At 64.3% G+C, this 43,891-nt stretch carries 33 protein-coding genes, 2 tRNA genes and 1 pseudogene; 7 read left to right on the top strand and 29 right to left on the bottom strand.

Going from position 1 to position 43,891, the window contains the following annotated elements; translation table 11 throughout:
- Positions 1-538: 538 nt before the first annotated feature.
- The 5 genes from QQK43_RS16060 to QQK43_RS16040 all read right to left on the bottom strand — a co-directional run bounded on the left by QQK43_RS16060 (position 539) and on the right by QQK43_RS16040 (position 4,063).
- Positions 539-1,255 carry a hypothetical protein gene (locus QQK43_RS16060; protein WP_284308546.1) on the bottom strand — a complete coding sequence of 239 codons (717 nt, stop codon included), beginning with the start codon at positions 1,253-1,255 and terminating at the stop codon, positions 539-541.
- Positions 1,256-1,357: 102 nt separating this feature from the next.
- On the bottom strand, positions 1,358-1,675 hold the full coding sequence (locus QQK43_RS16055; protein WP_284308545.1) for a hypothetical protein: 318 nt from the start codon (positions 1,673-1,675) through the stop codon (positions 1,358-1,360).
- Positions 1,676-1,837: 162 nt separating this feature from the next.
- On the bottom strand, positions 1,838-2,422 hold the full coding sequence (locus QQK43_RS16050; RefSeq protein ID WP_284308544.1) for a hypothetical protein: 585 nt from the start codon (positions 2,420-2,422) through the stop codon (positions 1,838-1,840).
- 324 nt (positions 2,423-2,746) lie between these two features.
- Entirely contained in the window at positions 2,747-3,136 is a 390-nt protein-coding gene (locus QQK43_RS16045) for a VOC family protein (RefSeq protein WP_284308542.1), read from the bottom strand.
- 657 nt (positions 3,137-3,793) lie between these two features.
- Positions 3,794-4,063: a hypothetical protein gene (locus QQK43_RS16040; protein ID WP_284308541.1), complete on the bottom strand. Its 270-nt coding sequence runs from the start codon at positions 4,061-4,063 to the stop codon at positions 3,794-3,796.
- 142 nt (positions 4,064-4,205) lie between these two features.
- On the opposite strand from QQK43_RS16040, the gene QQK43_RS16035 reads away from it, so the two are divergent.
- From QQK43_RS16035 to priA, 3 genes are all read left to right on the top strand, one after another.
- Positions 4,206-5,234: an integron integrase gene (locus tag QQK43_RS16035; RefSeq protein WP_284308540.1), complete on the top strand. Its 1,029-nt coding sequence runs from the start codon at positions 4,206-4,208 to the stop codon at positions 5,232-5,234.
- Between the two features lie 61 nt (positions 5,235-5,295).
- On the top strand, positions 5,296-6,390 hold the full coding sequence (gene hemE / locus QQK43_RS16030) for a uroporphyrinogen decarboxylase (protein WP_284308538.1): 1,095 nt from the start codon (positions 5,296-5,298) through the stop codon (positions 6,388-6,390).
- Positions 6,391-6,803: 413 nt separating this feature from the next.
- Complete coding sequence (gene priA / locus QQK43_RS16025) at positions 6,804-8,957, top strand: replication restart helicase PriA (RefSeq protein ID WP_284308536.1); 2,154 nt, start codon at positions 6,804-6,806, stop codon at positions 8,955-8,957.
- Positions 8,958-9,699: 742 nt separating this feature from the next.
- Here priA and katG read toward each other — a convergent pair.
- Positions 9,700-11,904, bottom strand: a complete 2,205-nt coding sequence (gene katG / locus QQK43_RS16020) for a catalase/peroxidase HPI (RefSeq protein ID WP_284308534.1) — start codon at positions 11,902-11,904, stop codon at positions 9,700-9,702.
- A gap of 357 nt (positions 11,905-12,261) precedes the next feature.
- Between katG and QQK43_RS16015 the strand changes: the two genes are divergently transcribed.
- Positions 12,262-14,376, top strand: coding sequence for a TonB-dependent receptor family protein (locus QQK43_RS16015; RefSeq protein ID WP_284308533.1), 2,115 nt, complete (start codon positions 12,262-12,264; stop codon positions 14,374-14,376).
- A gap of 7 nt (positions 14,377-14,383) precedes the next feature.
- Here the strand turns inward: QQK43_RS16015 and QQK43_RS16010 are convergent, their stop codons facing one another.
- Positions 14,384-15,346 carry an AEC family transporter gene (locus QQK43_RS16010; RefSeq protein ID WP_284308532.1) on the bottom strand — a complete coding sequence of 321 codons (963 nt, stop codon included), beginning with the start codon at positions 15,344-15,346 and terminating at the stop codon, positions 14,384-14,386.
- A gap of 111 nt (positions 15,347-15,457) precedes the next feature.
- Here QQK43_RS16010 and QQK43_RS16005 point away from each other — a divergent pair, with 111 nt between their 5' ends.
- The 3 genes from QQK43_RS16005 (at position 15,458) to QQK43_RS15995 (ending at position 19,305) form a co-directional block, all read left to right on the top strand.
- Complete coding sequence (locus QQK43_RS16005) at positions 15,458-17,515, top strand: ATP-dependent helicase (RefSeq protein WP_234267561.1); 2,058 nt, start codon at positions 15,458-15,460, stop codon at positions 17,513-17,515.
- The gene (locus QQK43_RS16000; protein ID WP_284308530.1) at positions 17,512-18,015 is read left to right on the top strand and encodes a hypothetical protein; all 504 of its coding nucleotides are present in this window, start codon (positions 17,512-17,514) and stop codon (positions 18,013-18,015) included. The genes QQK43_RS16005 and QQK43_RS16000 overlap by 4 nt, the downstream gene beginning before the upstream one ends.
- 279 nt (positions 18,016-18,294) lie before the next feature.
- Positions 18,295-19,305: a cytochrome-c peroxidase gene (locus tag QQK43_RS15995; RefSeq protein WP_284308529.1), complete on the top strand. Its 1,011-nt coding sequence runs from the start codon at positions 18,295-18,297 to the stop codon at positions 19,303-19,305.
- 330 nt (positions 19,306-19,635) lie between these two features.
- Here the strand turns inward: QQK43_RS15995 and QQK43_RS15990 are convergent, their stop codons facing one another.
- From QQK43_RS15990 to QQK43_RS15885, 22 genes and pseudogenes are all read right to left on the bottom strand, one after another.
- Positions 19,636-20,121, bottom strand: a complete 486-nt coding sequence (locus QQK43_RS15990) for a hypothetical protein (RefSeq protein ID WP_284308528.1) — start codon at positions 20,119-20,121, stop codon at positions 19,636-19,638.
- A 9-nt stretch (positions 20,122-20,130) separates the two neighbouring features.
- Positions 20,131-21,243 (bottom strand): HigA family addiction module antitoxin, encoded by a 1,113-nt coding sequence (locus tag QQK43_RS15985; RefSeq protein ID WP_284308526.1) that lies wholly within the window; start codon positions 21,241-21,243, stop codon positions 20,131-20,133.
- 16 nt (positions 21,244-21,259) lie between these two features.
- Positions 21,260-21,556, bottom strand: a complete 297-nt coding sequence (locus QQK43_RS15980; protein WP_284308525.1) for a type II toxin-antitoxin system RelE/ParE family toxin — start codon at positions 21,554-21,556, stop codon at positions 21,260-21,262.
- A 317-nt stretch (positions 21,557-21,873) separates the two neighbouring features.
- Positions 21,874-22,688 (bottom strand): annotated as a pseudogene (istB, locus tag QQK43_RS15975) (IS21-like element helper ATPase IstB).
- On the bottom strand, positions 22,681-24,204 hold the full coding sequence (gene istA, locus QQK43_RS15970) for an IS21 family transposase (protein WP_284308524.1): 1,524 nt from the start codon (positions 24,202-24,204) through the stop codon (positions 22,681-22,683). The pseudogene istB and the gene istA overlap by 8 nt, the downstream one beginning before the upstream one ends.
- Positions 24,205-24,408: 204 nt before the next feature.
- Positions 24,409-24,484: transfer RNA gene (locus QQK43_RS15965), tRNA-Phe, on the bottom strand.
- A 36-nt stretch (positions 24,485-24,520) separates the two neighbouring features.
- The gene (locus QQK43_RS15960) at positions 24,521-25,198 is read right to left on the bottom strand and encodes a response regulator (protein ID WP_234267468.1); all 678 of its coding nucleotides are present in this window, start codon (positions 25,196-25,198) and stop codon (positions 24,521-24,523) included.
- Between the two features lie 29 nt (positions 25,199-25,227).
- A complete protein-coding gene (locus QQK43_RS15955; RefSeq protein ID WP_234267469.1) occupies positions 25,228-27,474 on the bottom strand; it encodes a sensor histidine kinase in 2,247 nt (748 codons plus the stop codon).
- Between the two features lie 5 nt (positions 27,475-27,479).
- Complete coding sequence (locus QQK43_RS15950) at positions 27,480-28,205, bottom strand: DUF4390 domain-containing protein (protein ID WP_284308523.1); 726 nt, start codon at positions 28,203-28,205, stop codon at positions 27,480-27,482.
- On the bottom strand, positions 28,177-29,535 hold the full coding sequence (gene rsmB / locus QQK43_RS15945) for a 16S rRNA (cytosine(967)-C(5))-methyltransferase RsmB (protein WP_370465295.1): 1,359 nt from the start codon (positions 29,533-29,535) through the stop codon (positions 28,177-28,179). Before rsmB ends, QQK43_RS15950 begins: the two co-directional genes overlap by 29 nt.
- Before the next feature lie 12 nt (positions 29,536-29,547).
- On the bottom strand, positions 29,548-30,621 hold the full coding sequence (locus QQK43_RS15940) for a M48 family metalloprotease (protein WP_284308521.1): 1,074 nt from the start codon (positions 30,619-30,621) through the stop codon (positions 29,548-29,550).
- A gap of 22 nt (positions 30,622-30,643) precedes the next feature.
- Positions 30,644-31,237 (bottom strand): LemA family protein, encoded by a 594-nt coding sequence (locus QQK43_RS15935; RefSeq protein ID WP_284308520.1) that lies wholly within the window; start codon positions 31,235-31,237, stop codon positions 30,644-30,646.
- A 161-nt stretch (positions 31,238-31,398) separates the two neighbouring features.
- Positions 31,399-35,619 carry a DNA-directed RNA polymerase subunit beta' gene (gene rpoC / locus QQK43_RS15930; RefSeq protein ID WP_284308518.1) on the bottom strand — a complete coding sequence of 1,407 codons (4,221 nt, stop codon included), beginning with the start codon at positions 35,617-35,619 and terminating at the stop codon, positions 31,399-31,401.
- A 102-nt stretch (positions 35,620-35,721) separates the two neighbouring features.
- The gene (gene rpoB, locus QQK43_RS15925) at positions 35,722-39,846 is read right to left on the bottom strand and encodes a DNA-directed RNA polymerase subunit beta (RefSeq protein ID WP_234267475.1); all 4,125 of its coding nucleotides are present in this window, start codon (positions 39,844-39,846) and stop codon (positions 35,722-35,724) included.
- Between the two features lie 262 nt (positions 39,847-40,108).
- Positions 40,109-40,489 carry a 50S ribosomal protein L7/L12 gene (gene rplL / locus QQK43_RS15920; RefSeq protein ID WP_234267476.1) on the bottom strand — a complete coding sequence of 127 codons (381 nt, stop codon included), beginning with the start codon at positions 40,487-40,489 and terminating at the stop codon, positions 40,109-40,111.
- Positions 40,490-40,532: 43 nt separating this feature from the next.
- Entirely contained in the window at positions 40,533-41,060 is a 528-nt protein-coding gene (rplJ, locus tag QQK43_RS15915; RefSeq protein WP_234267477.1) for a 50S ribosomal protein L10, read from the bottom strand.
- A 247-nt stretch (positions 41,061-41,307) separates the two neighbouring features.
- On the bottom strand, positions 41,308-42,003 hold the full coding sequence (rplA, locus tag QQK43_RS15910; RefSeq protein ID WP_234267478.1) for a 50S ribosomal protein L1: 696 nt from the start codon (positions 42,001-42,003) through the stop codon (positions 41,308-41,310).
- A 1-nt stretch (position 42,004) separates the two neighbouring features.
- Entirely contained in the window at positions 42,005-42,436 is a 432-nt protein-coding gene (gene rplK / locus QQK43_RS15905) for a 50S ribosomal protein L11 (protein ID WP_066160539.1), read from the bottom strand.
- 113 nt (positions 42,437-42,549) lie between these two features.
- Positions 42,550-43,119 (bottom strand): transcription termination/antitermination protein NusG, encoded by a 570-nt coding sequence (nusG, locus tag QQK43_RS15900; RefSeq protein WP_234267479.1) that lies wholly within the window; start codon positions 43,117-43,119, stop codon positions 42,550-42,552.
- Entirely contained in the window at positions 43,119-43,502 is a 384-nt protein-coding gene (secE, locus tag QQK43_RS15895; protein ID WP_234267480.1) for a preprotein translocase subunit SecE, read from the bottom strand. Before secE ends, nusG begins: the two co-directional genes overlap by 1 nt.
- 157 nt (positions 43,503-43,659) lie before the next feature.
- Positions 43,660-43,735, bottom strand: a tRNA-Trp gene (locus QQK43_RS15890).
- Between the two features lie 31 nt (positions 43,736-43,766).
- The coding region (locus QQK43_RS15885; RefSeq protein WP_479723912.1) for an EF-Tu C-terminal domain-related protein at positions 43,767-43,891 on the bottom strand (125 nt) is incomplete at its 5' end.

Below are 43,891 nucleotides of genomic sequence, written 5' to 3'. Positions count from 1 at the left end.
GGCGCTGAAGTTGGAAATCGAACACTGTCAGAACACATTCCGTGATCCATCGCTTGGCGATGCATCACGGCTGGATCGGTGTTTGACTTTCGGGGGGGAGCCCTTGTAGTTGGAGCTCAGCGGACTGACGCCCCGGGCGGCAGGTCCGCTGGAGCGACCGGTTATGCGGAGCATGAACGACGAAGCCGCAGCGGGTTGCCAGGCACCCACCGTTTGACTGGACATGCCGTGGCGAACCAACGACTGCGGCAGGGCGGGATGTGGTGGCAGCCAACGGTTGCAATGCTGCTCGCAGCCACGCGTGAACAACCATCTAGTCCGTTGTGTCCTGCCAAGCCTCGCGCCGAGATGGAAAGCCCGAGCCGGCGCGCGAGCCACCAACGGTGCCAGTTGCGCCCAAGCATCGGCGCGCGGCGGCACTTGGATGACGAGGGCACCTGCTCATGACCTCAGCTGACCGAAAGCCCTGCTGCATAACGCTTGAATTCACCGGCTGGCCGCGCTTTTCGGCCAGTCCGGTGGAATGATGGGTTGGGCGTCATGGCGGTGAAACGGCAGTTGCCGCTGATGGATGACCATTCGGAAACAGTGCAATGAGTCTCTGCTTGAGATTGCCGATGTACTCCAACACCTTTGCATCTGCAGGTTTCCCACCGTGACAGAGATCCCAAAGTATCCATGTGGCACCGTTCACGATTAGTTCAGCATTTGACGCACAGAAGTATGCGAACCGCCATTCAACCCCTACATCCAGTTCAGGGTGATAGATCGGCGCCTCGATCTTGCCGGATGGATGGACCGCAAGATCGCGAACCCGATAGATTTCCTTTAGGTTTGCACGAAGAGCCGCAGTACCTTTTGGCTTGAGCCGAAATGCTCGGCGAACAATTTCGGTAACTTGAGAGAAGCGTGCAGTGCGCCCAGTGCGCCAGCGCTCGACGAGCGTTGGCGGAAGCACTACGTGCGGTTGAATCATTGCGTAGAACGCATCGAGCGCAATGGCAGCGGCCATGACTGCTTGCATAGAAGACTCAAACTCGCGCTCAAGTGCTGCGGACTTTGCCTCCTCGTCAGTTCCTGCCCACGCAGCTTGCCTCCTGGCACCAGCTTCGGTTGCAGTAGCGAGATGTTGCAGCGAAAGCTCAATCCAAGTCGGGCAAACATCAAACCGAACGTGAAGCGTAAGGCTGCTGTTGATTTTTCCATCGTCGCCAATAGACAGCGAGAAACCACCTGCAGGAATTCCGACGGTCATGCCACGAGTGATGTATATGCCTGCCATAGCGTGACTGAGTTCTAAGACGCCCAACACCTGAATTAAGCCGACCCGCGAAGCGGGTTCGGCTTGAATGAATTGTTAGGTTGCGTATCCATAGCCACCAAGACGCGTAATCGTGAACGCGATGTACTCACCAGTCAGCCCGGAATCATTGGATTGTACTGGACCCTCTACTTGCACCAGACCGCAATCGACCATGACCGGGTTGATTTGGGTGATTTGGCCGAAGGCCCGATAGCGCCAACCGCCAAGAGGCACCAAGTCTATTCTTTGCTCAGAGTTGCCGGAGAACATCTCCTCCCAAGTCTCGTCATCATCCAGAAGCGTAGTTAGCTCAAGGTCGAACTCACTGCCAATGTCCGGAGCGCTTGCAGCTGAAACAGTGAACTCATCCATGAGGCAAAGATCATGTCCATTGATGCGAACGATGGCCTCCAAATATGGGCCTTGAGTAGTGAGCAACTGTGCGCGGATCATAAGCAACCTAACGTGGAAGTGAGCGGCCTGCGCGGCTTTTCGCGCAGGTCCGCTCGACTGCCGGGTTGGGCGACTTGTAGCTCATGGCGCTTCGAGGGCCGGCAATACGTAACCCCGGTCGCCATGTTTCACAGTCCACGGTTCAGACATCTCAGCAAGCCGCTGATTAATCCAGTCGATAGGAACGGGATCGATCCCGGCCTGTATGAATGGTGCATCGCTAGGGAACCGTGACAAGTATTCGTTTCGGATGTGGATCAGTAAGTTGATCCGGCGGTCGTACTCCGGGTGATTGGGTGCCGATCCACCACGACCAAAGCCCCACATTTCTGTCGAAAAGCCGACGCGCTCGGTAGGTCCGCGTGCTCCACGACCGCCGCGCCCATCAGCTGTAGCTGCGCTACCGCCATCGCCGCCGATGATTAGCCCGTCATCGCCGTGGATGAAGCCGCTACCACCTTTGCCACCAATACCGCTCACACCTCCGTCGCCACCCCGACCACCGATGACCGTCCCACGGTTACCTATGATTGTTCCTCCACCTCCGTCGCCCCCGACACCAGTTCCTCGCTTGTTTAGGTTCTGTGCAACCCAGTTTTCGTGCTCTGTCTTCCACTGTCGGAGCATCGCTTCCGGGAAGTCGGCCCCGTTGTTCTTGTCGATCATGTCTGCGCACCCGCTGCAGAGGAATATTGCATTCCCAATCCCGGCGCGCTCCGATGCTGCCATTTCCGTCTTATATCGAGGCCCACCTCCAGCTGCGGCGCAGATATGGGCGGCTTTTCCAATGTACAGATATTTCTCCGGCTCACTATCGGATGGCGCCAGGGTTTGCGCCCGACAATCTGGATTAGAACAAATGAAAGCGGCGCGCTTTCCAAGCGCATCGACGACTGCTTTAGGAAAGTTGTCTCGGATCGAAGGCATGACTAAGGCGCCCAACGTTTGACGTAAGGGGCTGGCCGCAGGCCAGTCCCCTTGACGGAGTGGTTAGGCCGCCGGTTGAACAAGGTTTATTAGGTTTCCGCAAGTGTCTTCAAAGAGAACGACGGTTACGGGGCCCATGGCGGTAGGCTCTCCGCGGAACTTGACGCCTAGAGACTTGAGCTTCTGAAATTCTTCGGAGATGTCTTTCGTCATGAAGGCAGTTGCCGGGATGCCTGCTTCAAAGAGAGACTTTTGATAGGTGCGAGCAGGCGGGAACGCCATAGGCTCTAGCACCAATTCGACTCCGGCCGCTCCTTCTGGAGATGTGACTGTGAGCCAGCGGAACTGACCCATCGGAATGTCATGCTTTTTCTCGAAGCCGAGAACAGACGTGTAGAAGGCAAGAGCGCGATCTTGATCTTCCACTGGGATGCTTGCGAGGGTGATTTGCATCTTCTGGCTCCTTGGACGCTGCGCGAGAGGCCTAACGTTTGAGCTGAGGCGCGAGCGCCGGTGTGGCGCTTGGCCCGCTGGACGGATGATGGACCACATCGGGAAGCGGGCCAAGTGCCATGCCGGTGCGAGTCGGCTCCAGCGAAGGGTTAGGCGTCAATGCGCTACTACAAGACATGAACTTCCAGAAGACGCAACGCTGTTTGGCTGCCCTGCGCAGAGAGCGCGAACGTTGCCGTTAGATCGGACCATTTGCCATCGAGCGGCAAGCTGTGCTCGATGTACGCGACGGCCCCGGGCGGGACTATCTGGCGTTCGACTCTAGCGATTGGTGGACTACCTGCCACCTGAGCTACCGAAGTGACTTGGAATCGCGTGCCACTTGGGTGTGGGTCTGGAAGGCCATATCCGGCGATGACCTTCTGCAGAAGCTGGGGCGACCACGCGTCGGGTTGTTCGCCCGGGATTCGCTGAAGCGCAAGCGTGAAGTCTTCTTTCGCAAGTAGCTCAATCCAGGCTCGAACCTCAGACAGCAGTTCATCATCCGACGAGTTGCGCGCGATTGGCATTCTTGAGGCCTAACGTATAGCTAAGGGGCGCGCCGAAGGCGCGTCCCAGTGACCAAAGGGAGCAAACTTGAGCGTTGGGTTAGGCATGCTATTTAAGCCAATAGATACCATCATGATGCCCCATTAAGGTTTGTCCCGTTTGAGGGAGGTCGACGTCCATATCGAAGCCCCACCCACTGTCAATGCTTTCGACAATCAATTCCAAGAGCGCCCGAGCAGTGATGGTTTCAGGGCGCCTGATCTCCTGCTTGTTTTTGTAGCGAATACGCGTCATGGTCAGTTCAAAGGCGGCGTCGTACCGGGAAAGCAACGTGTGAATTTGTTCTTCAGTCAAGTAATCCGGTTGAGGAAACGCCATGATGCAACATGCCTAACTAGATTTAGACGATAGTCATCCTACGCCAACCAGTCAACCAAAGCAAGCTTCCTCCCTGCCTCCTCATTTGTCACCAAGGAAAAATGACTGGACATCATTTTTAGGCAAACCTAAAATTTTCCGGATGAACACTGCTGCCAAGGCACCCCTCCTGCCGGTCGCTCAACCTCAGGCGCAGCCTCCCCGGCTGCTGGAGCGGCTGCGCGCCGATTTGCGCACGCGGCATTACAGCATTCGCACCGAAGAAGCTTATGTGGACTGGGTGCGCCGGTTCATTCTGTTTCACCACAAACGCCACCCGGCCGATATGGGTGCGCTGGAAGTCAGCGCGTTTCTGACCCATCTGGCGGTGGATCGGCAGGTTTCGGCCTCCACGCAGAATCAGGCGAAATCGGCCCTTCTGTATTTGTACAAATCGGTGTTGCAGGTGGAATTGCCCTGGCTGGACGAAGTGGTCCAGGCCAAGGCGCCGCGCCGTTTGCCAGTGGTGCTCACACCAACGGAAGTTCGTTCCCTGTTGCTGCACACCCAGGGCACCACGGGTTTGATTGCGCAGTTGCTTTACGGCACGGGCATGCGGCTGATGGAAGCGTTGCGCCTTCGCGTGAAGGATGTGGAATTTGCCCGCCGCGAAATCGTGGTGCGCGAGGGCAAGGGCAATAAGGACCGCGTGACGGTGCTGCCCGAAAACCTCATTGCCGGCCTGCAAGACCAATTGGCAAAAGCCCGTGCGCTGCACGAAAAAGATGTGCAGGCCGGCCTGGGCCGGGTGTATCTGCCCAATGCCTTGGCCGTGAAGTACCCCGAGGCAGACCGCACCTGGGCATGGCAGTGGGTGTTTCCTTCGCCGGTGCGCTCGGTCGATCCGCGCCCGGACGCCCGCACGGGCCAGCCCATGGAACGCCGGCACCATGTGTACCCTGAATCGGTGCAGCGTGCCGTGCGCGAGGCGGCCCGCGTGGCGGGCATTGCCAAGCCAGTGACGCCGCACGTGCTGCGCCACTCATTCGCCACGCACCTGCTGCAGGCGGGCTACGACATTCGCACCGTGCAGGAACTGCTGGGCCATGCCGATGTGAACACCACCATGATTTACACCCACGTGCTCAACAAGGGCGGGCGGGGGGTTCTCAGCCCACTGGACGCGCTCTGAGCCGCCAGCCCCACGCGGGATAATCGTCGCTTCCTTTTGAAGCCCCGACCCGGACACCCTCATGAGCTTTGCCCCCCTGCAGAACGACACCTTTTTGCGCGCCTGCCTGCGCCAGGCCACCGAGCACACGCCGGTGTGGCTGATGCGCCAGGCCGGGCGCTACCTGCCCGAGTACTGCGCCACGCGCGCCAAGGCGGGGTCGTTCATGGGCTTGGCGACGAACGTGGATTACGCGACCGAGGTGACACTGCAGCCGCTGGAGCGCTACGCGCTGGACGCGGCCATTCTGTTCAGCGACATCCTGACCGTGCCCGACGCGATGGGCCTGGGCCTGTCGTTCCAGCAGGGCGAGGGGCCGAAGTTCGCGCGCAATGTGCGCACCGAAGCCGACGTGGCCACGCTGGCCGTGCCGGACCTGGAGAAGCTGCGCTACGTGTTCGACGCGGTGACCAGCATCCGCAAGGCGCTCAACGGCCGGGTGCCGCTGATCGGCTTTTCGGGCAGCCCCTGGACGCTGGCCTGCTACATGGTCGAGGGCGGCGGCTCGGACGACTACCGCGCGGTCAAGAGCCTGATGTACAGCCGCCCGGACCTGATGCACCGCATCCTGGCGATCAACGCCGACGCGGTGGCCGCCTACCTGAACGCGCAGATCGACGCCGGCGCGCAGGCGGTGATGGTGTTCGACAGCTGGGGCGGCGTGCTGGCCGACGGCAAGCTCCAGGAATTCAGCCTGGCCTACACCAAGCGGGTACTGGCGCAACTGAAGCGCACCGACGCCGCAGGCGCCACCATTCCGCGCATCGTCTTCACCAAGGGCGGCGGCCTGTGGCTGGCCGACATGAAGGGGCTGGACTGCGAGGCTCTGGGCCTGGACTGGACGGTGAACCTGGCCCAGGCGCGCGCGCTGGTGGGCGACAGCAAAGCCCTGCAGGGCAACATCGACCCGAACGTGCTGTTTGCGCCGCCCGAAGCCATCGACCGCGAAGTGGCCGCCGTGCTGAAAAGCTTTGGTGCGCCGCACCAGGGCGCGGGCACCGGGCCGACACACATTTTCAACCTGGGGCACGGCATCAGCCAGTTCACGCCGCCCGACCACGTGAAGGTGCTGGTGGACGCGGTGCATGCGCATTCGCGCCGCTTGCGCGCTGCCTGAAACGGGTGCCTGCCACCCCGGAAAGGGGGCGGCAGACCTACCACAACGGTGCTGGCCGCACCGGTTTGGGTGCCCGGGCGATGCCGCCAATAGCACAAAAATGGCGCAAAAACGGGCTTGACAAGCTTTACTTATGCACAAAATTTTTGTTGCGGCGCGCCATGGTCTTCATGCGGAAAAGTTTCTGCACCGCGCCGACACAATATCCGTAAGTCCTTGATTCATATAGACAACATCCGCTGCTTTTTTTCTGGGCAATTTAAGAAAGCCCTTGATTTTCAAGGCCTCGGAGCGCACTTTCAGGATCTATCAACAAAGTTATCCACAGAAGTTCTGGACAGTTGTGGAAGATGTGTCAAATCAATGACTTGCGCCGTGTTTCGCCAGATTGCCTGAAAAAGACCGACTAACTCATGACCCACTGGCCCAGCATCGTCGTTGCCACCCCCGCGCACAGCGGGGTGGGTGCGCTGCTGAGTTACCGAAGTGAGTCTGCGCTCGCGCCGGGCACCTTGGTGCGTGTGCCGCTGGGCGCGCGCGAGGTGCTGGGCATCGTCTGGGCCGACGAAACAGCGCCGCCCGAAGGGCTGGCGCCAGAACAGGCGCGCGACGTTGCTGCGGTGCTCGATGGGCTGGCGCCCCTGAATGGGCGCTGGCGCCAGCTGGTGCAGTTTGCGGCGCGCTACTACCAGCGCAGCCTGGGTGAGGTGGCGCTGGCCGCCTTGCCGCCCACCCTGCGTGATCTGGACAACACCCAGCTGGCGCGGCGGCTCAAGCGCCAGGCCAAGGCCGCTGCGATCGGTGCAGCCCCCGCATCCGCCGCCGACACCGCCCCGCCGCCCAGCGACGAGCAGGCGGCCGCGCTCGCGGCGCTGGCCGGCGCCGACCGCCCGGCGCTGCTGTTCGGCGCCACCGGCAGCGGCAAGACCGAGGTCTACCTGCGCGCCACCGAACGCGCCCTGGCCGCCGACCCGGCGGCCCAGGTGCTGGTGATGGTGCCCGAAATCAACCTCACGCCCCAGTTGGAGGCGCGTTTTCGCGCCCGCTTCGAGCCGCGCCACGGCGAAGGCGTGGTGGTGGCCATGCACAGTGGCATGACACCGCCGCAGCGTCTGGCGGCCTGGCTGGCCGCGCACAGCGGCAGCGCGCGCATCGTGCTCGGCACCCGGCTGGCCGTGTTCGCCAGCCTGCCGGGGCTGCGGCTGATCGTGGTCGACGAAGAACACGACCCCAGCTACAAAAGCCAGGATGGCGCCCGCTATTCGGCGCGCGATCTGGCCGTCTACCGCGCCAAGCTCGAAAGCGAAGCCCTGGCCGCTGCGGGCCCGGATGCGGAAACGAGCCCGGCTTCTGCCCCCGCCGGCGCGGCGGGCTGCCAGGTGGTTCTGGGTTCGGCCACGCCGTCGCTGGAGAGCTGGCACGCCGCCGAACAGGGCCGCTACCTGCGGCTGGCCATGCCCGCGCGCATCGGCGGCGGCGCGCTGCCGCGCCTGCGCCTGGTCGACATGAACCACCAGCCCAAGGGCGCCACGCTGGCGCCGCCACTGCTGGCCGCCATGCAGGAGCGCATCGCACGCGGCGAGCAGTGCCTGGTGCTGCTCAACCGCCGCGGCTACGCGCCCGTGCTGGCCTGCGACGCCTGCGCCTGGAAAAGCCAGTGCCCGCACTGCAGCGCTTTCCGGGTGTTCCACAAGCTCGACCGCACGCTGCGCTGCCACCACTGCGGCTTCACCAGCCGCGTGCCCCGCGCCTGCCCCGATTGCGGCAACCTCGACATCGCGCCCATCGGGCGCGGCACCGAGCAGATCGAAGAACAGCTTGCGGGCCTGCTGGTCGACGCGCGCCGCCCCGACGGCGGCCCGGCCCGCGTGGCGCGCATGGACGCCGACACCACGCGCCTCAAAGGCAGCCTGGAAGCGCAACTGGCCGCGCTGCACAGCGGCGAGGTGGACGTGCTGGTGGGCACGCAGATGATCGCCAAGGGGCACGACTTCCGGCGCATCACCCTGGTGGCCAGCCTGAACGCCGACGCCGCGCTCTTCGCCAGCGACTACCGCGCGCCCGAGCGCCTGTTTGCGCTGCTCATGCAGGCGGGCGGGCGCGCCGGGCGCGACGCGCGGCACAGCGGCGTGAGCGAAATGTGGGTGCAGACCTGGCACCCCGAACACCCGCTGTTCGCGGCGCTCAAGACCCACGACTACCCGGCCTTCGCGGCCGAGCAACTGGCCGAACGCGAAATGGCCGGCATGCCCCCGCACGGCTACCAGGCGCTGCTGCGCGCCGACGCACGCACCCAGGCCGCGGCGCAGGCTTTCCTGAACGGCGCCGCCCAGCAGGCCGCCGGCCTGCCGCACCGCGACGACGTGACGCTCTACCCCGCCGTGCCCCTGACCATCCAGCGCGTGGCCAATGTGGAGCGTGCCCAGTTGCTGGTGGAAGCCGCGTCGCGCGCGGCCTTGCAACGTTTTCTGAGCGCGTGGCAGCCGGTGCTGCTGGCCTGCCGCACCCTGCCCGAGGCACGCGGGCTGGTCCGCTTCGCGGTGGACGTGGACCCGCTGGCGATCTAGGCCCCGGAGCCTCCCCGTTGCGGAGCGGGACGCGGGTGGGCTGTTGCCAACGCGCAAACACAACGCCCTACGCGTACGCGCAACGAACGAAGCGAACGAAGCGAACGAAGCGAACGAAGCGAACGAAGCGAACGAAGCGAACGAAGCGAACGCGGCGAACGCGGCGAACGCGAGCATCCACCCCGTACGCGTGCTTGTTCCCGACGCGGGTGCACGCTTGTTCCCGTCATGCCCGCGCAGGCGGGCATCCAGGCGTTGGCACAAGAGCAGGCCGTCCAGGCACTGGATCCCCGCCTGCGCGGGCATGACGGGGTAACCTGTATGGGCATGATGGGGGAACCATGCATGGGCGTGACTGCATAGCCCGCGCAGGCATGACTGGATACCCTGCGCGGGCATGACGAGGCAACCTACACGGGCACGGCGGGGTCGCCAGGCACGGGTGCGACAGAGAATGTGGCCGCAAGCCCTGCCGCAAGGCGGCAGACCGGGAGCCCATGGCGCGGCGGCCGACACGGCGCCGAGCGTGTCACGCCAGAGTCACAATCGCCCGCCACAATCCCCACCGTGCGCGACGCCTGATTCAGAACAGGCCGCACGCTGGCCACCTTCGGGTGGCCTTTTCATTTCCAGGGAACGCGCCCGATCTGGCGCCGCCCGCAAAAAGCCCCCGGAACCTGGCGGTGCCGGGGGCGAAGGCAGGAAACCTGCCTGATCAATCGCGGTGCGCCGGGGCGCTGGTTTACTTCAGGTCGAAGCGGTCCAGGTTCATGACCTTGGCCCAGGCCGCCACAAAGTCCTTCACGAACTTGCCCCCGTTGTCGCTCTGGGCGTACACCTCGGCAATGGCGCGCAGCTGCGAGTTGGAGCCGAAGGCCAGGTCGACGCGGGAGGCGGTCCACTTCACGGCGCCGGTCTTCCTGTCGCGGCCTTCGTAGGCGTTGTCGCCGGTCGGCTTCCAGGCGGTGGTCATGTCGACCAGGTTGACGAAGAAGTCGTTGGTCAACTGGCCCGGGCGCTGGGTGAACACGCCCGCCTTCGAGCCCCCGTGGTTGGCGCCGAGCACGCGCAGGCCACCGACCAGCACCGTCATTTCGGGCGCGCTCAGGGTGAGCAGTTGCGCCTTGTCCAACAGCATTTCTTCGGGCGAAACGCTGAAGGCCTTTTTACGGTAGTTGCGGAAGCCGTCGGCCTGCGGTTCGAGCACGGCGAAGGATTCGGCGTCGGTCTGCTCGGCCGTGGCGTCGGTGCGGCCCGGGGCGAAGGGCACGTCCACCGCGTGGCCGGCGGCCTTGGCAGCCGCTTCCACCCCGGCGTTGCCGGCGAGCACGATCAGGTCGGCCAGCGACACCTTCTTGGCGCCGGCGTTGAAGGTGCTCTGGATGCCTTCCAACACGGCCAGCACTTTGGCCAGTTGCGCAGGCTGGTTGGCTTCCCAGTCCTTCTGGGGCGCCAGGCGGATGCGGGCCCCGTTGGCGCCGCCACGCTTGTCGCTGCCGCGGAAGGTGGACGCGGACGCCCAGGCGGTGGACACGAGTTCAGCCACCGACAGGCCGCTGGCGAGGATGCGCGCCTTCAGCGCCTGCGCGTCGGCGGCGTCGATCAGCGGGTGGCTGGCGGCCGGCACCGGGTCTTGCCAGATCAGGTCTTCGGCCGGCACTTCGGGGCCGAGGTACAGGCTCTTGGGGCCCATGTCGCGGTGGGTCAGCTTGAACCAGGCGCGGGCGTAGGCGTCGGCGAACTCGTCCGGGTTTGCCGCGAAGTGGCGCGAGATCTTTTCGTAGGCCGGGTCGAACTTGAGCGACAGGTCGGCCGTGGTCATCATCGGGCGGTGCTTCTTGCTGGGGTCGTGGGCGTCGGGGATCAGGTCCTCGTCGGCCACGTCCTTGGCCAGCCACTGGTGGGCGCCGGCCGGGCTCTTGACGAGTTCCCAGTCGTACTTGAACAGCACCTTGAAGTAGCCCATGTCCCAGGTGGTGGGGTTGGGTTTCCAGGCGCCTTCGATGCCGCTGGTGGTGGTGTCGCCCGCCTTGCCGCTGCCAAGCTGGTTGATCCAGCCCAGGCCCATGGCCTCGATCGGTGCGGCTTCGGGTTCGGGGCCCACCAGCTTGGGATCGCCAGCGCCGTGGGCCTTGCCGAAGGTGTGGCCGCCGGCCACCAGGGCCACGGTTTCGTAGTCGTTCATGGCCATGCGGGCGAAGGTTTCGCGCACGTCGCGGCCGCTGGCCACGGGGTCGGGCTTGCCGTCCGGGCCTTCGGGGTTCACGTAGATCAGGCCCATCTGCACCGCAGCCAGGGGGTTTTCCAGGTCGCGGTCACCGCTGTAGCGGCTGTTGGCCTTGTCGCTGGTGGCCAGCCATTCGGCTTCGGCGCCCCAGTAGATGTCTTCTTCCGGCGCCCAGATGTCTTCACGGCCGCCGCCGAAACCGAAGGTCTTGAAGCCCATGGTTTCCATGGCCACGTTGCCGGCCAGGATGAACAGGTCGGCCCAGGAGATGGCGTTGCCGTACTTTTGTTTGACGGGCCAGAGCAGGCGGCGGGCCTTGTCGAGGTTGCCGTTGTCGGGCCAGGAGTTCAGCGGTGCGAAGCGCTGGTTGCCGGTGCTGGCGCCGCCGCGGCCGTCGGCCGTGCGGTAGGTGCCGGCGCTGTGCCAGGCCATGCGGATGAACAGGCCGCCGTAGTGGCCCCAGTCGGCCGGCCACCAGTCCTGGCTGTCGGTCATGAGCGCGGCCAGGTCTTTCTTGAGCGCGGCGAAGTCCAGCTTCTGGAAGGCTTCGGCGTAGCTGAAGTCCGGGTCCATCGGGTTCGACACCGGCTGGTGCTGGTGCAGGATGGACAGGTTGAGCTGGTTGGGCCACCAGTCGGCGTTGGACTGGGTACCGTGGGTGGCACGCGCGCCGCCGGCGGCGTGGAACGGGCATTGGGCTTCGGCTTGGGGGTTGCTCATCGTGATCTCCTGGATAAAAAAAGGGGCGACCGACTCAGAAGGCTGCGGCCAGGGCGGCCAGGGTTTCCAGCCAGTCGGGCAAGACATTGCCGGGGGAATCTGTCGGCTTCATGGCGGCTCTCCTGTGGGTGAGGTCCTGACTTTAGAAGTTCCCTATGGTTTCGTCGATTCAATTGAATCAATCAATCCAATAGGCACCCACAATGCGGCGGCGCAGCACGTTCGCCAGCCCCCGGACACCCGGCGACGGGCTTAAGGAACTTGTAGCAAGATCGGCCGGTTTCTGCCGACGGCAGCGCCGCCCAGCGTCGCCCCGCGCACAAAAAAACCCCGGCCCAACTGTTTCCGGATCCGCCCATGACCCTGCCGACCCGCCACGCCTGCCCCTGGCTGACCACGCTGTGGGCGCTGACGCCGGGTCTCGTGGCGGCCCAGGCGGCGGCGCCCCAGGTTTTGCCCCAGACGCTGCCGGAAGTCGTGGTCAGCGCCAGCCGGCAGGCGCAACAGGCGTTCGACGCGCCGGCGTCGATCCAGGCCGTCGGGCAGGCCGAGATCGAGGCCGCCGGGCCGCGCGTGAACCTGTCGGAATCGCTGGTGCGCATCCCGGGCGTGGCCGCGCTGAACCGGCAGAACTACGCGCAGGACCTGCAACTGTCGATCCGCGGCGCGGGCGCACGCTCGCCCTTCGGCATTCGCGGCGTGCGGCTGATCGTCGACGGCATTCCCGCCAGCATGCCCGACGGGCAGGGGCAGGTCGCCACCGTGAGCCTGCCGTCGGCCGAGCGCATCGAGGTGCTGCGCGGCCCGCTGGCCCTGCTGTACGGCAACGCGGCGGGCGGCGTGGTGCAGGTGTTCACCGCCGATGGCCCGGCGCGGCCCGAACTGCGCGCCACCGTCGACACCGGCAGCGCGGGCCTGCGACGCCTCGGGCTGCAGGCGGCCGGGCAGACCGGTGCGCTCAACTACCGCCTGGACCTGAGCGACTTCCACACCGACGGCCTGCGCCCGCACAGCGCCGCCGAGCGCCAGCAGCTCAACGCCCGGTTGCGCTGGCAAGCCGGTGAACAGACCCGCCTGACGCTGGTGGCCAACACGTTCCGCCAGCCCTCGTCGGACGACCCGCTGGGCCTGACGCGCGCGCAGATGGCGGCCCAGCCGCGCCAGACCGACCCGCGCGCCGCCGAGTTCCAGACCGGCAAATCGGTGCGGCAGAACCAGCTGGGGCTGGTGATGGACCACCGCCTCGATGCCGCGAGCACGGTTTCGGCCTGGGTCTACGGCGGTCAGCGCACGCTCGACAACCGGCTGGCCATTCCGCTGGCCGCGCAACAACTGCCCAGCGCGGCCGGTGGCGTGGTGCGGCTGGACCGCGACTACCAGGGCCTGGGTCTGCGCGCCAGCCGGCGCCTGCCGGTGGGCGATGGTCAGGTGCTGGCCACGGTCGGCATCGACCACGACACCATGGACGAACACCGGCAAGGCTTCCTGAATCTGCAGGGCACCACCGGCGCGCTCAAGCGCGACGAAAACGGGCGCGCACGCAGCACCGGCGTGCACGCCCAGGCCGACTGGTCGATCAGCGAGGCCTGGAGCGCCGTCGCCGGCCTGCGTGCGCACCGCGTGCGCTTCGGCGTCGACGACCACTACATCCGCCCCGGCAACCCCGACGACAGTGGCCGCGTCGGCTACAGCGCCACCCACCCGGTCGTGGGCCTGACCCGCCACCTGAACGCCGACACCAACCTGTACGTGAACGCCGGCCGCGGCTTCGAAACCCCCACGCTGACCGAGATTGCCTACACACCGGCCGCCAGCGGCCCCAACCTGGCGCTGCGTCCGGCCCGCAGCACCCACCTCGAAGCCGGCCTGAAGATGCGGCTGGGCGCCGATCAGCGCCTGGACCTGGCGCTGTTCCGCCTTCACACCCGCGACGAAATCGTGGTCGCTGCCAGCAGCGGTGGCCGCACGCTCTACACCAACGCCGGGCGCACGCGCCGCCAGGGGCTGGAACTGGTGCACAGCGCGCAGTGGGGCCCCGCGTGGCGCACGCACGTGGCCCTGTCGACGTTGAGCGCCCGCTTCACCGACAGCTTTGCCGGCAGCGGTGGCAACCTGGTCGCGGCGGGCCGCCGCGTCCCCGGCGCGCTGGACCGCCTGCTGTTCACCGAACTGGCCTGGCAGCCGCGGCAGTGGCCAGGCTTCAGCGCCGCGCTGGAACTGGTGCACCAGGGCCGCATGGCGGTGGACGACCTCAACACCGACCGCACCGACCCGGCCACCCTGCTGCACCTGCGCCTGGGCTGGACACAGCGCCTGGGCGCCTGGCAGTTGCGCCAGACGCTGCGCATCGACAACCTGAGCGACCGTCGCTATGTGGGCTCGGTCATCGTCAACGACAGCAACCGCCGCTTCTTCGAGCCCGGCCCCGGGCGCCAGTGGAGCCTGGGTCTGAGCGCCGGCCACACCTTCTGAACGGGCCTCAGGTCAGCCAGGCCACCGCGGCGGAAAAGCTCAGGAAGGCCGCCGCCGTCGACACCAGGATGATGCGCGCAATGCGCCCGTTGTCGGCGCCCATGCGCTCGGCCAGCAGCGACACGTTGCTGGCACTGGGCAGGGCCGCCGTCAGCACCATCACCGTGAGCGCAAACCGGTCCAGCGGCACGCCCAGCGCGATGGCCGCGGAACCGGCCCCCAGCACCAGCAGCGGGTGCAGCACCAGTTTCATGAGCGCCACGGGCAGGTAGTCCGACACCGGCATCGGGTGGTTGGCCTGGATCTGCGAGCGCGCCAGCACCGCCCCGATGGTGAACAGCGCCACCGGCGACGCCGCGTCGGCCAGCAGCCAGACCGTTTTTTCCACCGGGCCGGGCAGTTGCCATTGCAGCGCCGACGCCAGCGCGCCCAGGCCGATGGCCCAGGGCATGGGGTTGGTGGCCACACCACGCAGCGCCTTGCGCGCGGCCACCACCATGGCCTGGCCGCCATGGCCTTCGCCCTCGTCCAGCCGCGACAGCGCCAGGCACAGCGAGCTGGTGACCACCATGTCCACCAGGATCAGCACGATCACCGGGCCCGCGGCGGCCTGCCCGAGCAGGGCCACCAGCAGCGGCACGCCCATGAAACCCGAATTGGGAAACGCCGCCACCAGCGCACCGAAGGCCGCGTCGTTCCAGCGGATGCGGGCGTTTTTTGTCAGCACGATGGCCAGTGCCACCATCACCAGCGCGCACAGCAGGTAGACCCCGACCACCGACAGATCGAGCAGTTGCGCGATCGGCGTGGTCGAGCCAAAGCGGTACAGCATGCATGGCAGGGCAAAGAACAGCACGAAGGCGTTCAGGCCCGGGATCGCCTCCAGCGGCAGCAGACGCCGCCGCGCCGCCAGAAACCCGGCAAGCACCAGCGCGAAAAAGGGGAAGGTGACGAGGAGGATTTGCAGCACGGTGCGCGATTGTCTCAGTTGGCCGACCGGCAGGCGGGGCCGGGCCCGAAACCGGCCACCGGCAGGGCCTGCGGGTGGCCGTTATCATTTGCCGCTTCGTCCATTCCTGCCATGTCTGCCGGTCTCAACCTCGCCCAGCTCGATGCCGTGAACCACCTGGCTGGCCCCAGCCTGGTGCTGGCCGGCGCCGGATCGGGCAAGACCCGCGTGATCACGCACAAGATCGCGCGCCTGATCCAGGCCGGTCTGGCTGCCGACCGCATCGCGGCCATCACCTTCACCAACAAGGCCGCCGCCGAAATGCGCGAACGCGCGGGCCAACTGGTGGGGCGCGATGCGCGCAAGGTGCTGATCTGCACCTTCCACGCGCTGGGCGTGCGCCTGCTGCGCGAAGACGGGCAGGTGCTGGGGCTGAAGCCGCAGTTCTCCATCCTCGATACCGACGACATCACCAGCCTGCTCAAGGACTGTGGCGGCACCACCGACGCCAACACCGCGCGCGCCTGGCAATGGACCATCAGCGCCTGGAAGGGCGCCGGCATGAGCGCCGCCGACGCGATCCGGCAGGCCAAGGACGAAAGCGAACGCCAGACCGCCGCCATCATGGCGCGCTATGAAGAGCGCCTGACGGCCTACCAGAGCGTTGATTTCGACGACCTGATCCGCCTGCCGCTCAAGCTGCTGGGCGAACACGCCGAAGTGCGCGAGAAGTGGCAGAAAAAGCTCGGCCACGTGCTGGTCGACGAATACCAGGACACCAACGCCACCCAGTACGAGCTGCTCAAGCTGCTGGTGGGCGAACGCGCGCGCTTCACCGCCGTGGGCGACGACGACCAGTCCATCTACGGCTGGCGCGGCGCCACGCTGGACAACCTCAAGAAGCTGCCGATCGACTTTCCGCAGCTGCGCGTGATCAAGCTGGAGCAGAACTACCGCTCCACCAGCGCCATCCTGCGCGCGGCCAACAACGTCATCGGCCCCAACCCCAAGCTGTTCCCCAAGACGCTGTGGAGCGACCTGGGCGAAGGCGAGCCGGTGCGTGTGGTCGCGGCCGACAACGAAGAGCACGAGGCCGAGCGCGCCGTAGCGCGCCTGCAGAGCCTGCGCGCCAGCAGCCCGCACAAGGAATGGCGCGATTTCGCCATCCTCTATCGCGCCAACCACATGGCGCGCAGTTTCGAACAGGCGCTGCGCCGCGCGCAGATCCCCTACAAGGTGTCGGGCGGCCAGAGCTTCTTCGACAAGGCCGAAATCCGCGACCTGTGCGCCTGGCTGCGCCTGCTGGTCAACAACAACGACGATCCGGCCTTCCTGCGCTCGGCCACCACGCCCAAACGCGGCATCGGCCACACCACGCTGGGGCAGTTGGGCACCTTTGCCACGCAGTACAAGCTCAGCCTTTTCGAGGCGCTGTTCTCGCATTCGCTGCCGAGCGCGGTGAACGCGCGCGCGATCACCACGCTGCACGAGTTCGGCCGCGCGGTGAACGACCTGGAGTACCGCGCCCGCCACACGGTCGGCCACGAAGCCGCGCGCGCCTTCCTCACGGAATGGCTCAAGGACATCGGCTACGAACAGCACCTCTACGACAGCGAAGACAACGAAAAGATCGCCGCCGCGCGCTGGACCAACGTGCTGGACTTCTGCGACTGGGTCGCCGGGCGCTGCGGCGGCCAGATCGCCGACGAGGCCGGCGCCCAGGTAGAAACCGAGCGCAAGAGCCTGCTCGAAGTGGTGCAGACCATCGCACTGATCTCCACGCTGAGCGAGCGCGAGCAGGACCAGAACGTGGTCACCCTCTCGACCCTGCACGCCTCCAAGGGCCTGGAATGGCCACACGTGGTGCTGGTGGGCGTGAACGAAGGCCTGCTGCCCTTCAAGACCGACGACGCCGACAGCGACCTCAGCGCCGAGCTGCTGGCGCAGCGCGTGCAGGAGGAACGGCGCCTGATGTATGTGGGCATCACGCGCGCCCAGCGCACGCTGGCGGTGAGCTGGCTCAAGCGCCGCAAGAAGGGCCGCGAAAGCGTGCCCGGAACGCCCAGCCGCTTCATCCAGGAAATGGCGCTGGACCAGGCCACCGTGAAGGAAGACCCGCGCGAAAAGCTGCGCGCGCTGCGCGCCGAATTCGCCCAGCGCGCCACCGCAGCCCCCCCCAACCCCGCATGAACCGCCCGCCCGCCCGCACCGCCTTGAGCGCCCCGCGCCTCGCCAGCCTGCTGCTGGCCACGCTGTTCACGGTCGCCACTCCACCGCTGCAGGCCCAGCCTGCGGCAACGGACACGCCCGCCTGCACGCAGGATCTGCCGCCCGCCCGCCTCTACGGTTTCTGGGAACTGCACCTGTGGCCGGCCGACGGCAGCCCCGACCAGCCCGTGTCGACCGGCGCCGTGCTGTTCGAGCCGCACCCCGAATACCCCGGCAGCTTGCGGGGCAGCCTGAGCCGCAGCGCACCGGGCAACGACCGCAAGGCCTTCGTGTCCGGCGACGTCGAGGACGGCGAGTTCAACCTCGATGAATCGGCCGATGGCGTGGCCATGGATGCGGTCTGGGTGGGCGCACCGCGCGACTGTGGGCGCGAGCTCGCCGGCGACCGCCTGCCCGCCGAAGGTCGCGCAGCCAGCGAGCCGGTGCTGCGCTTTTTGTTGCGCCGACGCCCCGGCTGGTAAGCGCGGCCAGCGCGCGGCACCTGCCGCCGCGCCCAACCCGCCGGGCGCCTGCCCTGGCGGGCTCCCTACCCGCTCTGACCGAAGACCCCGATAGCCTTAAGGCTATTTAAGCCATAGCTCCTGCCTATCGGCTTCCGGGCACGGCATTGATCCGGGTCAACTGCGCCCCGCATCGCGACCCGCACCATGGGCCCGTCAACCGCCCCGTCTGCAGAAACTCACGCCGCCACGCGGGCACCGACGCACCCGAAGTCAATGCCAACAGAAAGTGAGTAACCCATGAGAACCTCGATCCGCTGGACCCTCTGCGCCTTGGCCGCAGCGACCGCCTGCGCCACCGGCACCGCCTTCGCCCAGAAGCGCACCGACGAACCGGTCCAGACCATCCCGGCCATCCGCAACCTCGACCCCGCCATGGTGGAACTGGGCAAGAAGCTGTTCTTCGACCCCCGCCTGTCCAAGTCCGGCTTCATCTCGTGCAACTCGTGCCACAACCTGAGCATGGGCGGCTCGGACAACCTCAAGACCTCCATCGGCCACAACTGGCAGCAAGGCCCGATCAACTCGCCCACCGTGCTCAACTCCAGCCTCAACCTGGCGCAGTTCTGGGACGGCCGCGCGGCCGACCTGAAGGCGCAGGCCGGTGGCCCGATCGCCAACCCCGGCGAAATGGCGTTCACCCACGAGCTGGCCATCGACACGCTCAAGTCCATTCCGGGCTACGTGAACGAGTTCAAGCAGGTCTTCAAGCACGACAAGCTGAGCATCGACGAAGTCACCACCGCCATCGCCGCGTTCGAAGAGACCTTGGTCACCCCCAACTCGCGCTTCGACCGCTGGCTGGATGGTGACAACAAAGCGCTGTCCAAGGACGAGCTCGCCGGCTACACCCTGTTCAAGGAAAGCGGCTGCGTGGCCTGCCACAACGGCCCCAACCTCGGCGGCAATTCCTTCCAGAAGATGGGCCTGGTGCAACCGTACAAGACCGCCAGCACCGCCCAGGGCCGGGTCGAAGTCACCGGCAAGGACGCCGACCGCCTGAACTTCAAGGTGCCGACGCTGCGCAACGTGGAGCTGACGTATCCGTACTTCCACGACGGCGAAGCCCCGACCCTGACCATGGCGGTCGACCTGATGGGGCGCCTGCAGCTGGGGCGCGAATTCACCCAGGATGAAAACGCCAAGATCGTCGCCTTCCTCAAGACCCTGACCGGCCAGCAACCGCAGATCGGCATGCCGATCCTGCCGCCTTCGACCGACAAGACCCCGAAGCCGCGGCCGTTCGACTGAAGCCCTGGCAGCTGCATGCGTCACGCATACAGCGTGGCGCGTCCCACAAACAACCGGCCTTCGGGCCGGTTGTTTGTGGGGCACCACGTTGCAGAACAACGCACAAAGAAAAAGCCCCGAGGCCTGAACTTCGGGGCTTTGACTACCGGCAGATGCCGGGCTTTGACTTGGTGGCCTGGGGCGGAATCGAACCACCGACACGCGGATTTTCAATCCTTACCCAGGACCAGCTATGGAGCTGCATTATCCACCAGATCAAGCACTTACGGCAGCGACGGCCGCTTTGAACATGCATATTCCAGCTTCACGGTTGACACTTGGTCGACTCGCTTACGCTGCCTTACGCCCCTGAAACGGCAACTGCAGTTCTTCCACGTCGTAAGTGAAGTCAAGAATCAGCTGAATGGGCTGTTCGTTCGGTGACTTGTCGTTGTAGACGTCAACATCAGTCTTCAGCTGGAAGCAGTCTCCCACTATCTGCTGGCGCCTCTGTGCAAACGAGCGCACAAAATGACTGCGCGGAGCAGACACGTCATCAATGTCTGCCCACAGCGACATTGTTTTTTCCCCGCGCTTCTCTCGAACAGCGTGCTTCGCACGATACCGCTGCCCCTTTCGATCAGTTCTGTACTCTTCTCGAAATACTTGCGATATATCAGCAGCAATTGCGTCAATTACTGTTCGGAGAGTGGGTTTGTGGAGCCCATTATCGTATGCCCATTTTGCGACAGCATGCGGATCTATCAATCCGTCACTCCCATGCTCCGCCTGATACCGCTCCACATAGGCCTTAACTTGATTAGCGTAAGCCGACATATATACCTCTCAGTCCGAAGAAACACGCCACCCATCCACATCAGCGAACGGAATAAGCGAAGATCGAATTTTTACCTGATGCCTTTTAAGAAGATCATTCCTTCCAAGGCGGCGATTCAATTGACCAACAACCAACCCAGGATGCAACCCCAACCGCTGTGCAAAAAGCAAGACGCGCTGCTCAGAAAAATACGGTTGAACACGCGCAATAAAATCATCCATCTGCAATCGAGGTGTACAAAAGTTTGCCGCAGCCTCATTCGCTAAGATTTCCGCTTTTGAAGTACTCACGGCTGCCCCACCGACATCAGTGTCGATCACACCACCGTCTTTTCCATCCCCGTTCAAAACATGCTCGATCTCATGACGAAGCACAAACCAAAAATTATCAATACGATCAAACCGAAGAGACATCCCGATGACGGGACAATCGTCAGATAACCAGAGACAAGCACCATCAATTTTCGAACCAGGCAGCGCCTCTACAAACACGACCCGTACACCCGCATCATTCAAGATACGAGACACATGTCGAGCCTCTTCAGGCGCAGAGAGAAGCGCGGAAAGTTTCGACACTGCCGCGATCAAGTTGTCCCGACTGTAACTACCCACTACTTGTTGCTTAGCCAAGGCTCGAACACGAAACAACCAAGCCAACTGCAACATTGAAGGAGGCACATCCTCCCCTGTTTTTCGCGCAGCATGCGAAAGGCTTGGCTCCATATCGATGGACTTCAGCTCAAAGAATTCACAGAAGCGCTGCTCCAAAACGTCAAGGTTCTCACTTGCCTTTATCCAGCCCCGCAAAACCATCTCGCGGACAGGAAATCGACTATACAAAACGGCGCGGCGCGCGACACTTTCATCAGCAGGCTTCACCTTGGAGAGCTGGTAAAGGGACTCAAGATTCATCCAATATTCCGCCCCAGTCCCAAACGCCTCTCCCAGCCCTTTTGCCGTTTCAGGCGTAATGCTCCGTTTTCCAGAAATAATTTCACTAATCAAGCGAGGGGGGCGACCCAAGATATCAGCCAACTCTTGCTGACTCCACTCCCTGGAGTCTAATTCTTCACGAAGAAATTCTCCTGGTGGAAAAACTTCAACAGGCACCCTTGCATTCATCTCTATCTCCAATTTCTTAATGATAGTCAACTATCTCAACGATTCCAACCACTTTGCAGGGGTGCTCACCTCGCATCTCAACGATTAAGCGCCACTGCGAATTTAGTCGCATTGAGTGTTGACCTTCTCGATCCCCTTTTAGTTTTTCAAAGTGCAATGACTTCAAGGCATAGAAAGTACGCTCATCAGGTGCAGCCCTAATTTGCTGCAACCGCCGCCTATATGCACTGACAATATCCTGCGAGAAGCCCCCATTAAAGTTGGCATCTACTTCCAAGCGGTCTAGCTCTTTGTCATCAAACTCAACTAGCATGAGGTGAGTATATGGGAGGATCCTCCAGAAGTAAAGTCCATCTTTACACCAAGTGTAAAGATGGACTTTCAGAGATCTTGATGCGCCCATGCTGGTGTCCGGGCTACGCTACAAACCGGCTCAGGCCGGTTTGCTTCACGCTACCGGCCCCCTCGGACAGTCCCCCAGACTGTCCGACCGCTACATGGGCTCAAACTGCACCAGTGCACGCACACGCAAAATGTCTCCAGGCGCGAGCCCTCCCCTGTTGATTCACGAGCACAACTGAGCCAGCGATCACGTCCAATACTGAGCCACTGGGTTGATGGATGTTCTGGCTACTCGGTTGTGGATAAGTCTATCGGGTCTGCTGGTTTTCGATCTCCTTTCTGAGCTTTGCTGCGTTGTTTTGACGGTGCCGCGCCAGCGGCACTGGAATGCCGGAATCGCCAGCTCTCATTGCCCGTCTCCACGATGTGGCAGTGGTGCGTGAGACGGTCGAGCAAGGCGGTGGTCATCTTGGCGTCGCCGAAGACGCTGCTCCACTCCGAGAAGGTCAGGTTGGTGGTGATCACCACGCTGGTTCGCTCGTAGAGCTTGGAGAGCAGGTGGAACAGCATGGCACCACCCGACTGCGTGAACGGCAGATAGCCCAGCTCATCCAGGACTACGAGGTCGACGTACATCAGGCGGTGCGCCAGTTGACCGGTCTTGTTCTGCGCCTTCTCCAGCTCCAGGGCATTGACCAGCTCCACCGTAGAGAAGAAGCGCACCCGCTTGCCATGCATGCGGATGGCCTCGATCCCCAGGCTTGTGGCCAGGTGCGTCTTTCCGGTACCGGGGCCGCCGACCAGCACCACGTTGTGCGCCGATTCCAGGAAGCGAAGGGTGTGCAGCTGACGTACCAGCGCCTCATCGAGCGGCGTATGGGTGAAGTCAAAGCCAGCGAGATCGCGGTGGGAGGGGAAGCGCGCCACGCGCATCTGGTAGGCCATGGAGCGCACCTCACGCTGCGCGGTCTCGGCCTTGATGAGCTGGTGCAACACCGCCTCATGATCGAGCGATTTCATGCGGGCGGACCCAGCACCTCCGGCCAGGCACTGGCCATGCCGTGCAGGCCCAGCGACTTGAAGGCATCAATGACGTCATGCATGGCCGGACTCCGGTGCTGCCTCGGGCTGGGCGTGGCGCAGTGCGTCGTAGCGCTGCAGGTTGGCCAGTGGCGGGGTGTTGAGCGTGAGCAGGGTGGCCGCTGGCGGCTCAGGGGTGCGCTGCTCCTTCAGGCGTGAGAGCACGTTGAGCACGTGCTCGGCACTCACCCGCCCGGACTGCAGCGCCAGCTCCACGGCCACCAGCACGGTCTCCAACCCGTGAAGGCTCACCCCCATGAGCACCTGCGCCATGATCCTGTCGCCCCCGCTGTGGCGCAGCAACTGGCGCTGCAGCTCCTGCAGCGGCTCGGGCATGGTCTTGAAGGGGGCACCGTTGCGCAACGCGCCTGGCTTGCGCTCGATCAGCGCGATGTAATGCATCCAGTCGTACAGCGTCTGATCGCGCTCGAAGCTGCGCGTCAGGTGCACCTGGCGCCCGTCAGACCCGACCACCAGCAGGCCATCCGGGTAGGCCCGCAGACTGACCACCGCGTGGATCCATTCACACGGCACGCTGTAGCGGTTGCGCTGGAAGTGGATCAGCGAGGTGGCAGAGACCCGCACCGGCTGCTCCACATAGCCATCAAACGCGCGGGGGTTGGGCATGAGGCGTGCCCGTTCGTCCTGCCAGACGTCGGCCACCGTGAGCTGCGCCCATTCAGGATGGGCCATCTCACTCCAGGCTTTCACACACGCCTGTTCCAGCCAGTCGTTGAGCTCGCCCAACGTTGACCAGCGCCGCTCACTGGCCTCTCGCCAGATGTCCTTGCGCCGATCCTGCACGTTCTTCTCCACAACCCCTTTCTCCCAGCCGGCGGCGCGGTTGCAGAACTCCGGCTCGAACAGGTAGTGCCCGGTCATGGCCTCAAAGCGCGCGTTGACGCTGCGCTGTTTGCCCTGGCCGACCTTGTCCACAGCGGTCTTCATGTTGTCGTAGATGCCCCGCCGGGGCACGCCACCAAAGAGGGCAAAGGCGCGGGCGTGCGCATCGAACAGCATCTCATGCGCCTGGCTGTAGTACGCCACCAGGCAGAAGGCTCGACTGGCCGCCAGCTTGGTGTGCGCCACCTCCAGGCGTCGGCGCAGTCCACCGATGAAGAGGTACTCGCAGCTCCAGTCGAACTGGAACGCCTCACCCAGCTCAAAACTCAGCGGCACAAACCCCGCGCCGCGCGCCGCGTTGCCTTGCTCTTGCTGCCAGCGCTGGGCAAAGGTGTACACCGGACCTCGGCTACCGCTGTAGCCCTGTGCGCGCAGCGCTTCGAACATAGCCTTGATCCCGCGCCTATCCCGCTTGCTGCGGTGGCTATCGGCCTTGAGCCACTGGCTCAACTGCTCCTTGTAGAGGTCCAGAATGCTCGCGCCCGCCACCCGCTGCGGGTACCGAGGCTCGGCCATCTGACCCTCTTTGAGCCACTTGGTGGCTGTGTTGCGCGAGATGCCCAGCCGCCGGCTGGCCTCGCGCACCGACACGTCCTGCCTCAGCACGAGGCGGCGCAACTTACTCAATGTGCTCACGTTGATCACTCCTGCTCCCCCGTGCTGAAAAATTCAGCAGGATAGAGCCGCAACGTGGCTCAAATTTCAACGTGAATGCGTTCCGAAATGGCCCAGTTTTGGAAATGAATCAACACCCTCTGGCGCGGTTGACACTTGGTTGACACCACAAAGAAAAACGGGCTACGCCGTTGAGCGTAACCCGTTGATTTCTTTGATGAATTCTGGTGGCCTGGGGCGGAATCGAACCACCGACACGCGGATTTTCAATCCGCTGCTCTACCAACTGAGCTACCGGGCCTAGAGAAATGGAATTATAGCATCTTCTGAAGCGGTTTCAGGCCGTGCTGCGTTTGCTGCGTGCCAGATCGACGCCCAGCTGCTTGAGCTTGCGGTAGAGGTGCGTGCGCTCCAGCCCGGTTTTCTCGGCCACACGGGTCATGGAGCCGGACTCCTTGGCCAGGTGGTATTCGAAGTAAGCCTTTTCGAAGCCATCACGCGCCTCGCGCAACGGGCCTTCCAGGTTGAACGACTGCAGGGGCAGCGGACCCAGATCGAGCACGGGCTCGGGCAGGGTGCCCCCCGTCATCGCGGCTTCCACGGTCAGCTCCACCACCGGGGCTGCTTTGGGCTGTGCCCCCGCCTTGGGCGCGGACCGGTTCAGGCCCTGGTCCACCGCTTTCAGCAGTTTTTGCAGCGTGATGGGTTTTTCCAGGAAGGCCGTGGCACCGATGCGGGTGGCCTCCACCGCCGTGTCGATGGTGGCGTGGCCGCTCATCATGATGACCGGCATGCTCAGCAAGCCCGCGCTGGCCCACTCCTTGAGCAGGCTCACCCCATCCGTGTCGGGCATCCAGATGTCGAGCAACACCAGATCGGGGCGCAGCTGGCTGCGCACCTGGCGCGCCTGCGCGGCGTTTTCGGCCAGTTCGACCGTGTGTCCTTCATCGTTGAGGATTTCCGAGAGCAGGTCCCGGATGCCCAACTCGTCGTCGACGACCAGAATCGTTGCCATGCGAGCGTGTCTTCCCTTCGCAAATGTTGTCAATTAGCAACTGCGAATGATAACGACACTTGCGCCCCCACCACTTTGCCGTCGATCAATCGGTTGCCCACGTCGACGCGCCCCCCGTGTTCGTCCATGATTTTTTTCACCACGGCCAGGCCCAGACCAGTGCCTTTGGCCTTGGTGGTGACATAGGGTTCGAAGGCGCGTTTGAGAATGGGCTCGGCAAACCCGGGCCCCTCGTCCAGCACGGACAGCCGCACCCAGGCGCCCGAATCCGAACGGCGCGTGCGCACCAGCACCGAGGCCTGCGCATGGCCGGCCATGGCATCCTGCGCGTTCTGCACCAGGTTGTGCAGCACCTGGCGCACCTGCTGGGCGTCGGCCAGCACGGGCGGCAGGTCGGGCGCCAGTTCGCGGTGCACCGGCACCGCGGCGTTGTCGTAAAGACTGAGCACGTCCTTGAGCAGCGCATTGAGGTCCAGCGGCACGAGCTGTGCGGCTGGCAGCCGCGCAAAGTCGCGGAATTCGTTGACCAGGCGCTTCATCGCATCCACCTGGTCGACGATGGTGCGCACGGATTTGTCGAGGATGGCCTGCTCGGCCGGCTGCACCTTGCCGTCGAGCTTCATCGCCAGTCGCTCTGCCGACAGCTGGATGGGGGTGAGCGGGTTCTTGATTTCGTGTGCGAGCCGCCGGGCCACCTCGCCCCAGGCCTTCGCACGCTGCGCGGACACCATCTCGGACACGTCGTCGAACACCAGCAGGCGCTCGCCATTCGGCAGCATCGCTCCGCGGGCAATGAGCGTGATGCCTTGCTGGAACGGGGTCTGCCCGTCGGCGGTCAGCTCGAAGGACTGCTGCCAGTGCCCGCCATCGTGCTCGTCAGCGCGCAGGCGCTCGAACTGCTGCAGCACCCCTTCGGCCAGCGGTTCGAGCCCGGGCAGGTTGGCCAGCGGCTGCCCGATGTAGGGGGCCAGGGACAGGTGCAGGATGCGTTCGGCACCCGGGTTGACGCTGTGGATGCGGGCCAGGTCATCGAGCACGACGACGCCCGCCGTCAGGTTGTCCAGGATGGTCTGAAGGTTCTCGCGCGCGGCGTCCACCTGCGCCATGCTGTGCTGCACCGCGGCCCGCGCATCGGCCAGATCGATGGTCATGTGGGCGAAGGTGCGGGTCAGGCCGGCAAGTTCGTCGCGCGACGTCAGCGCCGTCTTGGGCCGCAGGTCGCCCGCGGCCACTTCGCGCATGCCCTCGGCCAGCACCAGCAGCGGCCGCACGATCTGGTTGCCCAACAACACGGCAATGAGCACGGCGCCGAACACCGCCAGGAACAGTGTCAGGGTCAGCGTGCCGATGTACATGCCACGCAGGCCCTGCCTGGCCAGGGCACGCTCCTGGTACTCGCGGTTCGCCACTTGCACGGCCAGCGCGTCGGTCACCAAGGCGCTGGGCAGTGGCGCGATCACCTGCAGAAAGCGGGGCTCGGCGCTGAAGCCGAAGGCCGACGACGGCACCAGCGCCAGCACCTGCACCCGTGCACGGCTGGCCGAACCGCCCTCGACATCGACGCCCTCCTCCAGCCCTTCGATCTGGGTCAGCACGCGCGAACTGCGCACAGTGCGCAACTGTGCCAGCGACGGGCGGTCGGGGCTGAGGTCGTATCGCGACGTGCCCGCGCTGGCCAGGGATTGCCCGGTCGCGCTCCAGAGCAGCACGTCGGAAGCCGACAGCTGCTGGCGCAAACGCTCCAGCAGCAGCACCGCCGAAGCATCGGGCACGCGCACGAGGTCCTCGGCCGCCAGCCGGGTCTTGGCGCTCAGGTCTGCAGACAGGGTGTCCAGCGCCGTGCGGCCAAGATTGAGCCCGGCGGCCAATGCCGACTCGACCCGCACATCGAACCAGCTTTCGATGGATCGCGACACGAACTGGTAGGACACGGTGTAGATCAGCAGGCCCGGCAGAAAGCCCACCACCGTGAAAATCGCCGCCAGCTTGGCCAGCAGCCGGCTGCCGAACTTGCCCCGCCGCCAGCGTGCGGTCAGGCGCACCACCAGCCAGAGAATGACCAGCAACAGCAGGCTGGCCACCCCCACGTTCACCCCCACCAGCCAGGCAAAATGCCGTTCGTAGAGTTCGCTGTTGCGCGTTGCCAGGGTGAGCAGAAACAGCAGCACCATGGTCAACCCGGCCATGAAGACCAGGGCTGTCACCAGCGCCCAGCGCGCCTGGCGCCGCCGGTGGAGATCGGCGGCGAGGGCTTCCGATTCGGTTGATCGCTGCATGGCCCTCAGCGCGGCGCGCCGCTGCTCTCATCCGCCGCTTCACCGCTGTCCTCACCCGGCTCGGCGGCCTTGGGGTCATGGGCGCTCGGGGTGGGGATTTCCACTTCGCGGCGGATGTCGATCACCCAGTCTTCCTGGTTGGCAATACCCAGTTGGAAGGGCCGCGGCAACAGCGAGGGGTCGAGCCGGAAGCGCCACTCCACGAGGTGCGAACCCCCATCGGCCAGTTGCACCGCGTTGGCCACCGTCCAGTGGGTCATGCGGCTGATGCTGGCCAGCGCAGTTTCCAGGCTGTCGTGGTTCTGGTGCAGGGCATAGGGCAGGCTGGCGCCCGCCCCGCCACCCACTTCGTTGGACACACTCAGTCGCCAGCGCCGCGTCAGCGGCTGATAGGCCAGGCGCAGCACCCGTGTGGCCCGCGACACCCGTTTGTTGGTCCAGTACCACCGCTCGCGGAACACCTCGGCCTGCCAGACAAAATACAAAGGCACCCCGCGGTGCAGCACATCTTCGACGGCCGGCGTCAGTTCCAGCCCCAGTCGCACGGTGAGCTGCACAGCGTCGGCCGTGCGCCGCAGCTGGAACTGCTGCAACTCGGGCTCGCGCGCCAAGGCTGGTGCCGCGCCCAGCGCCCACCAGAGCAGGCCGAGCGCCAGCCAGCACAGCCAGACGGGAACGCCAACGGCATGGCCGCGCACCGGCTCAGGGCGCGCGCTTGTCCAGCCGGGCATAGAAAAATCCGTCTTGTCCACCAGAAGGATTGTCGGCGAACTCCCCGTTCCGGCCGGCATTTCCGGGCAACAGATGACCAGGGGCAGGCCCCGCTACGGCGTCGCTGTGGCGCGCAAGGAACGCCGCCACCTGCGACGCCCCTTCGGCCCGGAAGACCGAGCAGGTGGCATACAGCAGCCGCCCCCCGGGCTTGAGCAAGGGCCAGAGCGCCTCCAGCAAGGTCTGCTGGATCTGCGCCAGCTGTTCCACATCACCGGGACGGCGCAGCCAGCGCACGTCGGGATGGCGGCGCACGATGCCCGACGCGGTACAGGGCGCGTCCAGCAGGATGGCGTCGAAAGGCAGGCCGTCCCACCAGTCGGCGGGCCGGCCGGCGTCGGCGGCCTTGACCTCGGCCACCAGCCCCAGGCGCTGCAGATTCTCGCGAATGCGCTCGCAGCGGCGGGCATCCACGTCCAGCGCCAGCAGATCGAGATCGGCGTGCTCAAGCAGATGGGCGGTTTTCCCTCCGGGGGCGGCACAGGCGTCGAGCACCCGATCGGCCGGGCTCCAAGTGCGACCGGCCAGCAGCAGGGGCGCAGCCATCTGGGCCGCCGCGTCCTGCACCGCAAACCAGCCTTGCTCGAAGCCCGGCAAGGCCGACACCGGCCGGGCATCCAGCAGTTCGAGCCCGTCTTCGCCCACCACCCGCGACGCCAGGCCTTGCTCGGTCAACCGTTGCTGGTAGTCGCTGCGAGCGATCCGGCGCCGATTGATCCGCAAGGTCATGGGCCCCGGCCGGTTGTTGGCGGCCAGCACGGCCTCCCAGCCGTCCGGGTGGTCGGTTCGCAGGCGATCGATCCACCACGCCGGGTGGTTCCACCGGGCCACCGGTTGCTTCTGGAGACGCACCAGCAGTTCGCTCCGCTCGCGCAGCCAGCGGCGCAGCACCGCGTTGACAAAACCCGCCGCGCGTTGCGTCCCCCGGCTCAGCTTGGCGGCCTCGACCGCCTGATCGACCACCGTGTGGGGGGCATAGCTCGCACCCGGCGTGGGCTCATCGCTCACCAGCAGCGCCAGCGCGCTGTGCAGCAGCGCTTGCACCGGCGCTTCGGGCTTGCGCGGTGCCAGCGCCTGCAAGGCAGCTCGCGCCGCACCCAGATGGCGCAGCACATGAAAAGCCAGCGCCTGCACGCCGGGCCGCAAAGCTTCCGGGACGCGCGGCAAGGCATCCCCCAGCGACTGCCCTTTTTCGACCGCCCGCACGCAGTCCGCGGCATGGCGCAACTGGACGGCCAGCGTCGGCGCCAAAGACGGGGAAGCGGTCACCACCGATGAATGCACAGACAAGCTTGAAACCCCTCAAACAATGCGCCAGCCGGAGGCATCGCCAGCGGGCACCGTCGCGGGCACCGCCTCCGGCGTGGCCACTGGCGGCCTTTCATCCGGCCGCGTCAGGGGCATGGGCCCCATGCTGCGGCCATACAACCGACGCACACGCTCGGCCAGCGGCGGATGGGCGTCGAGCCAGCCGGCCATCCGCCCCGTCTCGTCGCCCACCAGCAGCAGATGCTGCACGAGGGAGTCCGTGGCCGGCAGCGCCAACCCGTCCAGGCGCTGCCGCCAGACCTTGCGCAGCACACCGCCCAGCCCGTCCCGGCTGCGGGTCCACTGCACCGCGCGGGCGTCGGCCAGGAATTCGCGCTGTCGCGACACGGCCGCCTGCAGAACGTGCCCGGCCAGCCAGCCGAGCCAGCCGGCGGCCATCAGCGCCAGACCGAGTGGCACCAGCAGCGACCGGCGCCCCAACTCGTCGGGCTCTGCCAGGGTCTGCCCCATGCGCCAGATCATCTCCAGCCCGAACACCATGCCGATCAGGCGCATGTTCAGGCGCGTATCGCCTTCGCGGATGTGGCTGAACTCGTGCGCCACCAAGCCTTGCAGTTCCTCGCGCGAGAGGTGGTCGAGCGCCCCGCGCGTCACCGCCACCACCGCGTCACGCTGGTCCCAGCCTGTCGCGAACGCGTTGATCCCGCCATCGCGCGCCACCACCATGACAACCGGCCGGTCCATGCCCGACGCAATCGCCATTTCATCGGCGATGTGGGCCAGACGGTGCTCGTCGAAATCGCTGCCCGGCTGGAGCGGGCGGGCGCCCATGCGCTCGGCCAGCCACTGCGCCCCACCATGGCTCAACCGCGAGGACTCGACCCACCAGCCGCCCAGCACAAACAGCAGGGTGACACCGGTATTGACCGCAAAGAAGTGCCGCGGATACCCCAAGGAGACCGGTACCCAGAAGGCCCAGGTGATGCCCCAGGCCAGCGCCAGCGCCGCATTGACCGCCAGCACCAGCAGCAAGACCGTCAGCAGGAACGCCAGCAGCAATTGCCGGGTACGCGCGCGCGCTTCGCGCTGGGATTCGAAAATCAGCACCCGATGGTCCCGCCGTCACCCTTTACAGCGCCACCTTCACCGGCTCCCGCTCGACCTCGTCGCGCGTCGACGCCAGCATCGCCTGGGCCGAAAAGCCGAACAGCCGCGCGATGATCAGCGCCGGGAACTGCGTCGCCGCATCGTTGAATTCGAGCACGTGGTCGTTGTAGGCCTGGCGCGCGAAACCAATGCGGTTTTCGGTGCTCGCCAATTCTTCGCTCAATTCGCGCAGCGTCTGATCGGCCTTGAGCTCGGGATAGGCCTCGGCCACGGCAAACAGCCGGCCCAACGCACCGCCCAGCGCCTGCTCGGCGCCCGCCAGAGCGGCCAGCGCCCCGGCATTCAGCGGCCGGCTCGCGGCGGTCTTCTCGGCCCCTTGCGCCTGCTGGCGCGCCGCGATCACCGCTTCCAGCGTCTGCGCCTCGTGCGCCAGGTACTTCCGGGCCACGTCCACAAGATTGGGAATCAGGTCGTAACGCCGCTTGAGCTGCACGTCGATCTGGCCAAACGCATTCGTGATCGCATTGCGCAGCCGCACCAGGCGGTTGTAGGCCCCCACCCCCCAGAACAGGGCCATCAGGCCCAGGGCCAACAAGATCCAGATCGTGATGTTCATCGCTCGCGTCTCCAGACGGCCGACCTGACGGACGTCCAAACCAATATACCGCAGGCCTCTGGCCCGTCTCTGCCATGCGCCCAGCAAAAAAGCCCCCGCCCGGGACGGGCGGGGGCTTCCAGCCAGCGGACCGCAAGGCCCGCCGGCAGTGCTGGACGGCCTTACTCCGCCGCGCTGCCCGGGACTTCGCTGGTGTCGCCTTGGGTGTCGGCGGCCAGGGCCAGGGCATCGGCTTCGGCAATCGCCCGACGCTCTTCGTCGTCCATCTTTTCCTTGACGCGGCGGGCATCGTGGTACGCCATGCCGGTGCCGGCCGGAATCAGGCGGCCGACGATGACGTTTTCCTTCAAGCCACGCAGTTCGTCCTTCTTGCCCATGATCGCGGCTTCGGTGAGCACGCGGGTCGTTTCCTGGAAGGAAGCGGCCGAGATGAACGAGTCGGTCGACAGCGAGGCCTTCGTGATGCCCAGCAGCACGTTGCTGTAGGTGGCAGGAATCTTGTTGTCGCCACGCAGCGCGTCGTTGGTGTTGAGGATCTCCGAGCGCTCGACCTGTTCGCCGGCGATGTAGGACGAATCGCCCGGGTTTTCGACCACGACGCGGCGCAGCATCTGGCGAACGATCACCTCGATGTGCTTGTCGTTGATCTTCACACCCTGGAGGCGGTAGACGTCCTGCACCTCATCGACGATGTAGCGTGCCAGCTCTTCCATGCCCAGCAGGCGCAGGATGTCCTGCGGATCGGCCGGGCCGTCGACGATGCTTTCGCCCTTGTTGACCACCTGGCCTTCGTGCACCAGGATGTTCTTTTCCTTCGGGATGAGCTCGTCCCAGACCTTGCCTTCGGGATCGGTGATCTGCAGACGCACCTTGCCCTTGGTTTCCTTGCCGAAGGACACGGTACCGGTCATCTCGGCCAGCATGCCCTTGTCCTTGGGGGAACGGGCTTCGAACAGCTCGGCCACACGCGGCAGACCGCCGGTGATGTCGCGGGTCTTCTGGCCTTCGACCGGAATCCGCGCCAGCACTTCGCCGGGGCCCACTTCCTGGCCGTCGCGCACCTGGATCAGGGCGCCGACCTGGAAGCCGATGGTCACCGAGTGGTCGGTACCGGGGATCTTGACCTCGTTGCCCTGGGCATCGATCAGCTTGACCTGCGGACGCACCACCTTGGCGGCACCGCGGCGCTTGGGATCGATCACCACCAGCGTGGACAGACCGGTCACGTCGTCGACCTGCTTGGCCACCGTCAGACCTTCTTCCACGTTCTCGAACTTCACCGTACCGGCGAATTCCGTGATGATGGGTCGGGTCAGCGGGTCCCAGTTGGCCAGGATGGTGCCGGCCTTGATCGACTGGTCAGGCTTGATCGTCAGCGTCGCGCCGTAAGGCACCTTGTGACGCTCGCGCTCGCGGCCATGTTCGTCCTGGATGATGATTTCACCCGAGCGCGAGATCACCACCAGGTCGCCCTTGGTGTTGCTCACGTAGCGCATCGTGCTGTTGAAACCGATGATGCCGTTGGACTTGGCTTCCACGCTGGAGGCCACGGCGGCGCGCGAAGCCGCACCCCCGATGTGGAAGGTCCGCATGGTCAGCTGCGTGCCGGGCTCGCCGATCGACTGGGCAGCGATCACACCAACGGCCTCGCCGATGTTGACCTGACCACCACGACCCAGATCACGGCCATAGCACTTGGCGCAGATACCAAAACGGGTTTCGCAGGTCAGCGCCGTGCGCACCTTGACTTCGTCCACCCCAGCGGCTTCCAACTCGTCGAGCATGTCCTCGTCGAGCAGCACGCCGCCGCCCAGGATGGGCTGACGGGTTTCCGGGTGGATCACTTCCTCGGCCGTGGTCCGGCCCAGGATGCGGTCGCGCAGCGATTCAATGACTTCACCACCTTCGACGATGGCGCGCATCAGGGTGCCGTTGGTCGTGCCGCAGTCGTCGTGCGTGACGACCAGATCCTGCGTCACGTCGACCAGACGACGGGTCAGGTAACCCGAGTTGGCCGTCTTCAGCGCCGTGTCCGCCAGGCCCTTCCGGGCCCCGTGGGTGGAGATGAAGTACTGCAACACGTTCAGACCTTCACGGAAGTTCGCCGTGATGGGGGTCTCGATGATGGAGCCGTCCGGCTTGGCCATCAGGCCCCGCATGCCGGCGAGCTGACGGATCTGGGCGGCAGAACCCCGCGCGCCCGAGTCGGCCATCATGTAGATGGAGTTGAAGGACTCCTGGTCGACTTCCTTGCCGTTGCGGTCGATGGTCTTTTCCTTCTTCAGGTGTTCCATCATGACCTTGGAGATCTCGTCACCGGCCTTGCCCCAGATGTCCACCACCTTGTTGTAGCGCTCGCCAGCGGTCACCAGACCGGAAGCGTACTGCTGGGCGATTTCCTTCACCTCGCTCTCGGCGCGCTCGATGATCTGGTGCTTCTCGGCCGGCACCAGCATGTCGTCCACGCAGATCGAGATGCCGGCACGCGTCGCCAGGCGGAAACCGTTCTGCAGCAGCTTGTCGGCGAAGACCACGGTCTCCTTCAGGCCGCACTTGCGGAACGAGGCGTTGATCAGCTTCGAGATTTCCTTCTTCTTCAGCGCCTTGTTGAGCACTTCGAAAGGCAGGCCCTTGGGCAGGATTTCGGACAGCAGCGCACGGCCGACGGTCGTGTCCACCAGCGAGGTGCTGGGCACGAATTCACCGGTGACCTTGTCCTTGGTCCACTGCGTCAGGCGCACGGCGATCTTGGCGGTGATCTCGACCACGCCGTTGTCCAGCGCGCGCTGGACTTCGGCCACGTCCGCGAAGATCATGCCTTCGCCCTTGCCGTTGGTCTTCTCGCGGGTCGTGTAGTACAGACCCAGCACCACGTCTTGCGACGGCACGATCGACGGTTCACCGTTGGCCGGGAACAGCACGTTGTTGGAGGCCAGCATCAGGGTGCGGGCTTCCAGTTGCGCTTCCACCGACAGCGGCACGTGAACGGCCATCTGGTCACCGTCGAAGTCGGCGTTGAAGGCCGCGCAGACGAGCGGGTGCAGCTGGATGGCCTTGCCTTCGATCAGGATCGGCTCAAAAGCCTGGATACCCAGACGGTGCAGCGTGGGCGCGCGGTTCAGCAAAACCGGGTGCTCCTTGATGACCTCTTCCAGGATGTCCCACACCACCGGCGTGCCGGCTTCCACTTCCTTCTTCGCGGCCTTGATGGTAGTCGCGATGCCCATGGCTTCCAGGCGCGAGAAGATGAAGGGCTTGAACAACTCCAGCGCCATCAGCTTGGGCAGACCGCACTGGTGCAGCTTCAGGGTCGGGCCCACGGTGATCACCGAACGGCCAGAGTAGTCGACGCGCTTGCCCAGCAGGTTCTGGCGGAAGCGACCGCTCTTGCCCTTGATCATGTCGGCCAGCGACTTCAGCGCACGCTTGTTGGCGCCCGTCATGGCCTTGCCACGGCGGCCGTTGTCCAGCAGCGAGTCCACGGCTTCCTGCAGCATCCGCTTTTCGTTGCGGGCGATGATTTCAGGGGCCTTGAGTTCGAGCAGGCGCTTGAGACGGCTGTTGCGGTTGATGACACGGCGGTACAGGTCGTTCAGGTCCGACGTGGCGAAGCGGCCACCGTCCAGCGGCACCAGCGGACGCAGATCCGGCGGCAGCACCGGCAGCACTTCCATGATCATCCACTCGGGCTTGATGCCGGACTTCTTGAACGCCTCCAGCACCTTCAGGCGCTTGGCGTTCTTCTTGACCTTGAGCTCGGAGCCGGTCAGGTCGTTGCGCAGCTTCTCGATCTCGATGTCGAGGTCGATGCTCTCCAGCAGGTCCTTGATGCCTTCGGCGCCCATCTTCGCGATGAATTCGTCGCCGTATTCCTTGCGCTTGGCGTCGTAGTCGTCCTCGCTCATGATGCCGAACTTCTTCAGCGGGGTCATGCCGGGGTCGGTCACCACGTAGGCTTCGAAGTACAGCACGCGTTCGATGTCGCGCAGCGTCATGTCCAGGATCAGACCCAGACGCGAGGGCAGCGACTTCAGGAACCAGATGTGGGCGCAAGGCGCGGCCAGATCGATGTGGCCCATGCGCTCACGGCGCACCTTGGTCTGCGTGACTTCAACGCCGCACTTTTCGCAGATGACACCGCGGTGCTTCAGGCGCTTGTACTTGCCGCACAGGCACTCGTAGTCCTTGATGGGGCCGAAGATCTTGGCGCAGAACAGACCGTCGCGCTCGGGCTTGAACGTGCGGTAGTTGATGGTTTCGGGCTTCTTGACTTCACCGAAAGACCACGAGCGGATTTTTTCCGGCGAAGCCAGACCGATGCGGATGGCATCGAAATGTTCGTCGGGCGTGAACTGCTTGAACAGGTCGAGCAAGGATTTCATAGTGAACTTCCTTAATTTCTTGAGACAGCGTTAGGAAAGAAGTGACTTGCCGAAAACACCCGCAGCCGGCCGAGCCGGGCCGCGGGCGGTATCAGCCGGGGGTCAGTTCCTCTCCAGTTCGATGTCGATGCCCAGCGAGCGGATTTCCTTGACCAGCACGTTGAACGACTCGGGCATGCCCGCATCGATCGCGTGTTCGCCCTTGACGATGGATTCGTACACCTTGGTACGGCCCTGCACGTCGTCGGACTTGACGGTGAGCATTTCCTGCAGGATGTAGGAAGCGCCGTAGGCTTCCAGCGCCCACACTTCCATTTCCCCGAAACGCTGACCACCGAACTGCGCCTTGCCGCCCAGCGGCTGCTGGGTGACGAGCGAGTACGGACCGGTCGAGCGGGCGTGCATCTTGTCGTCCACCAAGTGGTGCAGCTTCAGGTAGTGCATGTAGCCCACCGTGGTCGTGCGCTCGAAGGCTTCACCGGTGCGGCCGTCGTACAGCTGGGCCTGGGTGCGCGTCGCGGTCAGGCCCTTGGCCTTGGCGATGTCGTCCGGGTAGGCCAGCTTCAGCATGTCCATGATTTCCTGCTCGGACGCGCCATCGAACACCGGCGATGCGAACGGCACGCCGTGGGTCAGTTCCTTGGCCATGGCCATCAGCTCTTCGTCGCCCAGGTCGGCCAGGCTTTCCTGGCGCCCCATGCTGTTGTAGATCTGCTCCAGGAAACCGCGCACCTCGGATGCGGCCGCTTCACGCTGCAGCATGTCGCCGATGCGCTGGCCCAGGCCCTTGCCGGCCCAACCCAGGTGGACTTCCAGCACCTGACCGATGTTCATCCGCGAAGGCACGCCCAGCGGGTTCAGCACGATGTCGACCGGCGTGCCGTCGGCCAGGTGGGGCATGTCTTCCACCGGGGTGATCTTGGAAACCACGCCCTTGTTGCCGTGGCGGCCGGCCATCTTGTCACCAGGCTGCAGGCGGCGCTTGACGGCCAGGTAGACCTTGACCATCTTGAGCACGCCAGCGGGCAGTTCGTCGCCCTGGGTGAGCTTCTTGCGCTTTTCTTCAAAAGCCAGGTCGAAACTGTGGCGCGTCTGCTCCATGGAGTTCTTGATGGACTCCAGCTGCGTGGCGACGTCGTCTTCCGCCGGGCGGATGTCGAACCAGTGGTACTTCTCGACATCGTCCAGATAGGCCTTGTCGATCTTGGTGCCCTTGGCCAGCTTCTTCGGGCCGCCGTTGGCGATCCGGCCGGTCAGCAGCTTCTCGATCCGGTCGAAGGCGTCGGCCTCGACGATGCGCAACTGGTCGTTCAGGTCCAGGCGGAAGCGCTTGAGTTCGTCGTCGATGATCTGCTGGGCGCGCTTGTCGCGCGTGATGCCTTCACGGGTGAAGACCTGCACGTCGATCACGGTGCCCGAGGAGCCCTGGTCCACACGCAGCGAGGTGTCCTTCACGTCGGACGCCTTCTCGCCGAAGATCGCGCGCAGCAGCTTTTCTTCAGGCGTGAGGGTGGTCTCGCCCTTGGGCGTGACCTTGCCGACCAGCACGTCGCCAGGCAGCACTTCGGCGCCCACGTAGATGATGCCGGAGTCGTCCAGGCGGTTGAGCTGCTGTTCGGCCAGGTTCGGGATATCTCGGGTGATTTCTTCCGCGCCCAGCTTGGTGTCGCGGGCCATCACCACCAGTTCCTCGATGTGGATCGAGGTGTAGCGGTCGTCGGCCACCACGCGTTCGGAGATCAGGATCGAGTCTTCGAAGTTGTAGCCGTTCCAGGGCATGAAGGCGATCAGCATGTTCTGGCCGATCGAGATTTCACCCAGATCGGTCGACGCACCATCGGCGATCACGGCACCCTTGTGGATCAGCTCGCCCTTCTTGACGATGGGACGCTGGTGGATGTTGGTGTTCTGGTTGGAGCGCTGATACTTGATCAGGTTGTAGATGTCCACGCCCACTTCACCGGCCACGGCTTCGTCGTCGTTCACCCGGATCACGATGCGGGTCGCGTCCACATAATCGACCACGCCACCCCGGTTGGCGGTGACCACGGTGCCCGAGTCGATCGCGGCCACGCGCTCGATGCCGGTACCGACCAGTGGCTTTTCCGGACGCAGCGTCGGCACAGCCTGGCGCGACATGTTGGCGCCCATCAGTGCGCGGTTCGCGTCGTCGTGCTCCAGGAAGGGCACCAGCGAAGCGGCCACCGACACGATCTGGGCCGGCGACACGTCCATGTACTGGATGGTTTCCGGGGCCGTGAGGATGGATTCGCCCTTTTCACGGGCAGACACCAACTCGCCGGTCAGGCGACCGTCGGCGTCCAGTGCCGCGTTCGCCTGCGCGATCACGTACTTGCTCTCTTCGATGGCCGACAGGTAGTCGATTTCGTTGGTCACCTTGCTGTCCACGACCCGGCGGTACGGCGTTTCGATGAAACCGTACTCGTTCAGGCGGGCGTACAGGGCCAGCGAGTTGATCAGACCGATGTTCGGGCCTTCCGGCGTTTCGATCGGGCAGACGCGGCCGTAGTGGGTGACGTGCACGTCACGCACTTCGAAGCCGGCGCGCTCGCGGGTCAGACCGCCCGGGCCCAGGGCCGAGACGCGGCGCTTGTGCGTGATCTCGGCCAGCGGGTTGGTCTGGTCCATGAACTGCGACAGCTGCGACGCACCGAAGAACTCCTTGAGCGCCGCAGAAATCGGCTTGGAGTTGATCAGGTCGTGCGGCATGAGCGGCTCTTGCTCGGCCTGACCCAGACGCTCCTTCACAGCCTTCTCGATCCGGGCCAGGCCGGTGCGGTACTGGTTTTCGGCCAGTTCGCCCACGCAGCGCACGCGGCGGTTGCCCAGGTGATCGATGTCGTCGACTTCACCACGGCCGTTGCGCAGATCCACCAGGATCTTGACCACGGCCAGGATGTCTTCGTTGGACAGCACCATCGGACCGGTCGCTTCGTCGCGGCCCACACGGGCGTTGAACTTCATGCGGCCGACGCGCGACAGGTCGTACGTGTCCGGGTTGTAGAACAGGCGGTGGAACAGGGCCTGCACCGCGTCTTCGGTCGGCGGCTCGCCAGGGCGCATCATGCGGTAGATGGCCACACGCGCCGCAAACTCGTCGGCGGTTTCATCGATCCGCAGGGTCTGGCTGATGTAGCCACCCTGATCGAGTTCGTTGGTGTAAATGCAAGGCAGATCCTGCACACCGGCCGAACGCAGTTTCTTGAGCAAGGTTTCGGTCAGTTCGTCGTTCGCCTTGGCGATGATTTCACCCGTATCGGGATCGACGATGTTCTTGGCCACCACACGGCCAATGAGGAAGTCCTCCGGCACGGTGATGTGGGTCGTGCCGGACTGTTCGAGCTCACGCGTGTGGCGCACGGTGATGCGCTTGTCCTTGGCCACCACCACCTTGCCCGACTTGTCGGTGATGTCGAAACGCGCCACTTCACCACGCAGGCGTTCGGACACGAAGGCCATCTGCGCACCACTGTCCATCAGGCGGAAGTGGTCGTTGACGAAGAAGTTGGCCAAGATCGCTTCCGGCGTCAGACCGATGGCCTTGAGCAGGATCGTGACCGGCATCTTGCGGCGGCGGTCGACACGGAAGAACAGCACGTCCTTCGGATCGAATTCGAAGTCCAGCCAGGAACCGCGGTAGGGGATGATGCGGGCAGAGAACAGCAGCTTGCCCGAGCTGTGCGTCTTGCCCTTGTCGTGTTCGAAGAAGACGCCGGGCGAGCGGTGCAGCTGCGACACGATCACGCGTTCGGTGCCGTTGATGATGAAGGAGCCCTTGTCGGTCATCAGGGGCACTTCGCCCATGTAGACTTCTTGCTCCTTCACTTCCTTGACCACCTTGGACTGCGCGGTCGACGACTCGCGGTCATAGATGATCAGCTGCACGCGGGCGCGCACGGCCGAAGCGAAGGTCAGACCACGGGTCTGGCACTCGCGCACGTCGAACGCCGGCTTGGCCAGGTTGTATTCGACGAACTTCATTTCCACGAAGCCGTTGTGCGAAACGATCGGGAAAGCCGAGTCGAACGCGGCCTGAAGGCCTTCGTTGGTGCGCTTCTTGGGGGGGGTTTCCGCCTGCAGGAACGCGGTGTAAGCGTCCTTCTGCATTTGCAAAAGGTAAGGAATCGCGAGCACATTTTCGCGACTGCCAAAGCTCTTGCGGAGGCGCTTGCGTTCGGTGTACGAGTATCGGGATGCGGATGCCATGAGATCTCCGGGCTTGAGGTCTGCGGCGACTGTCTTGCCGGCTTGGCCGGCAGACTTGGCGGCAGGCCACTACCTGCCGATGGCGGACGGCCCGCGCGTTGCACGCGGGCCCGAACCAAGTGGTCTTCTGCAGTCGGGATCAGAAAACACTCAAAAATCGCTTCAGTGATGTCCACCGGAAGGAGCGATTTTTGGGTGCGCTCTGAAAGCGCCAAAGGCTGGAGGCCCCAGCAGGGCGCTCCAGCCTTGGAAAGGAACCGAATTACTTGAGTTCGGCCTTGGCGCCGGCTTCCACCAGCTTCTTGACAGCGGCTTCGGCGTCGGCCTTGGGCAGCGCTTCCTTGACGGTCTTGGGAGCGCCGTCGACCAGGTCCTTGGCTTCCTTCAGACCCAGACCGGTGATTTCGCGCACGGCCTTGATCACGGACACCTTGTTGGCGCCGGCTTCGGTCAGCACGACGTTGAACTCGGTCTTCTCTTCAGCAGCGGCAGCGCCACCGCCAGCAGCGCCACCAGCGGCCGGAGCGGCCATGGCGGCAGCGGACACGCCGAACTTCTCTTCAATGGCCTTGACCAGGTCATTGAGTTCCATGACGGACATGCTGTCCAGAGCCGTCAGAAATGCGTCTTTATCGAATGCCATTTTGATTTCCTAACAATTGGTTAAAACGAACTCGCCACGCCGATCAGGCGGCAGCGGCTTCGGCTGCCGGTTGTTCGGCAGCGCCTTCGCCCTTCTTGGCCGCCAGGGCACCCAGCACCACGGCGGTGCGGGAGATAGGCGACATCAGCAAGCCACACAGCTGAGCCAGCAGCACTTCCTTGGTGGGAATGCTGGCCAGTTGCTTCACGCCGTCCTGATCCAGGACCTTGCCCCCGTAGACACCACCGCGAATCACCAACTTGTCGTTGGTCTTCGCGAAATCGGCCACCACCTTGGCGGCGGCCACAGCGTCTTCGGAGAAGCCATAGATCAGCGGACCGGTCATCTGGTCGCCAGCCACTTCGAACGAACTGCCAGCCACAGCGCGGCGGGCCAGGGTGTTCTTCAGAACACTCAGGCTGACACCGCTGCTGCGTGCCTTCACGCGCAGTTGATCCATGGCAGCGACCGTGATGCCGCGGTATTCCGCCATCACGAGCGTTTGAGCTTTAGCGGCGAGGCTGGTCACTTCATTGATGACCGCTTCTTTCTCACTGCGATTCAGACTCAAGGTCTACTCCTTCAATATGCTTCGGGCTGGCGCCCTCCACACGCTTCATTGCAGCGACCAACTGTTTCGGAACGGATTCCATCTGCAGCGGGATCGCCATCTGCGCTGGCTTTCTCGATTAAGCCCGGGAGCGGGAAGCCCCTGGGCACCAGCGGTCTTGGATGGCCCCAGATGGCAGTCTTTCAACCGCCATCTGGGCCCACCACACCCGGGCACGCCTTGCGGAGCGCCCGAATTCTTTCAACGATTACGCCGCGATGGACTGGGTGTCCACACGGACGCCCACACCCATGGTCGACGAAACCGCCACCTTGCGCAGGTACACACCCTTGCTGGTCGCCGGCTTGGCCTTGTTCAGCGCATCGACGAGTGCCGACAGGTTGCCCTGCAGCTTGTCGGCGTCGAACGAGCGGCGGCCGATCGTGCCATGGATGATCCCGGCCTTGTCGACGCGGAACTGCACCTGACCGGCCTTCGCGTTCTTCACGGCCGTCGCGACGTCGGGCGTCACGGTACCGACCTTCGGGTTCGGCATCAGGCCGCGCGGGCCCAGGATCTGACCCAGGGTACCCACGATGCGCATCGCGTCGGGCGAGGCGATCACGATGTCGAAGTCCATCTTGCCAGCCTTGATGTCGGCAGCCAGGTCGTCGAAACCGACCACATCCGCGCCAGCGGCCTTGGCTTCTTCAGCCTTGGCACCCTGAGCGAACACCGCCACGCGCTTGGTCTTGCCGGTGCCATTGGGCAGCACCACGGCGCCACGCACCACCTGGTCAGACTTCTTGGCGTCCACGCCGAGCTGAATGGCCACATCGATGGACTCGTCGAACTTGGCGTTGGCGAATTCCTTCACCAGCGCCAGCGCATCGGCCAGCGGGTAGAGCTTGGTGGTTTCGATCTTGCCTTGCTGGGCTTTTTGCTTCTTGGTCAGCTTGGCCATGTCACACACCCTCCACGATCACACCCATCGAACGGGCAGAGCCGGCGATGGTCTTGACGGCTGCATCGATGTCGGCAGCGGTCATGTCCTTCATCTTGGTCTTGGCGATTTCTTCCAGCTGAGCGCGGGTGATCTTGCCGACCTTCTGCTTGTTGGGCACCGGAGAACCCTTGTCCAGCTTGATGGCCTTCTTGATGAGGGTCGTCGCCGGGGGGGTCTTGATGATGAACGTGAAGCTCTTGTCCGCAAAAGCGGTGATCACCACCGGCAGCGGCAGACCGGGCTCGACGCCCTGGGTCTGGGCGTTGAACGCCTTGCAGAACTCCATGATGTTCAGGCCGCGCTGACCCAGCGCCGGACCGATCGGGGGAGAGGGATTGGCCTTACCAGCTGGCACTTGCAGCTTGATGAAGCCGACGATTTTCTTCGCCATATTTCAGCTCCTGCGAGTCCAAACGGCCGCAGTGCATGCAGCCTCCTCGCGATGGGGGGTCCGGATGAAAACGGAGAAACAGGCGCCGGACCGAACCACCTGCTTCTGAAAACTCAGGCTTTTTCGACCTGACTGAATTCCAGCTCCACGGGCGTCGCGCGACCGAAAATGGTCACCGACACGCGCAGCTTGCTCTTTTCGTAGTTGACCTCGTCCACCGTGCCATTGAAGTCGGTGAAAGGGCCTTCCTTGACGCGCACGTATTCGCCCACGACAAATTCCACTTTGTGACGCGGCTTGTCGGTGCCTTCCTGCATCTGGTCGACGATCTTCTGAACATCCTCTTCAGAAATCGGCACGGGCCGGTTGCGCGCACCGCCCACAAAGCCCGTGACCTTGTTGGTGTGCTTCACCAAATGCCAGGTGTCGTCATCCATCACCATTTCCACGAGCACATACCCGGGGAAAAACTTGCGTTCGGTGGTGCGCTTCTGGCCATTCTTGACCTCGACCACCTCCTCGGTCGGCACCAGGATGCGACCAAACTTGTCCTGCATGCCGGCGCGGTTGATGCGCTCGACGATATTGCGCTCAGCGGCCTTTTCCATACCCGAATAGGCATGCACCACATACCAGCGCATGCCTTCGGTCGGCACGCCCAAAGACGTTTTTTGGTCGCTCATTACTTCCTCCAGCCGAGAATCAGGTCGTAGAACGCCCACTCGACCGTCTTGTCCGTGAGCCACAGGAACAGCGCCATGACCACCACGAACACAAACACGTAAGCCGTCATCTGGATGGTTTCCTTGCGGGCAGGCCAGACCACTTTTTTGGTCTCGCGCCACGCATCGCGAAAAAAGGCCACCAGCTGGCGCCCGGACTCCGACACGACAAACATCCCCACCGCCGCGGCAACCGCCACCAGCAGAACGCCCCACTGTGCAAGCGCACCTTTTCCCGACAACAGGTAGAACGCCACAAAACCAGCCAGCAGCAAGGCCACCGAGCCAGCCAGCTTGGCCTTGTCGGCTCCGGTGTTGACGGTTTGAACTTCGGAAGTGGCCATGAGGATCCAGACGATTCAGTACGGAAGGCGTGCCTTACAGCGAGCAGGAACGCGCCCAGCTTCAGACACGCAAGCCCACCAGAGGTCTTGACGACTTCGGCGGGCTTGTGAACACAGAACGAGGCAAAAAATCAGACTTTGCCGGCTGACTGTCCTGTGGCAGGGGCAGAGGGAATCGAACCCCCAACCTTCGGTTTTGGAGACCGACGCTCTGCCAATTGAGCTATACCCCTACTTGGCTTTCAACCCTGACGAGCAGGAAAATCAGGCAATGATCTTGGCCACGACGCCGGCGCCGACGGTACGGCCGCCTTCACGGATGGCGAAGCGCAGACCTTCTTCCATGGCGATGGGGGCGATCAGCTTGACGGTGATCGACACGTTGTCGC

This window comes from Hydrogenophaga electricum (assembly GCF_030160815.1).
GTDB classification, from domain to species: domain Bacteria; phylum Pseudomonadota; class Gammaproteobacteria; order Burkholderiales; family Burkholderiaceae_C; genus Hydrogenophaga; species Hydrogenophaga electricum.
The sequence above is the reverse complement of the archived record's forward strand: the minus strand, read 5'-3'. Positions and strand labels throughout refer to the sequence as shown.

Bases quoted from the DNA above. Each gene is read 5' to 3' on its own strand.
- QQK43_RS16060 (WP_284308546.1), bottom strand. From the start codon at position 1,255: ATGACCGTCGGAATTCCTGCAGGTGGTTTCTCGCTGTCTATTGGCGAC.
- QQK43_RS16055 (WP_284308545.1), bottom strand. From the start codon at position 1,675: ATGGATGAGTTCACTGTTTCAGCTGCAAGCGCTCCGGACATTGGCAGT.
- QQK43_RS16050 (WP_284308544.1), bottom strand. From the start codon at position 2,422: ATGATCGACAAGAACAACGGGGCCGACTTCCCGGAAGCGATGCTCCGA.
- QQK43_RS16045 (WP_284308542.1), bottom strand. From the start codon at position 3,136: ATGCAAATCACCCTCGCAAGCATCCCAGTGGAAGATCAAGATCGCGCT.
- QQK43_RS16040 (WP_284308541.1), bottom strand. From the start codon at position 4,063: ATGGCGTTTCCTCAACCGGATTACTTGACTGAAGAACAAATTCACACG.
- QQK43_RS16035 (WP_284308540.1), top strand. From the start codon at position 4,206: ATGAACACTGCTGCCAAGGCACCCCTCCTGCCGGTCGCTCAACCTCAG.
- hemE (WP_284308538.1), top strand. From the start codon at position 5,296: ATGAGCTTTGCCCCCCTGCAGAACGACACCTTTTTGCGCGCCTGCCTG.
- priA (WP_284308536.1), top strand. From the start codon at position 6,804: ATGACCCACTGGCCCAGCATCGTCGTTGCCACCCCCGCGCACAGCGGG.
- katG (WP_284308534.1), bottom strand. From the start codon at position 11,904: ATGAGCAACCCCCAAGCCGAAGCCCAATGCCCGTTCCACGCCGCCGGC.
- QQK43_RS16015 (WP_284308533.1), top strand. From the start codon at position 12,262: ATGACCCTGCCGACCCGCCACGCCTGCCCCTGGCTGACCACGCTGTGG.
- QQK43_RS16005 (WP_234267561.1), top strand. From the start codon at position 15,458: ATGTCTGCCGGTCTCAACCTCGCCCAGCTCGATGCCGTGAACCACCTG.
- QQK43_RS16000 (WP_284308530.1), top strand. From the start codon at position 17,512: ATGAACCGCCCGCCCGCCCGCACCGCCTTGAGCGCCCCGCGCCTCGCC.
- QQK43_RS15995 (WP_284308529.1), top strand. From the start codon at position 18,295: ATGAGAACCTCGATCCGCTGGACCCTCTGCGCCTTGGCCGCAGCGACC.
- QQK43_RS15990 (WP_284308528.1), bottom strand. From the start codon at position 20,121: ATGTCGGCTTACGCTAATCAAGTTAAGGCCTATGTGGAGCGGTATCAG.
- QQK43_RS15985 (WP_284308526.1), bottom strand. From the start codon at position 21,243: ATGAATGCAAGGGTGCCTGTTGAAGTTTTTCCACCAGGAGAATTTCTT.
- QQK43_RS15980 (WP_284308525.1), bottom strand. From the start codon at position 21,556: ATGCTAGTTGAGTTTGATGACAAAGAGCTAGACCGCTTGGAAGTAGAT.
- QQK43_RS15960 (WP_234267468.1), bottom strand. From the start codon at position 25,198: ATGGCAACGATTCTGGTCGTCGACGACGAGTTGGGCATCCGGGACCTG.
- QQK43_RS15955 (WP_234267469.1), bottom strand. From the start codon at position 27,474: ATGCAGCGATCAACCGAATCGGAAGCCCTCGCCGCCGATCTCCACCGG.
- QQK43_RS15950 (WP_284308523.1), bottom strand. From the start codon at position 28,205: ATGCCCGGCTGGACAAGCGCGCGCCCTGAGCCGGTGCGCGGCCATGCC.
- QQK43_RS15935 (WP_284308520.1), bottom strand. From the start codon at position 31,237: ATGAACATCACGATCTGGATCTTGTTGGCCCTGGGCCTGATGGCCCTG.
- rpoC (WP_284308518.1), bottom strand. From the start codon at position 35,619: ATGAAATCCTTGCTCGACCTGTTCAAGCAGTTCACGCCCGACGAACAT.
- rpoB (WP_234267475.1), bottom strand. From the start codon at position 39,846: ATGGCATCCGCATCCCGATACTCGTACACCGAACGCAAGCGCCTCCGC.
- rplL (WP_234267476.1), bottom strand. From the start codon at position 40,489: ATGGCATTCGATAAAGACGCATTTCTGACGGCTCTGGACAGCATGTCC.
- rplA (WP_234267478.1), bottom strand. From the start codon at position 42,003: ATGGCCAAGCTGACCAAGAAGCAAAAAGCCCAGCAAGGCAAGATCGAA.
- rplK (WP_066160539.1), bottom strand. From the start codon at position 42,436: ATGGCGAAGAAAATCGTCGGCTTCATCAAGCTGCAAGTGCCAGCTGGT.
- nusG (WP_234267479.1), bottom strand. From the start codon at position 43,119: ATGAGCGACCAAAAAACGTCTTTGGGCGTGCCGACCGAAGGCATGCGC.
- secE (WP_234267480.1), bottom strand. From the start codon at position 43,502: ATGGCCACTTCCGAAGTTCAAACCGTCAACACCGGAGCCGACAAGGCC.